The organism is Acinetobacter celticus (genome assembly GCF_001707755.1).
Classification (GTDB): Bacteria; Pseudomonadota; Gammaproteobacteria; order Pseudomonadales; family Moraxellaceae; genus Acinetobacter; species Acinetobacter celticus.
The window spans coordinates 57,672-115,342 of the sequence record NZ_MBDL01000008.1 but is presented as its reverse complement, the minus strand read 5'-3'; the positions used below and the strand labels follow the sequence as shown (position 1 = coordinate 115,342).

Annotated in this window: 54 protein-coding genes, 3 tRNA genes and 1 pseudogene (2 of these 58 cut by a window edge); 30 read left to right on the top strand and 28 right to left on the bottom strand. The window is 37.5% G+C overall.

The window, feature by feature from the left end; translation table 11 throughout:
- From BBP83_RS04775 to BBP83_RS15440, 5 genes and pseudogenes are all read left to right on the top strand, one after another.
- Positions 1-32, top strand: the 3' end of a protein-coding gene (locus BBP83_RS04775) for a transglutaminase TgpA family protein (protein ID WP_068886271.1). The gene continues 1,969 nt to the left of window position 1, outside the view; 32 of the gene's 2,001 nt are visible here — the last part of the coding sequence; its start codon lies off the left edge, out of view; the stop codon is at positions 30-32.
- A 47-nt stretch (positions 33-79) separates the two neighbouring features.
- Positions 80-156: transfer RNA gene (locus tag BBP83_RS04770), tRNA-Val, on the top strand.
- A gap of 474 nt (positions 157-630) precedes the next feature.
- The gene (locus BBP83_RS04765) at positions 631-1,023 is read left to right on the top strand and encodes a DUF4440 domain-containing protein (protein ID WP_068886270.1); all 393 of its coding nucleotides are present in this window, start codon (positions 631-633) and stop codon (positions 1,021-1,023) included.
- A 713-nt stretch (positions 1,024-1,736) separates the two neighbouring features.
- Positions 1,737-3,089 carry a spinster family MFS transporter gene (locus BBP83_RS04760; RefSeq protein ID WP_068886269.1) on the top strand — a complete coding sequence of 451 codons (1,353 nt, stop codon included), beginning with the start codon at positions 1,737-1,739 and terminating at the stop codon, positions 3,087-3,089.
- A gap of 102 nt (positions 3,090-3,191) precedes the next feature.
- Positions 3,192-3,314 (top strand): annotated as a pseudogene (locus tag BBP83_RS15440) (AraC family transcriptional regulator); the annotation flags it as partial.
- Between the two features lie 94 nt (positions 3,315-3,408).
- Here the strand turns inward: BBP83_RS15440 and BBP83_RS04755 are convergent.
- Both BBP83_RS04755 and BBP83_RS04750 read right to left on the bottom strand, forming a co-directional pair.
- Positions 3,409-3,891, bottom strand: coding sequence for an FKBP-type peptidyl-prolyl cis-trans isomerase (locus tag BBP83_RS04755; protein WP_068886268.1), 483 nt, complete (start codon positions 3,889-3,891; stop codon positions 3,409-3,411).
- 219 nt (positions 3,892-4,110) lie between these two features.
- Positions 4,111-5,424 carry a D-alanyl-D-alanine carboxypeptidase PBP6B gene (locus BBP83_RS04750; RefSeq protein WP_068886267.1) on the bottom strand — a complete coding sequence of 438 codons (1,314 nt, stop codon included), beginning with the start codon at positions 5,422-5,424 and terminating at the stop codon, positions 4,111-4,113.
- A 178-nt stretch (positions 5,425-5,602) separates the two neighbouring features.
- Here BBP83_RS04750 and BBP83_RS04745 point away from each other — a divergent pair, with 178 nt between their 5' ends.
- A complete protein-coding gene (locus tag BBP83_RS04745) occupies positions 5,603-7,306 on the top strand; it encodes a M61 family metallopeptidase (protein ID WP_068886266.1) in 1,704 nt (567 codons plus the stop codon).
- Positions 7,307-7,769: 463 nt separating this feature from the next.
- Here BBP83_RS04745 and BBP83_RS04740 read toward each other — a convergent pair whose 3' ends face one another.
- The 3 genes from BBP83_RS04740 to BBP83_RS04725 form a co-directional block, all read right to left on the bottom strand.
- Positions 7,770-8,561 carry an rRNA large subunit pseudouridine synthase E gene (locus BBP83_RS04740; protein ID WP_068886265.1) on the bottom strand — a complete coding sequence of 264 codons (792 nt, stop codon included), beginning with the start codon at positions 8,559-8,561 and terminating at the stop codon, positions 7,770-7,772.
- 316 nt (positions 8,562-8,877) lie between these two features.
- Complete coding sequence (locus tag BBP83_RS04730; protein WP_068886264.1) at positions 8,878-10,059, bottom strand: YbfB/YjiJ family MFS transporter; 1,182 nt, start codon at positions 10,057-10,059, stop codon at positions 8,878-8,880.
- Between the two features lie 206 nt (positions 10,060-10,265).
- Complete coding sequence (locus BBP83_RS04725; protein WP_068886263.1) at positions 10,266-11,696, bottom strand: pyridoxal phosphate-dependent aminotransferase; 1,431 nt, start codon at positions 11,694-11,696, stop codon at positions 10,266-10,268.
- 227 nt (positions 11,697-11,923) lie between these two features.
- On the opposite strand from BBP83_RS04725, the gene msrB reads away from it, so the two are divergent.
- The 4 genes from msrB to BBP83_RS04705 all read left to right on the top strand — a co-directional run bounded on the left by msrB (position 11,924) and on the right by BBP83_RS04705 (position 13,972).
- Entirely contained in the window at positions 11,924-12,343 is a 420-nt protein-coding gene (msrB, locus tag BBP83_RS04720; protein ID WP_068886262.1) for a peptide-methionine (R)-S-oxide reductase MsrB, read from the top strand.
- Positions 12,340-12,822: a glutathione peroxidase gene (locus BBP83_RS04715; protein WP_068886261.1), complete on the top strand. Its 483-nt coding sequence runs from the start codon at positions 12,340-12,342 to the stop codon at positions 12,820-12,822. The genes msrB and BBP83_RS04715 overlap by 4 nt, the downstream gene beginning before the upstream one ends.
- Positions 12,823-13,028: 206 nt before the next feature.
- A complete protein-coding gene (locus BBP83_RS04710) occupies positions 13,029-13,433 on the top strand; it encodes a hypothetical protein (protein WP_068886260.1) in 405 nt (134 codons plus the stop codon).
- A gap of 44 nt (positions 13,434-13,477) precedes the next feature.
- Positions 13,478-13,972 carry a hypothetical protein gene (locus BBP83_RS04705; protein ID WP_068886259.1) on the top strand — a complete coding sequence of 165 codons (495 nt, stop codon included), beginning with the start codon at positions 13,478-13,480 and terminating at the stop codon, positions 13,970-13,972.
- A gap of 101 nt (positions 13,973-14,073) precedes the next feature.
- On the opposite strand, the gene dapC is transcribed toward BBP83_RS04705, so the two are convergent.
- The 5 genes from dapC to BBP83_RS04680 form a co-directional block, all read right to left on the bottom strand.
- On the bottom strand, positions 14,074-15,243 hold the full coding sequence (gene dapC, locus BBP83_RS04700) for a succinyldiaminopimelate transaminase (protein ID WP_068886258.1): 1,170 nt from the start codon (positions 15,241-15,243) through the stop codon (positions 14,074-14,076).
- 24 nt (positions 15,244-15,267) lie between these two features.
- Positions 15,268-17,934 carry a [protein-PII] uridylyltransferase gene (gene glnD / locus BBP83_RS04695; protein WP_068886257.1) on the bottom strand — a complete coding sequence of 889 codons (2,667 nt, stop codon included), beginning with the start codon at positions 17,932-17,934 and terminating at the stop codon, positions 15,268-15,270.
- A 29-nt stretch (positions 17,935-17,963) separates the two neighbouring features.
- Positions 17,964-19,178, bottom strand: coding sequence for a formate-dependent phosphoribosylglycinamide formyltransferase (gene purT, locus BBP83_RS04690; RefSeq protein ID WP_171258037.1), 1,215 nt, complete (start codon positions 19,176-19,178; stop codon positions 17,964-17,966).
- 174 nt (positions 19,179-19,352) lie between these two features.
- A complete protein-coding gene (ygaH, locus tag BBP83_RS04685) occupies positions 19,353-19,703 on the bottom strand; it encodes an L-valine transporter subunit YgaH (RefSeq protein ID WP_068886255.1) in 351 nt (116 codons plus the stop codon).
- Positions 19,700-20,431: an AzlC family ABC transporter permease gene (locus BBP83_RS04680; protein WP_415502325.1), complete on the bottom strand. Its 732-nt coding sequence runs from the start codon at positions 20,429-20,431 to the stop codon at positions 19,700-19,702. Before BBP83_RS04680 ends, ygaH begins: the two co-directional genes overlap by 4 nt.
- A 125-nt stretch (positions 20,432-20,556) precedes the next feature.
- Here BBP83_RS04680 and BBP83_RS04675 point away from each other — a divergent pair, with 125 nt between their 5' ends.
- A complete protein-coding gene (locus BBP83_RS04675; RefSeq protein ID WP_068886253.1) occupies positions 20,557-21,039 on the top strand; it encodes a hypothetical protein in 483 nt (160 codons plus the stop codon).
- Positions 21,040-21,220: 181 nt separating this feature from the next.
- On the opposite strand, the gene BBP83_RS04670 is transcribed toward BBP83_RS04675, so the two are convergent.
- Positions 21,221-21,922 (bottom strand): Crp/Fnr family transcriptional regulator, encoded by a 702-nt coding sequence (locus BBP83_RS04670; protein WP_068886252.1) that lies wholly within the window; start codon positions 21,920-21,922, stop codon positions 21,221-21,223.
- A gap of 106 nt (positions 21,923-22,028) precedes the next feature.
- Here BBP83_RS04670 and BBP83_RS04665 point away from each other — a divergent pair, with 106 nt between their 5' ends.
- Positions 22,029-22,571 (top strand): Mpo1 family 2-hydroxy fatty acid dioxygenase, encoded by a 543-nt coding sequence (locus BBP83_RS04665; protein WP_068886251.1) that lies wholly within the window; start codon positions 22,029-22,031, stop codon positions 22,569-22,571.
- Between the two features lie 73 nt (positions 22,572-22,644).
- Here the strand turns inward: BBP83_RS04665 and BBP83_RS04660 are convergent, their stop codons facing one another.
- Both BBP83_RS04660 and ychF read right to left on the bottom strand, forming a co-directional pair.
- Positions 22,645-23,013: a hypothetical protein gene (locus tag BBP83_RS04660; RefSeq protein ID WP_068886250.1), complete on the bottom strand. Its 369-nt coding sequence runs from the start codon at positions 23,011-23,013 to the stop codon at positions 22,645-22,647.
- Positions 23,014-23,274: 261 nt separating this feature from the next.
- Positions 23,275-24,366: a redox-regulated ATPase YchF gene (ychF, locus tag BBP83_RS04655; RefSeq protein WP_068886249.1), complete on the bottom strand. Its 1,092-nt coding sequence runs from the start codon at positions 24,364-24,366 to the stop codon at positions 23,275-23,277.
- Positions 24,367-24,835: 469 nt separating this feature from the next.
- Between ychF and BBP83_RS04650 the strand changes: the two genes are divergently transcribed.
- Together BBP83_RS04650 and BBP83_RS04645 are read left to right on the top strand one after the other, a co-directional pair.
- The gene (locus BBP83_RS04650) at positions 24,836-25,600 is read left to right on the top strand and encodes a glutathione S-transferase family protein (protein ID WP_068886248.1); all 765 of its coding nucleotides are present in this window, start codon (positions 24,836-24,838) and stop codon (positions 25,598-25,600) included.
- Between the two features lie 385 nt (positions 25,601-25,985).
- Positions 25,986-26,459, top strand: a complete 474-nt coding sequence (locus BBP83_RS04645) for an Lrp/AsnC family transcriptional regulator (RefSeq protein WP_068886247.1) — start codon at positions 25,986-25,988, stop codon at positions 26,457-26,459.
- 105 nt (positions 26,460-26,564) lie between these two features.
- Here BBP83_RS04645 and BBP83_RS04640 read toward each other — a convergent pair whose 3' ends face one another.
- Together BBP83_RS04640 and BBP83_RS04635 are read right to left on the bottom strand one after the other, a co-directional pair.
- Positions 26,565-27,314: a YebC/PmpR family DNA-binding transcriptional regulator gene (locus tag BBP83_RS04640; protein WP_068886246.1), complete on the bottom strand. Its 750-nt coding sequence runs from the start codon at positions 27,312-27,314 to the stop codon at positions 26,565-26,567.
- Positions 27,315-27,422: 108 nt separating this feature from the next.
- Entirely contained in the window at positions 27,423-27,986 is a 564-nt protein-coding gene (locus BBP83_RS04635; RefSeq protein WP_068886245.1) for a 1-acyl-sn-glycerol-3-phosphate acyltransferase, read from the bottom strand.
- A 717-nt stretch (positions 27,987-28,703) separates the two neighbouring features.
- Here BBP83_RS04635 and BBP83_RS04630 point away from each other — a divergent pair.
- The 4 genes from BBP83_RS04630 to BBP83_RS04615 all read left to right on the top strand — a co-directional run bounded on the left by BBP83_RS04630 (position 28,704) and on the right by BBP83_RS04615 (position 30,509).
- The gene (locus tag BBP83_RS04630; protein WP_068886244.1) at positions 28,704-28,913 is read left to right on the top strand and encodes a cold-shock protein; all 210 of its coding nucleotides are present in this window, start codon (positions 28,704-28,706) and stop codon (positions 28,911-28,913) included.
- Between the two features lie 313 nt (positions 28,914-29,226).
- A tRNA-Ile gene (locus BBP83_RS04625) sits at positions 29,227-29,303 on the top strand.
- A gap of 737 nt (positions 29,304-30,040) precedes the next feature.
- Entirely contained in the window at positions 30,041-30,328 is a 288-nt protein-coding gene (locus tag BBP83_RS04620) for a hypothetical protein (protein WP_068886243.1), read from the top strand.
- Between the two features lie 104 nt (positions 30,329-30,432).
- A tRNA-Met gene (locus BBP83_RS04615) sits at positions 30,433-30,509 on the top strand.
- A 185-nt stretch (positions 30,510-30,694) separates the two neighbouring features.
- Here the strand turns inward: BBP83_RS04615 and BBP83_RS15240 are convergent.
- Positions 30,695-30,859, bottom strand: a complete 165-nt coding sequence (locus tag BBP83_RS15240; protein WP_171258036.1) for a hypothetical protein — start codon at positions 30,857-30,859, stop codon at positions 30,695-30,697.
- 291 nt (positions 30,860-31,150) lie between these two features.
- Here BBP83_RS15240 and BBP83_RS04610 point away from each other — a divergent pair, with 291 nt between their 5' ends.
- The 3 genes from BBP83_RS04610 (at position 31,151) to BBP83_RS04600 (ending at position 33,961) form a co-directional block, all read left to right on the top strand.
- Positions 31,151-31,459: a hypothetical protein gene (locus tag BBP83_RS04610; RefSeq protein ID WP_068886242.1), complete on the top strand. Its 309-nt coding sequence runs from the start codon at positions 31,151-31,153 to the stop codon at positions 31,457-31,459.
- 410 nt (positions 31,460-31,869) lie between these two features.
- Entirely contained in the window at positions 31,870-32,100 is a 231-nt protein-coding gene (locus tag BBP83_RS04605; protein WP_068886241.1) for a hypothetical protein, read from the top strand.
- 562 nt (positions 32,101-32,662) lie between these two features.
- Positions 32,663-33,961, top strand: a complete 1,299-nt coding sequence (locus BBP83_RS04600; protein ID WP_068886240.1) for a dicarboxylate/amino acid:cation symporter — start codon at positions 32,663-32,665, stop codon at positions 33,959-33,961.
- Positions 33,962-34,209: 248 nt separating this feature from the next.
- Here BBP83_RS04600 and BBP83_RS04595 read toward each other — a convergent pair whose 3' ends face one another.
- On the bottom strand, positions 34,210-35,106 hold the full coding sequence (locus BBP83_RS04595; RefSeq protein ID WP_068886239.1) for a LysR substrate-binding domain-containing protein: 897 nt from the start codon (positions 35,104-35,106) through the stop codon (positions 34,210-34,212).
- A gap of 134 nt (positions 35,107-35,240) precedes the next feature.
- Here BBP83_RS04595 and BBP83_RS04590 point away from each other — a divergent pair, with 134 nt between their 5' ends.
- A complete protein-coding gene (locus BBP83_RS04590; protein ID WP_068886238.1) occupies positions 35,241-36,656 on the top strand; it encodes an aspartate ammonia-lyase in 1,416 nt (471 codons plus the stop codon).
- Between the two features lie 232 nt (positions 36,657-36,888).
- Here BBP83_RS04590 and BBP83_RS04585 read toward each other — a convergent pair whose 3' ends face one another.
- From BBP83_RS04585 to BBP83_RS04550, 8 genes are all read right to left on the bottom strand, one after another.
- The gene (locus BBP83_RS04585; protein ID WP_068886237.1) at positions 36,889-37,878 is read right to left on the bottom strand and encodes an SUMF1/EgtB/PvdO family nonheme iron enzyme; all 990 of its coding nucleotides are present in this window, start codon (positions 37,876-37,878) and stop codon (positions 36,889-36,891) included.
- Between the two features lie 33 nt (positions 37,879-37,911).
- Positions 37,912-39,630, bottom strand: coding sequence for an arylsulfatase (locus BBP83_RS04580; protein WP_068886236.1), 1,719 nt, complete (start codon positions 39,628-39,630; stop codon positions 37,912-37,914).
- A gap of 328 nt (positions 39,631-39,958) precedes the next feature.
- The gene (locus tag BBP83_RS04575; protein ID WP_068886235.1) at positions 39,959-41,020 is read right to left on the bottom strand and encodes an NADH:ubiquinone reductase (Na(+)-transporting) subunit F; all 1,062 of its coding nucleotides are present in this window, start codon (positions 41,018-41,020) and stop codon (positions 39,959-39,961) included.
- Between the two features lie 12 nt (positions 41,021-41,032).
- Positions 41,033-41,398 carry a phenol hydroxylase subunit P4 gene (locus BBP83_RS04570; RefSeq protein WP_068886234.1) on the bottom strand — a complete coding sequence of 122 codons (366 nt, stop codon included), beginning with the start codon at positions 41,396-41,398 and terminating at the stop codon, positions 41,033-41,035.
- Positions 41,399-41,474: 76 nt separating this feature from the next.
- On the bottom strand, positions 41,475-43,013 hold the full coding sequence (locus tag BBP83_RS04565; RefSeq protein ID WP_068886233.1) for an aromatic/alkene/methane monooxygenase hydroxylase/oxygenase subunit alpha: 1,539 nt from the start codon (positions 43,011-43,013) through the stop codon (positions 41,475-41,477).
- Positions 43,014-43,073: 60 nt separating this feature from the next.
- Positions 43,074-43,343: an MmoB/DmpM family protein gene (locus BBP83_RS04560; RefSeq protein WP_068886232.1), complete on the bottom strand. Its 270-nt coding sequence runs from the start codon at positions 43,341-43,343 to the stop codon at positions 43,074-43,076.
- Between the two features lie 12 nt (positions 43,344-43,355).
- Positions 43,356-44,360, bottom strand: a complete 1,005-nt coding sequence (locus tag BBP83_RS04555; protein ID WP_068886231.1) for an aromatic/alkene monooxygenase hydroxylase subunit beta — start codon at positions 44,358-44,360, stop codon at positions 43,356-43,358.
- An 18-nt stretch (positions 44,361-44,378) separates the two neighbouring features.
- Positions 44,379-44,669: a phenol hydroxylase subunit gene (locus BBP83_RS04550; RefSeq protein WP_068886230.1), complete on the bottom strand. Its 291-nt coding sequence runs from the start codon at positions 44,667-44,669 to the stop codon at positions 44,379-44,381.
- 414 nt (positions 44,670-45,083) lie between these two features.
- On the opposite strand from BBP83_RS04550, the gene mobR reads away from it, so the two are divergent.
- Entirely contained in the window at positions 45,084-46,769 is a 1,686-nt protein-coding gene (gene mobR, locus BBP83_RS04545; protein ID WP_068886229.1) for a phenol degradation transcriptional regulator MobR, read from the top strand.
- 184 nt (positions 46,770-46,953) lie between these two features.
- On the opposite strand, the gene BBP83_RS04540 is transcribed toward mobR, so the two are convergent.
- The 3 genes from BBP83_RS04540 to BBP83_RS04530 all read right to left on the bottom strand — a co-directional run bounded on the left by BBP83_RS04540 (position 46,954) and on the right by BBP83_RS04530 (position 49,403).
- Positions 46,954-47,601, bottom strand: a complete 648-nt coding sequence (locus BBP83_RS04540) for a 3-oxoacid CoA-transferase subunit B (protein WP_068886228.1) — start codon at positions 47,599-47,601, stop codon at positions 46,954-46,956.
- 3 nt (positions 47,602-47,604) lie between these two features.
- The gene (locus BBP83_RS04535) at positions 47,605-48,309 is read right to left on the bottom strand and encodes a CoA transferase subunit A (RefSeq protein WP_068886227.1); all 705 of its coding nucleotides are present in this window, start codon (positions 48,307-48,309) and stop codon (positions 47,605-47,607) included.
- 200 nt (positions 48,310-48,509) lie between these two features.
- Positions 48,510-49,403 (bottom strand): LysR family transcriptional regulator, encoded by an 894-nt coding sequence (locus tag BBP83_RS04530; RefSeq protein WP_068886226.1) that lies wholly within the window; start codon positions 49,401-49,403, stop codon positions 48,510-48,512.
- A 286-nt stretch (positions 49,404-49,689) separates the two neighbouring features.
- Between BBP83_RS04530 and BBP83_RS04525 the strand changes: the two genes are divergently transcribed.
- The 7 genes from BBP83_RS04525 to BBP83_RS04495 form a co-directional block, all read left to right on the top strand.
- Positions 49,690-50,676, top strand: coding sequence for a quinone oxidoreductase family protein (locus tag BBP83_RS04525; RefSeq protein ID WP_068886225.1), 987 nt, complete (start codon positions 49,690-49,692; stop codon positions 50,674-50,676).
- 12 nt (positions 50,677-50,688) lie between these two features.
- Positions 50,689-51,537: a TauD/TfdA dioxygenase family protein gene (locus BBP83_RS04520; protein WP_068886224.1), complete on the top strand. Its 849-nt coding sequence runs from the start codon at positions 50,689-50,691 to the stop codon at positions 51,535-51,537.
- Between the two features lie 61 nt (positions 51,538-51,598).
- Complete coding sequence (locus tag BBP83_RS04515) at positions 51,599-52,648, top strand: beta-keto acid cleavage family enzyme (protein WP_068886223.1); 1,050 nt, start codon at positions 51,599-51,601, stop codon at positions 52,646-52,648.
- A gap of 187 nt (positions 52,649-52,835) precedes the next feature.
- Positions 52,836-53,657: an SDR family NAD(P)-dependent oxidoreductase gene (locus BBP83_RS04510; RefSeq protein WP_068886222.1), complete on the top strand. Its 822-nt coding sequence runs from the start codon at positions 52,836-52,838 to the stop codon at positions 53,655-53,657.
- 19 nt (positions 53,658-53,676) lie between these two features.
- Positions 53,677-54,417 (top strand): carboxymuconolactone decarboxylase family protein, encoded by a 741-nt coding sequence (locus BBP83_RS04505; RefSeq protein ID WP_068886221.1) that lies wholly within the window; start codon positions 53,677-53,679, stop codon positions 54,415-54,417.
- 77 nt (positions 54,418-54,494) lie between these two features.
- On the top strand, positions 54,495-55,889 hold the full coding sequence (locus BBP83_RS04500; protein WP_068886220.1) for an MFS transporter: 1,395 nt from the start codon (positions 54,495-54,497) through the stop codon (positions 55,887-55,889).
- A 52-nt stretch (positions 55,890-55,941) separates the two neighbouring features.
- On the top strand, positions 55,942-57,671 hold the 5' portion of the coding sequence (locus BBP83_RS04495; protein ID WP_245669711.1) for a DUF1302 domain-containing protein. Its footprint extends 70 nt past the window's final position; the window shows 1,730 of its 1,800 coding nt (coding positions 1-1,730); it begins with the start codon at positions 55,942-55,944; its stop codon lies beyond the right edge, outside the window.

The window sequence follows — 57,671 nt, the reverse complement described above, 5'->3', positions numbered from 1 at the left end:
AAACTTGTGCATTTGCACTTAAAAAGCTATGAAAATTCTTGTCTAAGTAAAGATAATTGAATATGATTCTGTTCATTCTAGGTGTATAGCTCAGTTGGTTAGAGCGCTACGTTGACATCGTAGAGGTCAGCAGTTCGAGTCTGCTTATACCTACCAAAATTCGTTGATTATTCAACAAGAAAAAGCCCACTATTTTTAGTGGGCTTTTTTTGTGTATTTCCGGAAGAGAGGAGATTTTCCCTATATGTGATGCGCTCATCTACAAACTCACTCAGCACAGTATTCTTCTCATCGTAATCAAATAAACTTAAAAGCTATCGCAAAGTATTTTTATTCTTCCTGTTAGATGCACTCTTGATGAATAGACATACTTCTAAATACAGCATAATTTTACAACTGATTTTTTTGATTAATAGGTTGATTTTTATATAGATAAAACTACATTTATTTGTAATAAATTTTGATAAAAATAGAATTTTTAAAAAATACTCTGAATCTGTTTTTCATTGATGTATGCGACGTTTATTGATCATCACAAATTTTTTGTACTAAATTAAAATAAATTATATTGAATTTTACATGTAATTTTGATTTATTATACGAGTCAATATTACATATAAGGAAATAGACATGGCACTTTCTGCAGAAAAAGCAATTGAAAGCATACATACAATGCATGTACTTATTGAAAGAATTTTTAGTGGCGTAAACAATGATGAAGATTTAGCATTATTGATTAACCATTTTTCTGAAAATTTTGAAATGGTTGGCGCGGCAGGTAAAAAATTTAAATTTGAAGAAGTGAAGCAATTGTTTGCAAATAATCAAGGGAAAATGCCAGATATCAAGATTGAAATCTATGACGAAGAAATTATTTCACAAAATGAACAAAGCATTGTTTTAACTTATACAGAGAAACATACAAAAGAAACTGGCGTATTAATCCGTCGCTCTTGTGCATTAATTGAAGAAATTCAAGGCAAAATGCTTTGGCGCTTTCTACAAGAAACATTTACAGCTTAAAAGCACTTTTTTTTCAAAAAACTTAGGTTTATTTACTTTTGCTTTTTTAAGTTTATAAGCCTAAGTCTGAAATACATAAAATATTGTATTGAAAAAAATTTATATCGTTGCATGCAAATTGAAAATGGTCGAATTCAAAATAAAAAGTATCAACTTAAATTTGTCAGGAGCTACATTTTTAGCGTGAGCTTTGTCATAGGCTTAAAAATGTATATTCATATGCTCAGTGCTCTAATCGATTAATATAAATTTTAAAATTTATTGAATATAAGTTACCGATTTACCTAATTTTGTCAGTAAAAGTTGAATCATTTGAAAGGTATAATTTTATACTTAAAAAGATGTGGAATATGGTACATAAAAACAAATAAAATCAGCGACTAAATATTGGTTCTCACTTAAAAATTTGCGTATGTGACAGCAAGTTTTAGAAAGAAAGTGTTTTTATTCTATTCTTCAACAAAATATTTTCCCTGTTGAACTCTAATCTTGGATAAGGTTTTTCTTTAAAATCATGAAATAAATGTAATTTTTGACTTATTTGAATCTGATTTTAGTGCTATCAGATCAAATTATCGATTTTTTCATAATCAAAATAGCGAATGGGTCTCAAGGTGAATATTCTTATTTCCTTAAGCAGGATTCGGATTATTTAGGGTAAAGGAAATATGGGCTTATAAGGAATATAAGCCGTCATACAAGGAATAAGTTGCATGAATAGCCCTCTCAAGGAACAAGCTATCACAGTCAGTAAAAAATCGAATGCATATGCGTGGTATGTAGTACTACTCTGTATGTTGGCTTATATTTTTTCATTTATTGATCGTCAAATTTTGGCATTGATGATTGAGCCAATTAAAGCAGATTTAAATTTATCAGATACCCAATTCAGTTTATTGCACGGTTTGGCATTTTCATTATTCTATGCCTTTATGGGTTTACCTCTGGCATATTTAGCAGACCGATTTTCGCGCCCTAAAATTATTGCTGTCGGAATTGTCTTTTGGAGTATTGCGACTGCCTTGTGTGGTTTAAGTAAGAGTTTCATACAGCTGTTTTTTAGCCGAATGGGGGTGGGTGTAGGAGAAGCCACATTATCACCGGCTGCATATTCAATGTTTAGTGATATGTTCAGTAAAGATAAACTAGGTCGTGCAGTTGCCGTATATTCCAGTGGTTCATTTGTTGGTGGAGGGATTGCCTTTTTAGTGGGTGGTTATGTCATTGGCTTATTGAAAAATATGAGCTTGATTGAAGTGCCACTATTAGGTGTAATTAAAGCATGGCAAATGGCATTTATTCTTGTGGGTTTGCCGGGTGTATTTATTGGTTTGTTGTTTATTTTGACGGTACGCGATCCGCAACGTAAAGGTCAGCGTCTAGATGCGCAAGGCCACGTTGAAAAAACCAGTATGAAAAAAGCCTTTAAGTTTATTAAGAAACATAGCACCACTTTTGGCTGTCATTATTTCGGTTTTACCTTCTATGCCATGGCGCTGTACTGCCTTATCAGCTGGACGCCTGCATTTTATATGCGTAAATATGGATTAACACCGACAGAAGCGGGTTATATGTTAGGTACGGTCATGTTGGTGGCAAATACCTTAGGTGTATTTTGTGCAGGTTGGTTAAATGACTGGTTTATTCAAAAAGGTAGAAAAGATGCACCTATGATCACGGGTGTTATGGGTATTGTTGGTTTAATTATTCCAATGATTGTATTTACTCAAGTGTCTGAATTATGGTTGTCTGTGGCACTATTGGTTCCAGCAATGTTCTTTGCATCATTTCCAATGCCTATTTCAACAACCGCAATGCAAATGCTTGCACCTAACCAAATACGTGCCCAAATTTCAGCGGTTTTTCTACTGATCAGCAACTTAGTTGCAGTTGGAATAGGGACAACTTTGGTGGCATTAATGACCGATAAAATCTTTGGAAACCCATTGATGGTGGGGATGTCGCTGTCTATTGTTGGCGCTTGCTCATGTGTAATGGCTTTTATTTTACTGAAAAAGGGATGTAAAGCTTTTAGCGTCAGTATGCAACAAGAACATCCCGTTTAAGCCAATTACTTCGAAATTACAGCTAGTAACTTAAAGCTCATTAGGTTTAATGGGCTTTGCTTTTATTCAAATTTAGAAAAATAGACGCAATGGTGTGCAGAAATGAATCAGTATTTAAATTTGAGTCATTTGCATTATTTGGATAGATTTTTCTTATTTCATTCAGATGATTATCAGCCGGTTAAAGACAAAATCAGCCATTATTTGTGTTCACATCAGTTTAATAATATTTAAAAGTTTATCTATTGCAGAGCCATATCCGAAACAATAAAAAAGGCAAAGTAAAACTTTGCCTTTTTTCACATGAGATCAAAAGATCTTAGTGGTGATGACCGCCCGCACCGTGTACGTGGCCGTGATCTAATTCTTCTTGAGAAGGTTCACGAATTTCAATAATTTCAACAGCAAATGTTAAATCTTGACCAGCAAGTGGGAAGTTAGCATCTACAATGATGTTTTCGCCTTCAACTGCTTTAACAGTAACGATTTGAACACCGTCATCAGTTTGAGCTTGGAATTGCATGCCCGCTTGAATGTTGTCAACGCCTTGGAACATTTGAGCAGGAACTTCTTGTACTAGGTCTGGGTTGTATTCGCCATAACCTTCAGCAGCAGGTACATTTACTGTGAATTTTTCGCCTACAGTTTTGCCTTCTAATGCTTTTTCAAGACCAGGAATGATATTGCCCGCACCGTGCAAATAGGCAAGTGGCTCACCTTGAGATTGGTCTAGAGTTTCACCTTCAGCATTAGTTAATGTGTAGTGGAAAGAAACCACAAGGTTATTTGCAATAGCAGTCATGTTATTGATCCATTCAAATTTTTAAAGGGTACATCATAAAGTGAAATTGCATTTTTGTAGACTAAATTTACGAAAAAAATGCATTTTCACCATTTATATGATGGTTTTTTCATTAATAAGGGTGAATTTATAAATTTCAATGCAATTTTATTATTGTGATAAAAAAAGAAGATGACAGGGATATGCCACCTTCTTTTAATATGTTTCAAAACTTTATTATTATGGTTGTAATGGGTAGATTTTTACAGCATCTGAGTCAGATGAAAATAGTCCAAATAGGCTTTTAATCCAAAATACAAATTTTTGAAAAGTATTTGCTTCTTCAATATTTACATCATCACTAATGTTAATGCTGTTAATTAAACGATCATTTTGATAAACGTTGATAGTGGCTAATTTCATGACTTGCGCTAAAGGTGCGGTTAATAGCTTTTCGTTCACTTCTACATTCATATGCGTTTGGGTTTGCTGTAGCGGTTCAATACTTTGTGGTACGCCATTGCCAGTGTCTAACATAATGCGTTGGTGTGGCTGATCAAAAGTATTCATATCAATGCTTAAAGCAGGGTCATACAGTGAAGTTGTGATTAGCTGAGGCTGTTTGGTTTCAACTTTGAACATCTTTAGTGTTGATTTGATCACGGGTAATTCTGCAATGAGCTGTTTATCTTTGATTGCGACTTCATTACGCGTATAGGTATAAGCAATATTCATCAGCTTATGTGCAACCTCAGCGCGTTTTAGACCACTTTTTGCCCCTAAAACCACCACAATGAGGCGACGATCTGGTTCGTTATATAGTCCAGTCGGACGACTTGCTGTTAAAGCTAGATTATAGCCTGCTGCTTTAGTAAAACCTGTTTTCATGCCATCGACTGAAGGATCTTGCTTTAAGAGAATATTGGTGGCTTTATGAAAATGATTGTTATAGCTAAAACTGGTTTGTTTTGAATAGTTTAAATATTCAGGCACATCTTTTACTAGCGCACTGCCTAAACGTGCTAAATCGGCAGCAGAGGAATAATGTTCTGGCATGGTAATGCCTGCGGGGTTTTGAAAAAAGGTATCGTTCATCCCAAGCGCTTTGGCTTCTTTATTCATACGCTCAACAAACTGAGGAATACTACCTGAAATTTTCTCTGCTAAGGTCACGGCTGCATCGTTGGCAGACATCACAATTAAACCCGCTAAAAGATGGTCTACAGTAATCTGCTCGCCTTGTTTTAAATACATTTGAGATTCATCCCACTGCACGACCTGAACGATTGGTGTTGCGGTAAGTACCTCATCTTTATTTAAATGACCTGCCTTAATTTCTTTTAGGGCAATATAAGCCACCATCATTTTAGTTAAAGAGGCTGGGGCACGTTTGATATGACTATTATGTTCAGCAATGACCTGTCCCGATTGTGGGTCCAGAATGCTCCAAGCCTCAGCTTCTACTGTTTCTGGATTAATATTAAGTAAGGTAGCATGTGTGATCGTGGAGTATAAAGCCAAGAGCGCCAAGATGAAGTAGATTACGCGTTTCAATGAAGTTCCTTAAGACCCATCCCTAGGGGAGAAATACAAAAAATTTAGGGAATGCTATGCCTTTTTTTTTCTGCTGACTAGTCTTAATTGTAGACAATTGCGACAGTTCAGCATCACAAAGCTAAAAAATGTTAAGCTTATTGCCAAGTTATCTTTTTTTTATTTCGTATTGCCCATTATGCTGCATTATCAAATCGAATTTGACGATTATCGTCAGCACCTTATTCATGTTACCGCACGTTTCTTAGCAGACCCAACACAGGTCTTGTCGCTTCCATCTTGGATTCCGGGAAGTTACTTAATTCGTGAGTTTTCTAAACATATTGAATCTGTCCGTGCCTATGATGAAGATGGACGTGTTTTACAAATTCAGAAATTTGAAAAGAATAAATGGCGTTTATTTAATACCGACCATGAGCTAATCACGGTTGAATATGATGTCTATGCCTATGACTTATCTGTGCGCGGTGCTTATGTTGACCAGTCTCGTTTATATGTAAACCCTGCTTGTACATGCTTAGGTCTAGAAGGACAAGAAGATAAAGCCATTGAGGTGGAAGTTTTCTTACCAGCAGAATTAAAGCATTTCCAAATTGCAACAGGTTTAAAAACCAAGACTTTGGTTAAGGGCCGTTATACCTTATATGCAGACAATTATGAGCAATTAATTGATGCACCATTTGAATTGGCGGATCAGACTCGTTTTAGTTTTGAAGCGAATGGCATTGCACATGAATTTGTGGTTTCTGGCAAACATGCAATGAACGCACAACGTATGCAACAGGATATTGAAAAAATTTGTCGCACCGAAATTTCAATGTTCGGTTCTGCGCCATTTAAAGATTATACCTTTATGACCATGGCGACGGGCAACAGCTATGGTGGTTTAGAGCATCCTAATAGTACCAGCCTGATTACTCCGCGTGATGATTTGCCGAAAGCGGATGAACCTGAAGAACCATCTAAAGACTATCAACGCTTTTTAGGTTTATGTAGTCATGAATATTTTCATTCATGGTTGGTGAAATTCATTCGCCCAGAAAACTTTGTCAATTATGATCTGAACAAAGAGGGCTATACCTCTTTGCTGTGGATTTTTGAAGGTTTTACTTCTTATTATGATGATCTGATTTTATTGCGCAGTGGTGTGATTAATCAGGCATCGTATTTGACCTTATTAAAAGCGCAGATTGATCGTTATTTACAAAACCCTGGACGTTTCGTTCAGTCCGTGTCGGAATCTAGTTTTGATGCATGGGTGAAGTTTTATCGTCAGGATGAAAATTCAAATAATGCAGGTACAAGCTATTACAACAAAGGTTGTTTAGTGGCATTGTGCCTAGATTTAGGTTTGCGTTTACGCGGTTCAAGCTTAGATGCCTTAATGCGTAAATTGTATGAAAATGCACAGAACGGCATTCAGGTTCATGAGCGTACTATTTTTGAATTGTGTCATACCTTAACGGGTGATAATTGGTCGGAACAGATTAATCATTTGATTAATACCACTGATGAATTGCCGTTAGATCAGTTGCTCCCTGAATTTGGTGTCAGTTTTACACTAAAAAATGAGAAGTCTTTAGCATTGGGCTTAAAGCTTGCTGATAAACCTGAAGGTGTCTTGATTCAGTCTGCTCGCCGTGATGGTGTCGGGGCGAAAGCGGGACTTTCTGCCAATGATGTCATAATTGCCATTGATGGTTTAAAAGCAACGACCAAGCTTATTGAACAGTATGCGAAGCAAACAGGTAGTTATACTGTATTGGCATTCCGTCGCGATGAGCTAATGCAATTTGAAGTTTGCGCTATGGGTTCTGATTTGACAGAAGTAGAACTAAAGATTGAAGATCAAGCGAAAGTAGAGAAATGGTTAAAAGCTTAATTTACTAAGATTGTAAAAGTCATGTAAAACCCATACTTTGAGTATGGGTTTTTTATTGGAAAAAGATAAGCTAAAAAAGTTTAATAATTGGAATGAGTGTAACTTTTGTCTGAAGGTTAATTATTGTTTTTATTTAGATTTTTGGCACTTTAAAATATCTTTCATTACTAAATGAATTTGGTGGTGCTTTAGCAGGGATTTTGCACCCATTACTTTTTATTTACGCAAATACTTCATGTTCTAGGTCAAGACATTGATAGAGATTCAGGTAAACGTATTAAATTTGGAACAATAATTATTGGCTGAATTCGGTATCGAATTTATTTATAAGAATGGAGAAAATTAACTCAAAAAATGAGCTTGCTAACTAATAAGCATAATAAGCTACAATTTAGTGGAGAGTTATTTTTTAGAAAATTAAAGCCCACTTTTGTGAGCTTTAATTTAAATAAGAATCTAAATCTTAACGACCATTACGTCCACGACCACGCGGGGCTTTGGTATTTGGACGTGTTGTACCATTGGTACGACGTTTCGGTTTTTCACTATCATCCATTTGCCAAATACGTTTAGTACCTGATGTTTTCTTTACAGAACCATCTTTGTTTTTACGTACCATTGGCTTACCACCAGTACCACCAGGTTTCTTCACATAAGAACGCGAACGGTATGGTTCTTCCGCAGGAATATTTTGAAAGTCTGGATAGAGAAGAGGTTCAATTTCTTTCGTTTCACCTGGTTTTAATTCCATTTGAACCAAATCAATTGCACCAATTTTAGTACGAATTAAACGCAAAACTGGGAAGCCCACAGTAGCAGACATACGACGCACTTGGCGGTTGCGACCTTCACAAATCGAAATTTCAATCCAAGAGGTTGGCACAGACGCACGGAAACGAACTGGTGGGTTACGTTCCCAAAGCCATTCAGGTTCTTCAACCTTTGCTGCCTGAGCAGGTAAGGTCATACCATCTTTTAATTCAACACCTTGACGAAGCTTTTCTAATGCTTCTTCGGTCACATCACCTTCAACCTGAACCAAATAAGTCTTAAATTTCTTATTTTCAGGGTTAGTAATGTATTGGTTTAAACCACCGTGGTCAGTTAAAAATACTAAACCTTCAGAGTCCATATCCAAACGACCTGCAAGACGTAAGTCTGGGTCATTGACGAAATCAGCCATCGTTTGGTGTTTTTCGTCAGCACGAAATTGGGAGAGGACGTCATATGGTTTGTTTAGAATGACGATTTTCATTGTAACCTATTAAATAATCTAAATAAATTCTTGCGCGTTTTTTCTAACACCCGTTTCTCAACGAATGGGGTAAAAGAAAGCCCACTATGTGTGGGCTACTATATCAGATTCCAGTTTGTGTTCTTCAACTTTATTCTTTACATAAGATGAATATGAATACCAGAACACAGTTTTTTCCGAAATACTCATTGGCTGTTGAATATCTTCGTAGTTCACCAAATTATAAAATTTATCTTTACCAATAGAGAGTAACTGCATAAGTTTTTTAGCTCAAATTCTACGCTCACTTTCGATCATGATACCTCTTTTATAGGGCTTATTTATATTCAGTAGATTGAATTATACTTTTAGTTCTGGTGACCCAAAATAGTTGTAAGGTACCTAATAAAAGCACAAAAGCTGCCAGTAAAAATTGATGATGATAGCTCACACCCAAATGTTGTAAGGCACTAAAACTCAGTCCACCCATTAGCTGAACAGAAGCGAATAAAATAGTAGCAATGCTCCACAACTTTTTATAGGCTGTACCATATAGCTGTAAAATAGTATACGAAGTTAGAAAGACTACAGCAGGGTTTAATAGTCCTGTTAATAATGAGGACATAAAGGTAAAGCTTGGGTGAGCACTAAAAATGGCAATAAATATAGCAAAAACATAAATGCTGTATAAAATTTTTAAAGTTTGAAAATTACCGAACTTCTTTGCCAAGATATATGACGTAAATGCACCTAAAGCACTGCCTAAACCATAGAGAGTCCAATTAAAGTTCATCCAAAACAAATCAAGTTTTAGAGTTTTTGTTAAATAGTCAATCCAAAATAATGAATGAGGAACATAAGCAAATGCACTACAGCCATAGACGGCAATTAAACTGAAGAACAGTAGATCGGTTTCAGATTTAGAGCTACTTAAAGTTTGCTGTGTCGCCAGTAATGGCTTGAAGCCTTGTAAAAGGACACTCAGAACAATACAAATACAGAAAGCAAAACTACTTAAAATAAGCCATGCGCTTCGGGTGGAAATTTGGTCTAGGTGCGGGAGAAATAAAGTCGCTAAAAGAACACCAATCCCAATACCACTAAAGCCAATAAAATTGATTTTAAAGCGATCTTTTAGTTCAGAACACTGTGCAACAATACTGGGCGATAAAATCATGATTAATCCGCCACTTATTCCTGAAATTACTCGCCAGAAGATATACCAAGCATCTGAAAAGCCAGCAAAAGCACAACTCATTAAGCTGAACATACCTGCAAAAGCCGATGCTTGAATATAAAAGGTCATGATACGGGTTTGTGGCAAATGCATTGCCCAAAATGCACCGATTAAATAGCCCAGTAAATTTGCACTGCCTAGTAAACTGGCAAATTGTGTTGTCCAGCCAAATGATTCACGAGTAGTCGGAAGTAATGCAGTATAAGAGAAGCGTAAAATGCCAATCCCTAAGCACATACACAGGCACAGAAAAATACTTAATTTGACTCTATTTGAGGACATCCTGTTCCTAGAATTTTTCAATGCTTTAAAATTATCATGTATATATAGTATTAAGTAGGATGAAAAGTGTCCAATTAAAAATAGCTATTTTAACTTAAGTCTTAGAAATGAGTTTTGAGTATATTTAGAAAATAGATAAATAAAGTGCACTCTTATTTTATAAAAAACCGCACATAAAGCACGGTTTTTTATAGCCTAATTGACGATTAACGCATTTTTGCAAGGAAGCGACCCACACGAGTGATAGCTTCACGTAATTCATTTTCAGCAGGTAAGAACACCACACGGAAGTGATCTGGCGTTGGCCAATTAAAGCCAGTACCTTGAACTAGTAAAACCTTTTCCGCACGGAGTAGATCGAGCATCAGTTTTTCATCATCTTGAATTGGGTAAACTTCTGGGTCTAATTTAGGGAAACAGTACATTGCACCTTCAGGTTTGACACAAGAAACCCCAGGAATCTCATTTAACATTTCCCAAGCAATATTGCGCTGCTCATATAAACGACCACCTGGGCGAATTAGATCGTTGATGGACTGGTAACCGCCTAATGCAGTTTGAATGGCATATTGCGCTTGATGGTTGGCACATAGACGCATAGACGCAAGCATGTCTAAGCCTTCAATATAGTCCATGGCACGTGATTTATCACCCGTAATCGCCATCCAACCAGAACGGTAGCCAGCAATACGGTAAGCTTTGGACAAGCCATTAAATGAAATGCAGAGTTGGTCGCCAGCTAAAGCCGCCACAGCAACATGTTCAATACCGTCGTAAATGATTTTATCGTAAATTTCATCTGCAAATAAAATCAGGTCATATTTTTTGGCTAAGGCAACAATTTGTTCCAGCACATGGCGCGGGTAGATAGAACCTGTAGGATTATTTGGATTAATCACCACAATACCACGGGTATTTGGCGTGATTTTACTTTCCATATCTACAATGTCTGGATACCAAAAATTCTCTTCATCACATTTGTAATGAATAGCAGTACCACCAGATAAATTGACCGCAGCTGTCCAAAGCGGATAGTCGGGCATTGGCACGAGCATCTCGTCACCATCATTTAACAAGCCTTGCATGGCCATAACAATGAGTTCAGATACGCCATTGCCTACATACACGTCGTTGACGTGCATATCTAGAATGCCTTTTTGCTGATAGTACTGACAAATTGCTTTGCGGGCAGGGAAAATCCCTTTGGAATCTGTATAGCCAACTGCATTTGGTAGATTCAAAGCCACATCGTTAATAATTTCTTGTGGAGCTTCAAACCCGAATGGGGCAGGATTGCCGATATTGAGTTTAATAATTTTATGACCGGCCTCTTCCATTTCATTGGCCGCTCGTAATACAGGTCCGCGAATGTCGTAGCATACATGCTCGAGCTTAGACGATTTTTTTATTTCGCGTGGGGTTTTGAGAGTGTTCGGCATTTTTATGTTCTCGGAAAGAGTGGAGGTCACTTTTGCATAACGGTATAAATAGCTTTTAAATGTTTCAGTTGTTACAAGATCGAGATCATGTTCATCTCTGAGTAAAGCAACAATTTTTTCATGCGTAAATCCTACCTGCTGATATTGTTTAATCACAGGTAGTAGATGTTTAAAAATAACGCTCTTTTTCTGCGACATTTTTTAATCCTGAGCAAGAATGTCAATAAGATTAACACTAAATTTGCTCACAAAAAAGCATCCAAGGAAATAAAATGCTCACCAGATTTAATTTTTGCTTTCTTTTTGCTTTTATTGGAATTATAGGTCTTTTGTAAATTGTGAATTAAAGACTAGAAATTTTAAGATGAATCACGTAAATATAGGATTATCCTATTTTAAATAGCACAATAGAAAGGGATGTAATCATGGGAAAACTCAATAAAACAGAGAGAGAATGGCAAAGAGAGTTATCGCCAGAAGAGTTCCGAATTACTCGTCAGAAGGGAACAGAGCCAGCGTTTACCGGAAAATACTGGAGCAGTAAGCAAGAAGGGACATATGTTTGTCGATGTTGTGGCGAAACACTATTTAGTTCTGATGCTAAATTTGACAGTGGTTGTGGTTGGCCAAGTTTTTCCCGTCCAGTGAATAGTATGGTTATTGAAGAACATCAAGATACGACACATGGTATGGTCAGAACTGAAATTGTTTGCCATCATTGTGATGCACATTTAGGGCATGTTTTTCTAGATGGCCCTGAACCGACTGGATTACGCTATTGCGTCAATTCAGCTTCATTAGAATTAAAAACACAAGAAAAAAATGACGAGGAAACATATCCATGACCAACGTTTATCAGTTTGAAGCTGAGTTGTTAGATGGAAAAAATAAATCTTTTGCAGACTATGAAGGCAAAGTTTTATTAATTGTAAATACTGCTAGTAAGTGTGGTTTTACACCACAATTTACTGGACTGGAAAAACTATATCAGCAGTATAAAGATCAAGGGTTTCTAGTTTTAGGTTTTCCATGTAATCAATTTGGCGGTCAAGACCCCGGGTCTAATGAACAAATTGGCGTTTTTTGTCAAAAAAACTATGGTGTCGATTTTCCAATGTTTGCCAAAGTGGATGTGAAAGGTGCGGAGGCACATGCGCTTTTTCGCTACTTAACCAATAATTCTAAAGGGGTTTTAGGCAATGGCATTAAATGGAATTTCACCAAATTTTTAATTGGTAAAGATGGAACGGTACTTCACCGTTATGCCCCCACAACGAAGCCAGAAGCTTTACAAGAAGATATTGAAAAGGCTTTAGCGGGTTAAAATCTCGATGTTTGTGTGTAGGTTTGATCTGCACTTTGCATAAAGACTAAAAGCAGCCAAAAGGCTGCTTTTAAATTCTATAAATAACAAAATCTTGAATGAAAAATTCGTGATCTAATTTTTTGTTTCGTATAATTGAAATGCATTATGCTACAAGTGATTCATGATCTTTAAAAAATAAACATTGGCTTAATGATTCATTGCGAATGCAGACTAACTTTGAAGACACTCATCCCTCACTATCAGATCGTTTGAAATCAATTGGTCAGACAGCAAAGGTTCGTTATGCTTTAAATGGTCAGGTTGCTGATCTTTTATTAGGGCAAAAAAGAACTGAAATTGCAGCTGAGTTTGATCAAAAATGGCAAGTTCAAATTTTGGATACATGGAAAAATTATCATCAATCGATTCAGGAGAAAAAAGAATATTTGGCACAACTGAATGACAAAATGGATCATAATTTTGAAATAAGTTTAGAAGAACGTTTTGACCAAATTGAGCTAACAGATGAGGTTGCACATCAGCCTGAAAGGGCATTCCAGCTGGTTCACAACTTCATCAGGACGAGCCTGAAAATGCGCGTGCCAATTTTATCTATGGTCGGTATTTAATTCAGCAAGGCAATCCGCAGGGAATAGTCTGTCTTGAAAAAGCGATGCAATTGGATGAATTTGCCATCTTTAAAAGCTGTGAATTGTTATATCAGTACTATGATAAACAAGGGGATACAAGCAATGCTGCTAAATATCAACAGCGTTTGGAACAGAGGGCTGAACTTGAATACAATGCGATGAATGAACGTGAAAGTGTTTTTGCTAAAGACCCGTTGTGCGTGCATAATTTATCTCAAGATCAGTTGAATGATTTCTTAGGGCAGATCACTCGATTCAGCAATATTAAGCAGGTATGCCTTGTAAAAAAGCAGCTGGCATTCTTGCCACATCTTCCATGCTATGTAATGGGTTTTAGTATTAAACAGGGATTTATTGGCAAAGTCAGTGAGCAGGTTGTTATTCAAAAAATGCAGGTATTGCATGAACAGGTCAAATTTCCAGGGGAAATGTTTCTTATTTGTCTGGACTTAGTTGAAAATAAGGCATTGCATAAAAAAATGAAAAAATTACCGAATGCAGTTATTTTAAACCGCTAAGATTGTTTAAGAAGCCCGAATGTAGCCTGCTCTTCTTTTCATTAAAGTTAAAAATGCCCCAAAAGTTGGGGCATTTTTAATCATGGATATTTATAATGAAATTATAAAATTTCTTTCAAACGTTGAATGGCTTGTTCACATTGTGCTAAATCTGCAACTAAGGCGAGACGTACATGATTTTTACCTGGGTTACCTTCAGCGGTTTCACGTGAAAGATAACGACCTGGTAATACTTTAATATGCGCTTTTTCCATCAATATTTTGGCAAAAGTTTCATCATTATCAACTTTTAACCAATAATAAAAACCTGCATCTGGTTTTTTAAGTGGCAATAAATGGCCTAATTCAGTTTGAAATAATTCGAATTTTGCGCGATATTGCACACGGTTTTCTTCGACATGTGCTTCATCATCCCAAGCCACAATAGATGCAATTTGGTGTTGAACAGGCATGGCAGCGCCGTGATAGGTACGATACTGTAAATATGGTTTGAGTAGCGTTGCATCACCCGCAACAAAACCAGAACGCATGCCCGGTAAGTTTGAGCGTTTAGACAATGAATGGAAAACGACGCAGTTTTTATAATCATCACGCCCCATTTCGGCACAGACTTCTAATAAGCCTACAGGCGCTTCGTCAAACCAAAGTTCTGAATAGCATTCATCTGAAGCAATCACAAAATTATACTGATCTGAAAGAGCAATCAGTTTCTTAAATTGCTCTTTAGACAACACTGCACCAGTTGGATTGCCCGGTGTGCAAACAAAGAGTAAGGCGGTTTTTTCCCACACTTCAGCTGGTACGGCATCGAAATCGCCTAGATAGCCATTTTCTTCGGTGCAGTTAATAAAGTAAGGTGTAGCCCCAGCTAGTAATGTTGCCCCTTCATAAATTTGATAAAAGGGGTTTGGCATAACGACATAAGGCGCATCTTCACGATTCACCAATGCTTGAACAAAAGAGAAAATCGCTTCACGTGTACCTGATACAGGTAAGACATGGTTATCGGCACTTATGCTGTTGAGTTTAAAGCGACGTGTTAACCAGTTTGCAATACTTGTGCGTAGTTCAGGTAAGCCTTTACTAGTCGGATAGGTCGAAAGATGTTGAAAGTTGTCAATAATTGCTTGCTTAACAAACTCAGGTGCAGGGTGCTTGGGTTCACCAATAGACAATGGAATTAACGGTAAATCAGCAGGTTTTACATCCTGAAAAAGTTTATTGAGCTTTTCAAATGGGTAAGGATGCAATAATGACAAACTAGAGTTCATGGAATGGTTACCGGTCAATTAAAGTTAATGGTGGCTACACACCTGATTAGAAGCTTCATCTAATGCTGACTTGAGTTGGGCCGCAAACGTTTCAGCTTCTGATTCCGTCATGGGTGAGCCATCTTTTTTAGTCACAAAGAAAATATCTTCAGCGCGTTCGCCTAATGTCGCAATTTTAGCAGAATGAATATCCAGACCCTGCATCATAAATAAACCGCCAACTTTGGCAAGTAAGCCCGGATGGTCAAGTGTTGCAATTTCGACCATATTTTGTTGTAAGGCTTCATTTAGGCTAATGTCGACAGTATTTTCAATATCAAAATGACGTAATTGGCGTGGGATGCGACGTTGCATTAAACCTGGGTATTTGTCGGATTGGCTGAGTGCTTTCTTAATGGCTTGAATGACAGTTTCTTCACGCTCAGGGTCTGTCAATAATGTGCCAAAACGATCCAGGACGACATAAGTATCTAGGCTGAATGCTTTTACTGCCGTAATAATACGCGCATCCTGAACATCCAGATTCATACGGTCTAAAATGGCCACAGTGGTTGCAAATAGATTCGGCTGATCTTGTGTATAGATAAAAATTTGGACGGCGTCTTGCGCATATTTACGATGTGCACGCATGAGAACTAAGGGTTCAGGATTGTCGCCATGTTGTAAAATGGCGCGGGTATGCCATGCAATTTCATCTGCAGATTCTTTAATAAAGTACTCATCGCCTAATTCTTGCCATACTTTTTCGACTTCATCGAGTGAAAACTCTTCAACAAGTAACTCGCTAGCAGTAAATTTAGTGTCCTCTATGAGCATTTGATAATCGACAGGACGACCTAAACCAGAACGAATAACGTCGCGAGCTTGTGTATAAAGTTGACGCATAAGGGAAGCGCGCCAAGTGTTCCACAGTGTTGGATTGGTGGCATTAATATCTGCAACCGTTAAGGTATATAGATAGTCTAAATGCTCCATATCGCCCATTTTTTTTGCAAAGGCGCGTACAATATCGGGGTCTGAAATATCTCTTTTCTGCGCAGTGACTGACATTTGTAGATGGTTTTTGACCAACCATGCCACAAGATTGGCTTCACGTTCTGTTAAGCCATGTGCAATACAAAATCTGATGGCATCGGAAGAGCCTAATTCACTGTGATCGCCACCACGACCTTTGGCAATGTCATGGAAGATTGCGGCTAAGTAGATAATATCTCTACGTGCAAGACGCTGAAACACTGAACTGACCACAGAAAAGTCTTTGGCAAATTCAGGTTCTTTAAAGCGGTTTAAATTTCGGATGAGTAATAAAGTATGTGCATCTACGGTATAAATATGGAACAAGTCATATTGCATTAGGCCGATAATTTGGCCAAAAGCAGGAATATAGTTGCCTAATACGCCGTAGCGCTTCATTGCTACCATGGTGTCATATAGGCGGTGAGGCGATCGAATAATAGCCATGAACATGGCTTGATGTACAGGATTGTCTCTAAAATTTTGATCAATACTTTTAGCTGCCAGTGTCAATAAGCGTAAAGTACGCGCTCGAATACCTTCAATTTCAGGACGATTGGCCAGTAAATAGAAAATTTCTAAAATTGCACTTGGGTTTTCAGAAAAGATTTTATGGTGTTGTACGGCCAATTTGCCATCGACCAGTTTGAAATTTTCATTAATTTCTTCAATGCTACGCTGATAATGAGGTAAGCGTGGGGTAATAACCGATTCATTAAAAAATGCTAATAGCATTTCATTTAAGGTTGAAACTTGTTGTGCGCTACGGTAATAACGCTTCATTAGCTGTTCAATTGGATAATTGGGTGATTTATTTTCTTCACGGATATAACCGAATGTTGCTGCTATATCGCGTTGATAATCGAACAATAAACGGTTTTCGTCACGCTTGGCTAAGCGGTGCAAATGATGGCGAATTTCCCATAAAAAGCTTTCAGCTTCTTCTAAAACCCCAAGCTCAAATTCTGAAATAAAACCTAAATGTACCAGATCATAAATACGATTCACGCGGAAATGGCGCTTGGCAATCCAACCAATTTGGTTAATGTCACGAATACCGCCAGGTGCATTTTTAATATCGGGTTCTAAGTTACTTTCAGTATTATTATGTTGAATATAACGTTTGGCTTGTTCTTGCATTTTCGCATCATAGAAAGTTTTATCCGTCCATGTTTGTGAAACGATACGACGTGGCCATTTTTCTAAATGTTTATTGCCAATAATTAATCGTGCTTCAATAAGCGCAGTAGCAACCGTTAAATCATTGGTCGCCTGAGTAACACAGTCCGCAATGGTACGTACACTGATACCCGGTTTAAAGTTTCCCACATCCCAAAGTGATGAAATAAACGTCGAAATCAGTTGTTCATTTTCAGGGGAGATGGTGTCTTCTGATAAAATCATGATGTCGACATCGGAATATGGCAACATCTCACGACGACCATAACCGCCAACGGCAAACAGACCTAAATTACTGTTTGCTAGTTCAGCATGTGTCCATAAAAACTTTAATGCCTCATCAATAATATTTGATCGGGCTAAAATTACATCACGAATGGACTGTCCGTGATCAAAATATTCCTGAAGCTGATTTTCAACATCTGTGCGCCATTGGTTAATTGCTTGAATGTCGTGATTACTTTTAATGTAATTCAGCAGCGGTAATGTATTGATCATGAACAGTGGTCCGTTATTGTGTTACAAACTTAGTTTTGATGAACACTGACTTGCTGTGCGGTATGCAGTGCAAGTTCACGCGCTTGGTCGGTTGTTTCGGCACGTGCTGTTGCAACACCCATACGACGGCGTTTGAAACCTTCAGGTTTACCAAATAAACGTAAATCAGTATTCGGGTTTGCTAAAGCAAGATTTAAGCCAGAAAACGATAAATTACGATCATCTACGCCTGCATAAATAACGGCACTGGCTGCGGTACTGTGACGAGCAGTATTGACGGGTAGACCCAGAATGGCACGTGCATGTAATTCAAATTCGCTTTGAAATTGAGATGCAAGGGTAACAAGGCCAGTGTCATGCGGACGAGGAGATACTTCACTAAACCATACTTTATCGCCTTTGACAAACAGTTCGACCCCGAAAATACCGCAACCACCCAATGCAACAGTTACTTTATTGGCAATACGTTTTGATTCTTCTAAGGCCAGAGGTGTCATGATTTGTGGTTGCCAGCTTTCGACATAATCGCCTGCATCTTGACGGTGGCCAATAGCGTCGCAGAATGAGGTTTCTATTTCACCTGTTTCGGCATTTTTGGCACGGACTGTTAGCAAGGTAATTTCAAAATCAAAATCGATTTGTGATTCTACAATGACTTTACCTTGATTCACGCGACCACCTGTTTGCGCATATTCCCAAGCAGCATCGACCTCTGCAAAACTTTTAACCCGAGATTGTCCCTTACCTGAAGAAGACATGACGGGTTTAACAAAGTTAGGATAAGCAATATCGTCGCAGGCTGCGCGGAAGGATTCTAAGGTGTCTGCAAAACGGTAGGCTGAAGTGGGTAAGCCGAGTTCTTCGGCGGCTAAACGACGAATTCCTTCGCGGTTCATGGTTAAATTCACAGCTTTGGCAGAAGGAATGACAGTCGCAATATTTTGTTCTTCAATATCGACTAAAACTTGAGTGGCAATGGCTTCAATTTCAGGAATAATTAAGTGTGGCTTAACCTGCTCAATCAGTTGTTTTAGTTCTTCTGCATCTGCCATATTAAGCGTATATGAATAATGAGCAACTTGCATGGCAGGGGCGTGATCATAGCGGTCTGCGGCGTGAACTTCTACACCTAAACGTTGTAAAGAAATTACCACTTCTTTACCCAATTCGCCAGAGCCTAAAAGTAAAACTTTAAAAGCAGAAGATTGAAGTGGGGTACCAATAGTCACGCTCATGTGAATCATCCATGCTTGATTTTATGGACTTTTAGCATACCAGAACTGGCTATCAGATGAAGTGTCGATTCATATAAATAAATAATATTGTCCAACAATTTTATTTATAAAGCATGCAGGCAGATTTTAAGTACTTTTGACCTAAATGAAACAGAATGAGAAAAACTTTAGGTCGTGCGACAATTATGAAAAGGGGAGCGGAAGATATGTATAAACCAGCCCATAGGTGAGTGCCGCAATTAGGGTAGCTGATACAATTTTTTTAAACTTAAAATACAAACCAGCAAGAACAATAAAACCTGCAAGCATTGCCATACTTTTATTCGGGGTTTCTAACAATGGAGGCAGCGTTGCAACAACCAACATAGAGCTAATGGCTGCAATACCAATAGAACTTAAGGCAATTTTAACCCACAGTGAGCCCCGTTTTTGTGAACTTTCATGGAATTTTTGAATGACAAAAAATGGCCCAAAACGTGAGGCAAAATTTGCAATTCCGACCGCAATACCAACCAGAATGATTTCAATATTCATGCTTCATCTCCCATATGCTCAGGATTTGGTTTTTTTAACACATAATGTTTAAATAATCCTGCAAAAATACCAGAAGAGATTCCAATAAAAATTGCAGCAGATAAGTCAATAAAATAACAAGCAATAGCTGAAACGATGATCGTGACGGCAACAACAAAGCTGTGCTTTTTCTCGAAGGCTGCCAATAAGAAACTTAAGAATAATGCAGGTAATAAAAAGTCTAAGGCTGCTTGTAGAAATTGCGGTAAGTTACTGACTTGATCTGCAAATAATCCACCTAAAAATGAGCCTGTCGCCCAAGCTAACCAACTAAATAGACTTAAACCCAACATCCAAGATTCTGACCATTCCTGACGACGTTGAGACAGTTTAATCATGCCTGAAGCGAAAACTTCATCGGTTAAACCCCAAGACCATAATGCTGTTTTCTTTAAATTTAAACGGTCTTGAATGAGGTTTTGCAGTGCAGGGCCATACAACAAATGGCGTACATCTAATGCAATAACCGTGAGGGCGGTCATCCAAATAGACGTACCACTACCCAGTAACGCCACAACTAAAAATTGACTGGCGCCCGCATACATTGTGCAAGACAAAAAAAGTGCTTCCCATGCACTAAAACCAAATTGGGTGGCAGACACACCAAAGGCAAAAGAAACAGGAAGATAGGTGAAAATAATGGCTTGACTGTCTTTAGCGCCTTGCCAAAAACCAGCAGGTTTTACCAGAGAAATACTGTGCTCAGACACGACACACCTTAACGGATAGAGTTGATCAATAGGTCAAATTAGATTGAGTATTGTAGCCGAATTTACTAGCATAGTGCCGAAATGTTTGTTTAGGCGATTCAACTATGTTTAAGCTTAGAAATAATGCGATGAAAGTCGTTGTGCTCACGGCAAGTATTGTATTGCTTCAAGCATGCAGTCAGTCATCAGACTCATCTGAAGAAAAAGTTGTGATTAAGCCTGCCCCTAAACTGAGCAATGATGCGACAGCTTATGCAAAAGAAGCTTTTAAATTGATGAATAGTGTCGATGGTTTGGTTTATAGCAAGCAGATAGATCAGCTTGATGATGCGGTTCGCAAACCCGCGCGTAAACTAAGTACAGATTGGCGCATTAATGTGAAAATGACGGATTCTGTGACAGAAGGTAAATATGCACTTTGTCGTAAGGCATTGACCAGTTTAGAAATTTGGGCCAGAGAAACCAGAGATCACTCCAATACAGTCAGTCAAAAGCAAGCGGATTACGAACGTGATAAAAAGCAATGTCAGGTGGCTATTGAAAATCCAGACTTAGGTAATACTGATCCTAAAAAAGTAGGTATTTAATTGAATATCAGGTCGTTATCTCTTAGAGGTGACGACCATTTTTAAGGCGGATGATTTGCTGGTCTGATCACATTAAAAAATAATAAGGCAAAAAGCACCCATTTAAAGCAGAAAGAGTAATCGCGCTTAAATAGCGCATTGGTTTGCACTGAAATTACCCACGTATTTTCCTATGGAATTGTTAATTTTGAGGAAATGCATGTGCAATTTGATGCAATAAGTTGAAATCTAAAATTTCAATTTTACGAAAAGCCACCTTAAGCACACCTTGTTTTTCTAATTCCTGTAATTCCTGATTCACTGTTTGTCTAGAGCAGACCAACATTTGCGCCAATTGTTCTTGTGAAAGGTGAATAGAGTTTTGTTCAATAGATAGGTGATTGCCGTAACCATTTAAAATAAAAAGTAAACGTTGCGCCAATCGTTGCTTAATATTTTGTGTTTGAAAAGAAACTAGCTCTAAAAATGCAAAGCGCAGTTTTTGGCTAGTGAGTTGGGCAATGTGAAACCAAAATTGAGGATGCTGTTGTAAGAGTAGCTGTAGATTGGCACTGGGTAAGTGTAAAATGACTGACTTTTGTACGGCAATGGCGTCATGTGAGCGAGGTTGTTGATCGACCAATGAGATTTCCCCAAACCACATAATGGGTTCGGCAATGGCAGCAACAGCTTCTTTACCTTGAATATCAATATAGCCTAAGCGAACTGCGCCTTCTAAAACGGCATATAGACCATTAAAAGTATCCCCAGATAAGAAAATACTTTGATCTTTTAGAACTTCCAGCATATGCGAATGTTCTAAAATAAACTGTTGAAAACTTGGTTCTAATTGTGAATACCACAGGTTGTTGTTCAAATGGGGCAGATATTGTTCATCAAGCACAGCGTTCCATTCCTTTGGTTTTTTAATGGAGTTGTCAGTTAGCCGACAACATATAATGTCATATTTTTATATAGTGAAAGCATAATCGGTACAAGGACGCATTGCCATGACTAAACTCGAACAGCTATTAAGCCAGTATGCAGCTTATCATTTAAATCATAAAAATATTGTGACGCATTTTGTTGGTATTCCTTTAATTGTTTTTTCAATTATTTGTTTAACAGCGCGAGCAGGTGTGATGTTCTCAGGCATAGAAATTACATTGGCTTTGATATTATTGGTTGTGACCATTTTTTATTACTTAAGTTTAGATAAAATATTTGGACTAATTATGTTGATTGTCTTTGCTGTGGCTTATCCATTTGCTTATATGATTGCGCAATGGTCGATGGGCGCATGGCTAGGCGCGAGCATTGGTATTTTTGTCCTAGGGTGGGTGATTCAGTTTATTGGTCACTTTTATGAAAAGAAAAAACCTGCATTTATGGATGATTTGGTTGGATTGGCAATTGGGCCATTATTTGTATTGGCCGAAATGGTGTTCATGTTGGGCTTCCGTAAAGATTTAGAGCAACGCATGTTAGAGCAGGCGAGAAAGCAACGTGCCTTGATGGATTCAAAAATAGTCCATCAAGCTTCTGTACATTAATTATTGGTATTGAGTTTAATTTTGAAATGAAAAAAGCCGGCAAATGACCGGCTTCTTTTTTGGCTAGAAAATTTTAAGATTTGAGCGGTTTAACATCTGTTGGTGCTTTATGTGTTGCTGTTTTCGCTTTATTTAAATGGCTTTTGTCCATTTTAGCTGTCGCTGTTGTTTTGTCTTTTCCTGTATGTGACATATCTTTTTGCATGGTTGTGGCTGTTTGATGTGTATTTGCGGGTACTTGAGTATGTTGTTCAGTATTTTTTACATTGTGATTGGCTGCTGGTGCCTGATGTTGTGCTGTTTTTTGAACTGCAATACATTTACCGCCTTTATGGTTTGCACCCGTACCACCAGTGAGTGAAGTACCTTGAGGACATGCAAATGCTGTAGCGCTGAGCAGACTGAAAATAGCTGCAGTTAGAATGGTGCTTATTTTTTTCATCGCTATTGTACTATTCAATAGGCATTAGCGCCTTTTATTAATTTATCCCAGTTCTTTAAAAAGTTAAGTTGTAAGCATGTGGTGAAAGGGATTTCAAATTTTATTGCTTTGTTTTGAGTTATTAAGTTTAAGGCTGTACTCATCTTGTTTGTGTATTAAATGAGCAGGTATACATGTGCTTATTGATATACTGAATTTGATGTAAAACGCCATCGATTAAAAAGCCCTCTCAATGAGGGCTTTATTTTTTAATGTTTAGGATTAAACATTAAAACGGAAGTGTAGAACGTCACCGTCTTGAACGATATACGTTTTACCTTCTAAACGCCATTTACCAGCTTCTTTCGCGCCAGCTTCACCGTTGTATTGTACGAAATCATCATAAGCAATACATTCAGCGCGGATAAAACCTTTTTCAAAGTCAGTGTGAATAACACCCGCAGCTTGCGGTGCAGTTGCGCCGACTTTAACTGTCCAAGCGCGAACTTCTTGTACGCCTGCAGTGAAGTAAGTTTGTAAGCCAAGGAGTGAGTAACCTGCACGAATCACTGCGTTTAAACCCGGCTCTTCCATATCCATTGCTTCAAGAAATTCAGCGCGGTCTTCATCTTCCAATAATGAAATTTCGGCTTCAATTTGGTTGCATAAAGGCACCACAATGGCATTTTCTTCAGCTGCAAGTTTACGAACAGCATCAAGATGAGGGTTGTTTTCGAAACCATCTTCTGCAACGTTAGCAATGTACATGGTTGGTTTTAAAGTCATTAAACCAAAACCACGAACCAATTTACGTTCGTCATCATCTAGGTCAGTTGCACGTGCAGGTTTACCTTCATTAAGTAAAGGCTGAATTTTTTCAAGAACAGCTTTGGTTGCAACAGCTTCTTTGTCGCCACTTCTTGCTGATTTAGTCAGACGTGTAATTGCTTTTGCAACTGCGTCTAAGTCTGCAAGAGCAAGCTCAGTGTTAATGGTTGCAATATCATCTAATGGGTCAATTTTACCGTTAACATGAATCACGTTTTCATCTTCGAAACAACGTACAACATGCGCAATGGCATCTGTTTCACGAATGTTAGCAAGGAATTGGTTTCCTAGGCCTTCACCTTTCGATGCGCCTGCCACTAAACCTGCAATATCCACAAATTCCATCGCCGTTGGCACAACACGCTGTGGTTTTACAATTTCAGCAAGTTTATCCATGCGGGTATCTGGAACTGGCACAATCCCTGTATTTGGTTCAATGGTACAGAACGGGAAGTTCTCAGCTGCAATAGCAGCTTTTGTTAACGCATTGAAAAGGGTAGATTTACCAACGTTCGGCAAGCCGACAATACCGCAATTAAAACCCATGAAATAACTCACACAGTGTTATATAAAAATTGCCCATGATTTTACATGAAAGCCATGACAAAGTCATGGCTTGGATGCGTTAACCCCACGTAGCTGTTTATTTCTATAAGGGATTAAATTTTTAGTTGGTTTAACGCACTGGTAACTGAAGTACTAGAAACTTCTTATTTCTCACATACGGCATCTTGAGTTAGTTCTAAGATACTGCTTTGAAATGTAGTACAAGATTGACGTGAATTCAAAATAAATTAATGGGAAGTGAGGGATAAGTATTGCGTTATCTTTCACGTTTAATGTTGCTATTTTTAAGATGAAAATTGGAAATAGCTATAAAAGCATGGCAAGAGAATTTCTTTAATCTTTTAATTTTGGGTAAAAAGTCGATTGTTTTTCTAAAAGGGTGTGATTAAAGTATCCAACTAAAATACTGGGCATTATTAAGCACAGTAAAAATAAATTCGGAGCATTTATGCGTACGTTATACCAGTTTCCGTTATCGCATTTTTGTGAAAAAGCGCGCTGGCTACTGGATCACAAAGAACTGGATTATGTTGCACATAATTTAATGCCCGGTGTACATCGGGCTTTTGCACAACTAAAAACAGGGCAAAATAAATTACCTATTTTACGAGATATGGAACATTGGATTGCAGATTCTACGCAAATTGCGTTGTATTTAGATGATCAATATCCTGAACATACATTATTACGCGCAGATCCTGAGCTACGTCAGCAAGCGTTAGAGATTAATCTATTATCTGTTGAATTAGGGCGACATGTACGCCGTTGGGCGCTTTCACATGTTTTGGCAGGAAGTGACGAGCCCTTAGATATTTTAATTGGTGAAAAAGGTTATTTGCGCCAGTTTGAAAAGTACTCTAAACCTTTAATGAAGGCATTGGTTTCAAAGGGTTATCAGTTAGGTTCAGACAAAGTTGTAGAATCGCAAAAAATAATGCAAGACCTTATAACCGAGTTAAATGAGCGTTTGATTCAGCAGGGTGGTCGTTACCTTGTTGGTGACCGTTTGGGGCTTGCAGATATTGCCGTGTGTTCAATGTTGGCACCTATTTTAGAAATAGCAGGAACGCCTTGGGAAAAAGAACATGAGGAAAGTGCATCTGATGAATTTAAAGCCTATAAAGCTTTTTTAATAGCACTACCTTTGGGGCAGTATGTCCTACGAATTTATCAAACTGAACGTCATGCACGTGTCGATTGGCGTGGTGTTTAGACCATTAAAACTATAAGTAAAGAAATGCGCGAGATGCGCGTTTTTTTTGATCTGTACTTGAGGTCGGTTGTATGAACATTGGCAAGATATATTCGCATGAAGATCACATTGAATCTTTTACAATAGTTGTATAAAAGTTATGAGTTGTTTGTACATCTTGAGTTTTAGGTGATGTTTTTTGAAAAAATATTTCAAAATAGTTTGCAAATTATGAATATTTTTTTTATATATAAATAATATGTGAAAATAAATTTAACGAATTGAGTTTTTGCTTACATTAAGTTTGAGATGGTTGAACGCATATTAAGCTTAATATCGGTATGAACTTTATAAAAGTAAAAAATTAAATGTTCTGTATTCAGACGCTAAAGGGTAGAAATTAACAATGGAATTGGATCGTTTTGATAAGCAAATACTAGAAATTCTAACGCATGAAGATTTAAATTTGAATGAGTTGTCAGAGCGCATCAACCTTTCAGTTAGTTCAGTACATCGAAGAATTAAACATCTGATTGATCATAAAATTATTACAGGTTTAAAACGCGATATAAATTATCAAAAACTAGGATTCAGCTTACATGTCATTTTACAGGTTTCACTAAGTAAACATGATACAGATACTTTCGCAAAGTTTTTAGAAGAGCTCGAAAATATTCCAGAAGTGATCAATGCTTTTTTAGTTACAGGGCAATCTGCTGATTTTTTGGTGGAAGTTGTCGCACGGGACATGGAAAATTATAGTGAAATTCTACTGAAGCGTATTGGTAAAATTGAACATGTGGTGGCACTCCATTCAAGTTTTGTGATTAAAGAATATAATCATGTTTTCAATTGTAGTGGCTTACTCAGTAAAGTTTGATGGATATTTAAGTCTAATCAAAAGTTGATCATTTTTTGTCAGTCATCTTAGAATCTAAATATAAAAAAACGCGCTTGGTAGCGCGTTTTTTGCTTGTAGCAATGATTATTCATCTAATTGCGCTAAGACTTCTTCAGGGAATTCAACGTTGGTATATACGTTCTGTACATCATCTAAATCTTCAAACATATCAATCATTTTTAAGATCTGTTTGGCTTGATCGATATCCGTGATTTCTGCTTTAGTCGATGGATTCATCGTCACTTCAGCATTGTCAGATTTTAAACCTGCGGCCGCTAAAGCATCTTGTACATCACCAAAAGATTCAGGTGTGGTAATGACTAAAATCTCATCTTCATTCACTTCAATGTCTTCTGCACCTGCTTCAAGTGCAACATCCATAATTTTATCTTCTAAAGAAACATCTTCAAAGGTAATTTCACCACGTTTCGTGAACATGTAAGCAACTGAACCTGCAGTACCCAAGTTGCCACCAGTTTTAGAGAAACAATGACGGACATCGGGCACAGTACGGTTTAGGTTGTCAGTCATTGTTTCAATAATTACTGCAACACCACCTACGCCATAACCTTCGTAAGTCACTTCTTTTAAATCATCATTTTCTTCACCACCAGCACCACGTTGAATCGCGCGGTTAATCGTGTCGCGTGTCATGTTAGCCACTAATGCTTTTTCTACGACAGCACGTAAACGAGGGTTAGCTGCCGCATCAGGGCCGCCTAAACGCGAAGCTGTTACAATTTCACGAATAAATTTAGTGAATACTTTAGCGCGGCTCGCATCTTGTTTTGCTTTACGATGCTTTGTATTTGCCCACTTGGAATGACCCGCCATGCGAACTATGCTCCTTATTGGCTGTATGCCATATCAAATTGTCGTAATTCTACCATAAGCACTTTTTTTTGATAAAGAGCTAGATTTCGAGTTTTTAAACAATCAAGACTATTTTTTAGGTTCTGGGATAATAATATCCAATCCAACATTTTCTTTATAAAGTTTTTTCATTAAGGCAAGGTCGTGGTCTAGTTCTGTTGGATAGATTTTACCGAAAATACCACCTTGCTTAGTTTTTGAGTTGGCATACATCAGTACAATAGGTACACCAGCTGCTTTTGCAATATGCCAAAACCCTGTACGGATTGGTTTGCGTGTTTCATCACGACCGGCACGAGTGGCTTCAGGTGCAATCACGAGATTGAATTTTGTATGCTGTTCAAAATGTTCAACCATCTGAGACACAATATCTTTACTTGACTTACGGTCAACTGGAATACCGCCTGCAGCTTTTAAAAATGGCTTTAAAGGCCCTTTAAATAACTCTTTTTTAATTAATATATGAATTTTAAGATCGTAAATTTGAAACAGTGCTAGAGAAAGCACAGCATCCATCATTGACGTGTGTTCAAACCCGACAATGACTTGTTTATCTTCAAGAACATCTGGCTTTACTTCATATGTCCAGCCAGCGAGTTTAAAAGAGGTTTCACCAATAAATTTTTTTAGCATAAAAAGGCAAGATAGATATAAAACAGTGTGCGCTAATTTCTGCTTGTTTGAGATGACAGTCAATAGCTAAAATGACTTATCTGATCAATAAAATACAGATGCAATTTTATTGATGTAAAAAACTATAAGTGGGAGTGTAGTCATGGATTGAGTTTTGTATAGAAATAAAAAATAGCATCAATTTGAATAAATTTCACCCGAACGGGTTTTTTAGGTGGCTAGTATTAAAGGGATTAACTTTTGTCATAAATGGGGGGAATCTATAGTTATCGAGTTAAAGTGATTTCTTGAAATATTAAAACTTGTGAGATGGATATTGAATTTGTATTTTGGGTTTATTGGCCAAGAGGGTTAACCATGTGGTGCATAATTGACAAAGAATAGGGCTTTTTAGGTCTGAGATGGTCAATTTATTGCCAGATAATAGAATGTGTACTTCATTAGAATGTTGGTGTTAAATTAAAAATTATTATATTTCAATATATTGTGTGGTTTTTTTAGAATTTTTATAAAATATCTTAGATATTGCTTGTAAAAATATTTATTACCTAGTATCCTTTCAGCACTAGAAAAAAGTCTTGTTTAGTAAATCTTCTTTAAGTATCGCAGTTTTAGTCATAATCCTTCGTTTTTTCAGATATTAAGCTTTCTTATTTTCCGGGTTAATATTAGTCATTTTAAATGGCTATCAGTTCACAAAATTCAACAGGATATATTATGTCTACTACAGTTAATGGTACAGTTAAATGGTTTAACGAAACTAAAGGTTTTGGTTTTATTCAACAAGAATCTGGTCCAGACGTATTTGCTCATTTCAGCGAAATCGCTAACTCAGGCTTCAAAACTTTAGTTGAAGGCCAAAAAGTTTCTTTCAGCATCGTTCAAGGTCAAAAAGGCCCGAACGCTGTAAACATCGTTGCTCTATAATAAGTAACGATTAAAAAAAGGCGCAAATAGCGCCTTTTTTTGTGTCTGAAAATTAATAAAATGAGTGGTTTTTATTTAAATTCTACTGATTATTTTATTATGGATGGTTTTTTATTTAAATCCATCAGTGGGTGTGTTCATATGCTTTACTCTTATATGGAGAATTGCTAGAGTCGCACTTTATTAGAGTATTAGCCTGTATTTTAAATGCGCTACTGTATTTAGATGTTAAGAAAATACTTGCATAGGTTACTGGTTTTGTATAGTATTACAGCCAATTCAAGTTGTTGATTATTATATCAATAATTGATTAGGGCCTATAGCTCAGTTGGTTAGAGCAGCGGACTCATAATCCGTTGGTCCCCAGTTCAAGTCTGGGTGGGCCCACCAAATTCAACCTCGTAACTCTTTGAGTTATGAGGTTTTTTAATGCCTGCCATTTTTAGACCATCGGATTTTTCGGTCTATTTTGTGGTCCATCCGTTCGATAGTCCGTTGGTCTATGTTCGTCATGTAATCAATTTTCCTCCTCATGCCATTTTCTAGCACTTCGGCTTTCCACTCGATATACGATGAAGATGAATCTTCTACGATCTAGTGTAGGTTTTCGGCTTATTTGGCACCATTTTGTTTTTCACTTTGCACTATCTAACAATTTATACAGATAGTGCAGGGCAGTTTAGCTCGTCGAAACAATAACAAAGCCAATATCGCTATTAGTGCCTGAATTACCATGAACAGTTAGATCAAAAGTAATAACTGCTTCAGTTGTATTCGTAAATTGAACTTTCAAGCGTCTACCAGAACCATCAGCGTTCATTTAATACCAGTCGTGCTCTTATTGCCATTAATGTTTGTTGGTTATCCTAAGTGAGTTAGGCAGGTTTGTGGTCATAGGACGAATATTTCCTATGGATAGTTTGGTTGCATTTTTAGATTAATTTATTCAATATCCCTTGATTTAAAAGTAAGGATATATTTCTCAAATGGAAATATACAGTTAAATCCTTTTCTAATAAAAGCAGATAATGTAACCATGCTTAATTATTAAAATAGTCCTACTAAATAGCAGGACTATTTTAATAATTAAGATGATATAGTTGATTGCCATTTAAGTACTTTTTTCTATGCCTGAAATATATAAATATCTCTACACCCAAATTGGTATATTTGGTTCATTACCGACACATAAAGTTCTTATAAGTAGTACTAGTAATAAAGCAAAATTGATTTTCGCTGATAATACGTTCATTTATGGCACTGTTTCTGATTGGGCTTTAAGAAATTCAGGTATTGGTTCAAGAACCTCAATATGGTCAGAAGAACCTAAATCTTTTTTAGAAAATGAAAAGAGACGATTGAGTTTATACAGGATATCTCATCCAGCTTTTATAACTGAGGTTGGCATTGGTTAAATTGCTTTTCTAGATGTTATTTATTTTATTCCTGCTATAAGTCATTATATTTTAAATAAAGTTTGCTTTGTCCTTCTATTGGGCGTATAAAGTTAATTCGTTGATGCGGGATGGAGCAGTCTGGTAGCTCGTCGGGCTCATAACCCGAAGGTCGTTGGTTCAAATCCAGCTCCCGCTACCAACGAAAAAAATTCAAAGTTTATATACCTATCTTCCCAGAAGATGGGTATTTTTTTGTCTAAAAATTTAATTCCAGTAAATTCATCAAAATTAAACTATATGAGTTGTGGCTATTATGCTTTAAATAAAAAGCCCCACTTATGATCAGTGGGGCCTAAGTATTCAGTTATTTGTGTTACTGAGTCTTTATTTTACTTGTGGAGCTTCTTCGCTTGGTCCAGTGGGTTGTTCTGGTTTATCTGTAGGTTTTGGTGGGGTTTCAGGTTGTTCATTCGGTGCCTGATTTGCTTGAGTATTGATTAAATCCGTTTTGTTTGAGAAAGCTTTGAATCCAGTATTTTGAGTGGTCATGATCTTTCCGTTGAAATATTGAATGAGTAGCCATCATGGACTTATAACGTGTTAACACTACGGTAGTTATGAGATGGAAGTGTAGTGATATGTACGATTGGATAGCTCAATATCTTATTTATATTTCAAGGATTTTTTTAAAAACCAATGTCGTATTGGTCTGTATCACTATTTAAATAATCAATGCATTTCATTTTTATTTTCTCGATACATGATTGATACAAGGCGTATATACACCCAAAAAATATATGGTATTTATATTCATCTCCTCGGTTTCAGAGTGAATTTACAATGAATACCCATACTGCTGAATCAATAGAGCAAATCTATAATTTTTTAAAAGAAGATCAATTCATTTATTCAAAACAACAGTTCGATAAAATTGAAAGGCTTCTTCAAGAGCTACATACACAAGGTAAAGATGGTTTTTTAGCGGAAAAACCTTATAAATATAAATTCCATTTTAATGGGAGCCATATTGGCTTGAATGCAGGGGATGCACCTAGGTTTGCAAAAAATGAGGAATTTTTAGGTTGGTTATTCAAAAAACTCAAAGTCCATAAAACCATCCACTCAAATCATTTTTATAATGAGGTTTAACTGTTTTTACTTTAAGTAGGTGAAGGTCTATGAAAATAACTTTCATTTATAGACACTTATGAATGAATAAAATTAAAATCAGTAACTCAAGAATTCACCATGTACGTATTAAAAAAAGCATTGTATTCACTTCTTGAAAATAGGGCTATTGATCAGTTAAAGAAATATAATGGATTAAAAGGGTTATTTGTTTGAATGGCAAATGGACAACAAACACTTTTTTGACTACGCGCTTAAAAAGCGTAAATAGATGCATAAAAACATCCGTCACGTTCCAGATTTTTGCGGAATTTATGGGAAGCAGTGAATGTATGATGCAGTATAGTCACAATTTATATTTCAAATGTGACCAGATGGTATAATTATTGGTATATCATGCACTTAGTTTTAATAATTAAGGATTTGGTAATATGAGTGTTTGGATTGCCAATAAAGATAAATATGGCGAGTATCAGTTTGATGAAAAGCTTTGGCCAAGCTGGTATACACCGGAAGATATTAATGTCGGCACTGTTCAGTATTATCGCAATATAATTGAAAATTCAAATATTACTTATTATTTATATTCATGCGAAAGGCTGGGTAGCAAAGGCTTTGAAGAGTTAGAGATTGACTGGCTGGGTTTCTGCGCCACACTATGATGACCGATAAAACCACCTGAGGGTGGTTTTTTATTGGATAGATCACGATGATAGTTCGCACAGATCAGGTCTATCTTTTTTAGGGGGATAAAAAATATTCACTTTACCGAAAATAAATTGAAGAAGTTTATGCAGTAATTTTAAACGAATATAATTTTAAGTCAAAATAACAGCAAATATTAAAATTAGAAAAAAAGTAAGCCATTTATAGAAGTCAAAAAAACTTAAAAAAGATGTATTTATAATTTTTGATAGATTTGGTCAAAAAACACATTGCCATTTAAAACGTACTAAATTTTTGTGCAATAGGGGCATTAAAATTTGTGTAAAGTAAAACTAAAGAATAATTTTATGCATTTTTTGCATAGCATAATTAATTTTTGCATTATCGTTTTTTCAAAAAAGAAGTGAAACTTGCCACAGTTAATTGCTTAATCCGTGATTTTGCATTCGACTTATAAGAACAAAGCTTACATCAGTTGATCAACATGGAATGTCATCAAGCGCTTGCTGTTAAAGCAATAGACTTGATGTAAAGAAGATTAAAGACGGAATTATTTTTATGAAACAGAAAAAACTGCTTAAATATATTCTCATCGCGATGATTGCAGGAATACTCATTGGTTGGGCTTTTCATAGTACGTTAACGGCGGTACAAATAACGCAAATTGCTTCATACTTTAAGATTGTTACAGATGTATTCTTAAGATTAATTAAAATGATTATTGCACCGTTGGTCTTTGCAACGATTGTTTCTGGTTTAATCTCAATGGGAAAATCATCTTCTTTGGGATCCATTACACTCAAAGCGATGAGCTGGTTTATTGGCGCATCGTTTATCTCATTATTACTTGGAATGGGCTTAGCAAATTTGTTTCAACCAGGATCTGGTATGAATCTGAGTATTCCAAAAGAAGTTGTAGATGTTGGAGTGAGTGCGACGAGTCTAAGCTTAGAGACATTTATTACGCATATTTTCCCGCGTAGTTTTGCAGAAGCGATGGCCAATAATGAAATATTACAAATTCTCGTTTTTTCAATTTTCTTTGGTTCAGCACTGGCTTATGTCCAGCATCACAGTGAAGCTACGGTTATTGGTCGAATTATCGATGAACTTTGTAAAGTCATGTTCCGTATTACCGATTACGTGATGGCTTTTGCGCCTATTGCCGTTTTTGCCGCAATTGCTTCGGCCATTACTGTCCAAGGGCCGAAGTTGATTCTAGATTACAGTATTTTCATTGGGCAGTTCTATGTGGGCTTATTGATCCTCTGGACAATTTTAATTGCTTTCGGTTATATCTTCTTGAAAAAAGATGTTTTCAGATTGATGCGAGCGGTACGTGAACCGACTATGTTGGCATTTGCGACGGCCAGTAGCGAATCGGCTTATCCAAAAACCATGGAAGCTTTAGATAAGTTTGGTGTGCCAAAACGTATTACCAGCTTTGTTCTTCCATTAGGTTATTCATTTAATCTTGATGGTTCGATGATGTATATGGCGTTTGCTGTATTATTTATTGCGCAAGCCTATAACATTGATTTGAGTTTTGCCCAACAGGCTTTGATTCTCCTGACATTGATGATTACCAGTAAAGGAATTGCAGGTGTTTCCCGTGCATCGATTGTGGTCATTGCATCGACTCTTGCCATGTTTAAGCTTCCTGAAGCAGGTATTTTATTAATTTTAGCTGTTGATCAGTTTTTAGATATGGGACGTACTGCAACCAATGTGATTGGCAATAGCATCGCTACTGCAGTGATTGCTCGCACCGAAGGCAATAAGCATGATCTTGCTGAAGAAGAAGGCGTTGTTACCGATACGCTTGTTCCTGTAAATCGCTTGGCTGATAACAGTTAAGGTATTTCAGTACAATGGATATAATTTCATAAAGTTAATAAGTCAATAATTTCAAAAGGTGATTTTAAAACAATGAGCATGGATTTAGAGTGCTGTATGTTTTAAAGTCACCTTTTTATTTGAGAAGATACTTTATAGAAGCTAGGTTTAATGTATTTTAGGTTGAGTATTAAAAATAGAAAAATCAAAACTTTTTAAAATAAATAAGATTTATATAATAAAATTGTAGCGAGTAAAATAATATAGAATTAACTTTTATTATTTTGGTTTGTTAATATATTCCAAATATAATTAATTTTATTTGAAAATACCATTTCTCGTCTAATAATATATACATCTTGAAATAAATTATATTGATTGCAATAAACCACTTTTAATTTATTTTCATGAAGCTCTTTTTCAACCAATAATTTAGGTAGCCATGCAATACCTAAGCCTTGTGAAACTAACTCTTTTAAATCACCCGCATTATCTGTTTCATATAAAGTTCGATAATCTAATTTATTTTCAATTGCATCATCAACACAATTTCTTAAGTATGCTTGTTTACTATAAGCCAACAAAGGAAATGTCTGCTCAAATGAGTATTTAGCAGAGCCATCATCATTTAATGCGGTTATAGGAAGTATTTCCATTTCAAAAATTTTATGAAATACAAAAAAAGATAAATCAAATTGCTGTAAAGTTTTCTGATCACAATAAGCAATTAGAAAATCACACGAACCATCTTTCAGTAAGCGTATTCCTTGTTTAAGATTTGCTGCAATAATTTCTAATTTTAGATCTTCCATGGTGGTTGATAATTCATGAATAAAGCGTGGGAAAAACTGCGTGATTAAGGAATGTGATACTGAAAATTTAACGGTTAATTCATTGTTTTTAACATTTTTTTCTAGGTATTTTATGGTTGTATCTAACTGATTTTTTATATTTTTTGAAGATGATAGTAGAATTTGTCCTGCTTCTGTAAAATCAATATTTTTACTATATCGTTTTAAAATTTGAAACCCTAACGCATTTTCAATGTTCTGAATTCTACGTGTAAATGCAGATTGTGTGACGTGTCTTACTTCCGCCGCTTGCGAGATAGATTTTTCTTGTTCTAGTGCAAGTAAATCTTCAATCCATCGAATTTCTAAAGTCATCATCAATCCTTAATACATGCTTTTATGAATTATAATCTATTATGCAAAAAATGCATGCAGTAATATTTTTTTACATTAGAAAAAAAGTAGCCCGCACTCTAAGATGAATGTATAGGAAACAAGAGTCTAATTAAATGAATATCAAGATGAATACACGCACCGAAAAAGATTTATTGGGTTATAAAGAAATTCCTGCTCATTGCTATTATGGTGTCCAAACCTTAAGAGCAATGGAAAACTTTAATTTAAGTCAAAATAAACTCAGTCAATTTCCTGTTTTTATTAAAGCACTTGCAATGGTTAAATCTGCATGTGCGCATGCGAATTTTAAATTAAATAATCTTGATGAAAATAAAAATAATGCCATTCAATATGCTTGCCAACAAATTTTGAATAATCAATATCATGATCAATTTCCAATTGATATGATTCAAGGTGGTGCGGGTACTTCAACTAATATGAATATCAATGAAGTTCTTGCTAATATTGGTTTAGAATATTTAGAACATTTAAAAGGTGAGTATCAATATTTACATCCAAATAATGATGTGAATATGTCTCAATCTACAAATGACGTTTATCCAACAGCCATTAAAGTTGGGTTGATTTCTGCAATAGATCAATTAAATACGCCATTTAAAAACTTAATTCAAAGTTTTAAAAATAAGTCAGATGAGTTCGCTCATATTTTAAAAATGGGTCGTACTCAATTACAAGATGCTGTACCAATGACTTTGGGGCAAGAGTTTGGCGCTTTTGCAACCACACTACAAAATGATTTGAATAAACTCAATCAAATCATGCCTGATGCTTTAAGTGTTGTGAATTTGGGCGGGACTGCCATTGGAACAGGCATCAATACCGAAGTTCAATATCGTGAGTATGCGATTGCCTCATTATCAGAAATGACGCAACGAAATATGAGTAGCGCACCCGATTTAATTGAAGCAACTTCAGATATGGGTGATTTCGTTTTATTGTCGAGCTTGTTAAAACGTACAGCTATTAAACTATCAAAAATTTCGAATGACTTACGTTTACTTTCGAGTGGGCCTCGCGCAGGTTTAAATGAAATTCATTTAGAACCCCGTCAACCGGGGAGTTCAATTATGCCCGGTAAAGTTAATCCCGTTATTCCAGAAGCAATGAATTTGGTGTGTTTTCAAGTTATTGCTAATGATTTGGCAATTACTCTGGCTGCAGAAGCGGGGCAATTACAACTAAATGCCATGGAGCCTTTGATTGCGTTCAAACTGTTCGAATCTATCGACTTATTAGGCAAAGCCATGCAGATGTTCCAACATAAATGTATTGAAAATATACGTGCCAATGCTGAACATTGTCAGGCCTTGGTCGAAAATTCAATTGGTATTATTACCGCGTTGAACCCGTATTTGGGTTATGAAACGACAACTCGTATTGCGAAACAAGCCAATGAATCAGGTCAAAGCGTTTTGGCGTTAATTAAAGCCGAAAATTTACTTTCAGAGCAAATTTTGGCAGATGTGTTAGCTGTTAATAATATGGTACAGCCTAAGCAATGTGCTTAATTATCAGTTTGAATTAATCGGTGTATATATGTAACAAGGAACCAATAATAGGTTCCTTTTTACTTTGGATTTTTTAAATAGAATGGGTTTTTCCATAGAATATCTTAGATATTTATCCATATCGTTTATGGCTGAATCATCCTTTTTATCCATTAGATGTAAACTTTTGGATAGGCTTAACGCTGAAGTCTAAGTTTTTCCTCTATTCCAATACGAATCTACTAAAATAGTTTCATTCTTGCGCGTTTTTAACGGTTCTAAAACCAACATGACTAATTGCAAGATTATATTCTTGTGGTTGTCTGGATGTTGCTCTGTATCTGGCGCAATAATTTGAAGCACATAAATAAGAGCCACCTTTAATAGTGTAAGCCGAATATTGTGAGGCTGTTCGTGAAGAGAGTTGAGCTTGCGTCCCAAGATGGTCATCATCATGTGAACCAGTAAAAGGTGTTCGGGTGAGTTCCCAAACATTGCCAATCATGTCAAATAAACCAAAGCCATTGGCTGGAAAGCAACCAACTGGTGCCACATCAGAAAAACCATCTTTTTTGTCATTTTGATAAGGGAATTCTCCTTGCCATACATTGGCATCAATTTGATGTTGATGTGAGGATACATCTCGCTCAGGACTAAATGCTTTGGCTGCATATTCCCATTGTTCTTCCGTCGGTAATTCTGTACCGCGCCATGCTGCATATTTTAAAGCATCATTTAAAGTAATATACCGAACGGGTTCATTGGGAAGTATTTTACGAGAGGACTGAGTACCCCAAGGGTTTTTCCAACTGATATTTTTTTCTAATTTCCACCATTTTAAATCAGCGACCTTTTCATTTGGTTGAGTAAATACCGCAGCTTCATTTTGAGTTTCAGCTTCTGTGATATAACCCGTTGCATCTACAAAGGATTGAAACTGGGCATTGGTGACTTCTGTTGCATCGATATAAAAATCAGCGACGTTACGGGTGCTATTGAGTAGGGACTTTTCTTCTGGATAAGCCTCATTATTACCAATGCTATAACTTCCGCCTTGAATTTTAACCATGCCAGAAAGTGGGTCTTGAGACCATTTTTCAGGTAACCCGCTATACTTTTGACAACTTTGTAAATTTCCTAAAGTCGGTACGTTTTGCCCGTCTTGTACTTTGGGTTGATGGCTTGATGAACATCCTTGTAAAGCAAGCACAACCGATATACATAAAATTGTAGATTTATACATCACGTTAACATCCTTGTTATCTGTGTATGTCAATTATGGATTTGACAGGTTCTTAATTTCTTCAGGGCCTATACATTTACCATAAAAGCAATTCATTTGCCCATAACGGTATCTGACAGGGGCTGAAACAACACCAACGCGTTGTGCATAGGCTTCCCAATCTTTAACCAATTCATTTAATTTTTTAGGATATTGCGTTGCGATACTCTGTTTTAAAGTCGGATCATCTTTACGATTGTATAATTCCCACTGACCCGTACCGTAAGGTGGTTCTTCAAAACGAATACTCCAATCGCCTTTATAGAGTGATTTCTTATTATTGAATTCCCATCCAATGGCACGTTCAGGAAGAGTTTTTCCTTTAAATACAGAAATAAAGGATTGTCCTTGCATTGGAATAAGTGTCTGGTTGCCATTTGTTGTTGGACGCGTTGTTTCAGTCAGTTCAAGAACAGTCGGCACAAAGTCAGAAACATGAAGCAGATTCTTTTGAACTGAATTGGCTTTGACCATTTTAGGGTAGCGAATAATGGCTGGAACATGGATACCGCCATCGGCTAAGAAGCTTTTAAAATAAGGCAGTGGAGTCGAAGCCACTTGAGCCCATTGTGGCCCCAAAGTGACATAAGAACCTTTTTTACCCATATTTTCTAAGCGATTATCAAAGTTCTCGTTGACCCAAGCCGCAATACCTTCCTTATCTTCAGTGGTACCTAAAGATTCTGGGCTGGCAGACTCAGCACCATTATCTGACATAAATAAAACCACAGTATTATCTAAGTCTTTAGTTGATTGTAGGTAATTTAATACACGACCAATATTATGATCAAGATTATCAATCATTGCTGCGTACACTTGCATGGTTTTGACTTGCTCAGCTTTTTGTTGTGCATTTAGCTGATTCCAGTTTTTGAAGACGCCAAGCAATGGGTCGTTAATTTTTGCATTGGCTGGAATAACACCAAGTTTAAGTAGTTTTTTAAAGCGCGCTTCACGAATTTTGTCATAGCCTTCGGTATAGGCATGCTCATATTTCTTTAAATATTGATCGGGTGCTTGTAATGGCCAATGTGGTGCTGTGTAGGCCAAATAGGCAAAGAAAGGCTGATTCTTTTCCCGATGATCTTTGAGATAAGAAATCATTTTATCTGTATAAAAATCAGATGAATAAAATTTTTCAGGTAAGGCTTCTTCTTTTCCATTATTTAAGTAGCGCGCTTTATAGTTGCCCGGGAACATTGGGCTAGAGTCAAAATGTGCGGCTCCACCTTGGAGAAGGGCAAAAGAGTTAGAGAAGCCACGTGCGCTAGGAATGCTTTCAGGTGTTCCACCTAAGTGCCATTTTCCTGCCATGAACGTTGCATATCCATTTTGCTTTAAGACTTCCGCAATGGTAATGACTTTATCATTTAAGCGACCTTCATAACCCAGTTTACCTTTTTGCTCGGGTTGTAAAAACTCACTCATAGAGCCAATGCCCGCTTGGTGGTTGTCATTGCCAGTCAGTAGCATGGAACGAGTGACAGAGCAGGTCGGGCCCGCATAGAAATTAGAAAGGACAGCCCCTTGAGTGGCTAGCTTTTTAAGATTAGGTGTATGTATTTCTCCACCAAACGGTTCTGTATCAGAGAAACCTAAATCATCGGCAACAATCAGTAAGATATTTGGTTTTTGTGTTTGCGCTGCAAAAGCTGTGCTATTCAGTAATAAGGTTGGAATAAAGCATGCCAACGCTATTTGTTTAAATTTCATAAGAATTCCTTTTTTATGAACAAAAATCAGTTATTTGTGTCGCGACGTTCTATGTCAGAAATTGGCGCTTGAGTTCAGTTTTCTAAGAACTCGGTATTAAATTTCATGTGTTTCAATCGCTTTTACTGGCTAAAAAACGATGAACTAGTTGTATTTACATCTCTTGGTTTAATCAGCGGGTTTATTTATGGATGTTTCATCAGCTCCTTTGATGTATTAAAAATGGAATGAAATGACCTGTAACGATGATGAAACAGATCATTGCGATAGTGAGCAAACGATTTTTGATATTCAACAGTATCTGAGATATCAGCCATGATATAAATGCTTAAATATGCCTAAATAAAGCTGAACGAGATTGGTCAGAAGCGCCATCAGCGGCACTTAAGAAACGCTCGGTATGAATATCTTTTTCAAATAGGCGACTTTGCATTAAAGTCGAAATGGCAGCATCAATCATGGGTGGTGGGCCACATAAATAGGCTTTATGACCACTGCATTTATGTTCAAAATAATCTGCCACGGCTTCGTGTACAAAACCTGTAAATCCTGTCCAGTGATCTTCTGCTTTGGGTGCATTCAGTGCTGGAATGTAGCGGAAGTTAGGGTAGTCCTTCACAAGATTTTCAAAGATTTCATGGTTATACAGTTCAGAAACATCACGCGCACCTTGGAACAAATAAATAGTACGGTTATCACCTTGTTCCAATAGATCCAAAATCATCGATTGTGGGCTAGATAAACCTGAGCCACCTGCAATAAAAATGGCATCTTTTTCATCGGATTTACGGACAAAGAATTGTCCATATGGCCCAGAAACCTCCAGTTCATCGCCTACTTGTAGGGTTTCATGCACATAAGTGGTGGCTGCACCGCCTTGTACTTGACGAATATGGAGTTCAATAATGCCTTCTTCACTTGGCGAGTTCGCGATAGAAAATGCGCGTGTTCCTTCAATATTTGGTAATTGAAGATTGATGTATTGCCCAGCCTGAAACTCCATTGGACGGTCAATCTGTAAACGTAGCCCTTTAATGGTCGGTGACAGTTGTGTGATCTCTAAAACTTTGGCTTGATAGTCTTGGATTAAATAGCCTAAGAAATCCTCATCTTCATCGACATCGGCTTCAATCACCATGTCAGATTCAGGTTTACAGCAACAGGCGAGGACTTTATTTTCTTCACGCTCAATATCCATCAGCGCAAAAGGGGAGGCTTCACCGACATCATAAAAACCGTCAGTGACTTGAACTTTACAGGTGCCACATGTGCCGTGCCCACAGGCAAAGGGTAACCAAACGCCTTGACGTAAAGCTGCGTCTAAAATGGTTTGATTTTCTTCGACTTCAATGGTCATGCCCACAGGTTCAATCGTGACTTGATAACTCATGATGTTTCTCCCTTATACATGCGTGCCGTTGTAGCCATTTAAACCGGGCGTCACAAAACGCAGTAGAGATTTATGATCAAAACCTAAATCAGCCAAGCTTTTAGAAAAATCTATATCTGTTAAAAGTTGACGATTCAAAGTGAATTGTACGGTTGACCAATTGATATGTTCAAAGTCTGGATGTTGATTGAAGCCTACCTGAATTTGCTGATCAATTAAGTCTTGTAAGCTTTGTTGTGGTGATACTACAAAAGCATGCGCCGCACAAAAGAGAGTGTGATTATCCCACCCTACATAGAGCAACATGTTGTCGCCGTAATTTTTTTGTGCATCACGTGCATCAAATTCATAATGTTGTTGAATGGCTTGTACTGGCATGAGAAAACTCCTAAATTCCTTGTGTGAAGCCATCCCGAAATTTTTATTCATGAGATGACTTCTGATCCTTTATTCTTTAAGCGGTTTGACCTTTCCATTTTCTCCAACGTTCTTGGTCTGGAGAACCTTCAATATCAAGGTTGTCTGCACCGACGTTAAAGTTGTAATAGTCACGTAAAATGCTTTCTAAATCTGGACCACCACAGTTGCCTTGTAAAATTTGGTTCACTGGCAACCACGCTTGAATATATTTTTCAGGTTCACGTTCAAAAATGTCATGACAGCCGTCTGAACAGGTGTGGTAACGCTCACCTTTATAAATACTGTCGCGGTAGCTAAACATAGTCGGGTCGCCATCCATTTCCGTAAAGGTCATTGGAATCTGACAGATTTGGCACAGTTGCGGTAAGCCATTGCTATAGAAGCGTTTACCTTCAGCTTCTAACTTACGCGCCAATTCCCATTTTGGACGGTAATATTTATCAAAAGTATCTGGATATTTCTCAGATAACCAATCCATTTCTTCATCGGTTGGAATCCAGGTATGGAAACCAGCAGCATGGCCAAAGTTATAGAAAATCCACCATGCTTGATGTGAAATATGCTCTTTTTCTTTCACAATCACGTCTGAATATTTCGGCATACGAATACCGTAACGGCTGAGGTCTTTAAATAACGCACCGCCCGCTTCTTCGAAATAGGTTTCCCATGCTTCTTTCCAAGACATGACTTTATTTGGCAGCATGTAATCCATCATCATGCCGACAATAGACAGCAGGCGAGTACCACGCCAGAACCATTTATCAATCCATTCCTGAACAATTGGCACGTTATCTTCATGCTGTTCCAGTAAGAATTTGACAATTTCCAAACCTAAGGTCATGTGACGTGCTTCATCCGACTGTGCACTAAAGCCAAAGGTTACAGTGGCCATGTCACCGTTATAGGCCGCACCTGACATGAACGGCACAAACAATAAGTTGGTCAGCACATATTCAAAAGAGAAACTAATCGCCAATAAGAACTCGAATGGGCCTGCTGAACGTGCATCTTCAAAGAAAGATTTTGGTACAGACAGATACCAAACGCGGTCATGCATGTGTGCCCAGTCTTGGAAGCCATCAAAGAATTTGTTGTAATGGCTCATGGCATGAATTTGCGTTTGTACATGACGCAGCTCATCAATCGATTGCATTTGTGATGCAATACGTGCACCGATACCGCTAAATTGGCGGCCGACATGTGCATAACCTTGATACGCCTGATATTCCAGTGGCGTGACTGCGGTTAAGAACAGTTTAATGGCATTGAGATAGCGTTCATTGCTGACATTCATCTGACCGTTATTTTGAGAAAATGCATCAAAAATGGCATACAATTTTTTCTCTTTTTCTGCCTGATATTTCCAGTACGAGTCCATGGTTAAACGGAACGGGTCTTCCCATTTTGACCAATCTGTAATTTTAATCCCTTCAAATTCTTCGTAAGGAAAAGCCTCTTTACGATCTGCATAGGAAAAATCCCAATCTAGATCACGGGTCAACATACGGTAACGGTCTTTCGCATTGAGCTTTTTAGTTGCAGTTTTGGTCGCACTTTTTGCTTGGCTATTCATCTTGATCATCCTTTTCAATCTGTTGAAGCGCTTGGCTTCTGATATTTTTTCCGTGTGGGATTAATTCCACTGCAAGGTAAAAGTGTCGTCATCTTCGTCAACGTTGCCACCTAAGGTGATCATGTTGAGTTGTAGCTCTTGAATGTCCCAATCCTGTCCCAGTTTTTCAGAAACCGTTTCAGCGCGAACCACTAATTTTCCAATATTTTCCACACGAATCATGGCAGGAAGATATTGAATAGTGGCTTCAGGGTTGTCTTGTTCAATCGCTTCAATGATGTAGCGCGAAGTATCGTTATCTTGTAGTGCCAAATAAACTTTTGAACTCATGTCTGCGTATCCTTATGCAACTGAATCTAATTCGAGGGTTAAACCCGCTTTTTTACTGCGTTCTGCAATCACGGCTAAGCCATTGTCGATTGATGCAGTCCCAAGCGCCGTATTTGCCCATGCACTAAAAGCGTCTGTGACTTCGGGTAACAGAGTGTCTATCCAACCTTGAATTAAGGCTTTATTTTCTTCAGATTCAGCCACCGCTGTTTTTAAAACAGGGTCTGACCATTTGCGTAAATCGGTTAAACAGTCCGTCATAAATTCGGTCAGCATTGCTACATCGCGTGCGCCGTGTTCAACCAACCATTGATCTAGTTTGCCGTAAACCAATTCTTGAATTAAGCTGTCGATGAGTAAGTTTTGTAGGACATACAGTTTGAACCAATCGTGTTCCGTTAAGCTTTGCTCACACAGCTTACGTAGTGGTTGCCAAGTGGCATCATTCATCCAAGCATCTTTGGCTTGCTGTAATGAGTCGCCTGTATTGCCATCCAGAAGTAAACCAATTCGAGACAGGTATTGCGCCATGCCTAAACGATCCATGGCTGCAAAAATACAAGCTTGGGTAATGACTGTGCCATAGCCGTAAGCACTACCCGACATCATGTGTAGGTTGGCGGTTTGTTCGACATAACGAAATGGTAATAAACAAGTGATGATTTTTTGTTTCACTTCATCACTTAAGTTTTCCACCAAATGACGTTTTTCAAAGAATGAATAACTGCTTTCGGCCGTGTCTTGTAAACGCGCGCGATGTTGCACATACGCACCATAATAAAATTGGCGTGGGTCTTTAAACGCATACCAATCTTGCATTTGCAAAGCAGTATGAGTGTGATCATTTAACGTTTTGTCTGGTTTCCATAAGGGGCGATAATGAAAATTGGTCGCACCTTGAATGTCAAAACTGACTTCTTGATAACGCGTCGCAGGTTTTTTACCAAAACGACGTTCGATATAGGCATAGGTTTGACGAATAGGTTCTAAATTGGATGTTTTAATTTCTAAAGTCATCACGATTTCCTTATGGGCTTAAGATTGATCTTCTTGATCTAAATGTTCACGGGCTTGGCTTAAAATGGTGGGTTCAACGCCATAACGCCATTTATCTTCTTGTGCATCATTCCAAGCTTGTTGCTCAGCGGTCATTTCAATGACATGGTTAATTTCACAAAAGTGTTGAAAAGCCTGCTGAGGAAGAATCAGTTCGACAAACAGCGTCGGGTCATGAATTGCGAAGTCAAATTCAACAAACTTGGCATTACGGTCACCTGTGACACGAATATATTTGGTCAGTTGATCTGGTTGTAGGGTTTGAGTCATTGGGATAATCCTTTTATCTCTAACGCTGAAATCATTTCAGCTGTGACGCAATTTTTTGTTCCTTGCTTGTGATATATCAAAAGTCATGCCAACTTTAATTAATGTTTATTAATCATATGTTTATAGTTTTTGTGTTTTTTTTAAATTAATTTTAGAAATAGAACTTCATCGAATGATGAATATAGACATATCGGGTTTCATCAAATCATGAATTGGTGGGGTACAAAGCTAAAAATATATGAACGTGCTTCAATGCATTCTGTGATTTGAATATTTTTATATCTATATGATTTTACAATATTAATTTAAAAATACTTTAATGGTATAAAGTTATAGCCATAAGATAGTGCCGCTTCTTGGTCGGAATTGAGTAAGATAAGGAATCGACCTATAGCCAAGGATGGATATTCAGTCATGCCTCAAGCCAAAGACGCTAAGTTTTATACTCAAATTTTGAAAAAGAACAAAGATATTCAAGATTTATTGGATAAAATTCAGTTTGATAGCCAGCATGGAAAAATTTGGTTTGAAGAAAACCGCATGTTGTTACTCCATACCAGCATCATGGGATTTTTAAGAAAAGACTTGTACAACATGCTGGGGTGGGAACGTACCAAACGATTTTTTATTCGCTTGGGCTATCAGGCAGGTGTACGAGATGCCGAAGTCACTTCTAAGTTACGTCCAAATTTAAATGAAGCAGAAGCATTTATGGCTGGCCCACAAATGCATGGTATTCGGGGCATGGTACAAGTTGAAGTCAATGAACTGCAATTAAGTCATGATAAACATCAATTTTATGCAGATTTTAATTGGCGTAATTCTTTTGAAGCTGAAGTTCATTTAAGTGAATTTGGTGCCTCTGAAGAATCTGCTTGTTGGATGTTATTGGGCTATGCTTGCGGTTATAGCAGTTTTGTCATGGGACAGACCATTATTTATCAAGAAACCCATTGTGTGGCCAAAGGAGATGATTGCTGTCGTATTGTTGGTAAACCCTTAAAGGAATGGCAAAATGCCGATGAACTGATTCAGTTTATGTCCCCCGATCCTGTTTCGGATGAATTAATTGCCTTACAAGCTGAACTGAATGAGTTAAAGAAAAATATCTATACCGATGTAGAAGCGGATTACACCATGTTTAATTCGATTGGTGAATCTGTGGCCTATCGTAAAGTCTGCGACCTTTTGAAAAAAGCGGCAGGCAGTAAGGTTGCTGTATTGCTACAAGGTGAAACAGGCGTAGGGAAGGAAGCTTTTGCGCGGGGGATTCATGAAGGCAGTTCGCGTAAAGGACAGCCTTTTGTTGCGGTAAACTGTGCTTGTATTCCGCCAGATTTAATTGAAGCCGAACTTTTTGGGGTCGAAAAAGGTGCATTTACAGGTGCAACACAAACCCGAAGTGGAAAGTTTGAACGTGCTCATCAAGGGACTATTTTCTTAGATGAAGTGATTGAGCTTTCGCCACGGGCACAAGCCACTTTATTGCGAATGTTACAAGAAGGTGAGTATGAGCGAGTCGGCGATTATCAAACCCGAAAGGCAGATGTACGCTTAGTTGCGGCCACCAATGAAGATTTAGAACAAGCCGTGAAAGAGGGACGATTCCGCGCTGATTTATATTATCGCCTAAATATTTTCCCTGTCATTATTCCACCACTGCGTGAGCGCCGTGACGATATTCCTTTGTTGATTACGCATTTTTTATCCCGTTTTGAAAATATGTATGGCAAGACTTTAAAAGGTTTAAGTGATAGAGCTAAAAACTTTGTGATGACCTATGAATGGCCTGGCAATATTCGAGAACTGGAAAACTTATTGGAGCGAGCAACCTTGCTGACAGATCATCAGCAGGAAATTAAACTCAATCATTTGTTTCCACAAATTAAACAGGATATTGAGCCAAAATCTGAAAACTTAGATTTAAATGCCGTGATACAGGATGGTTTTTGTTTGGAAGATCATGAAAGGCAATTGATTTTGATTGCTATGCAAAAAGCGAATCAGAATGTTTCAGAAGCTGCTCGTATTTTAGGGATTAGCCGCGCTGCATTAGATTATCGTTTAAAAAAGCAGGCAGTGAATGTGAAAGTGGAATAAATGATGGCTAATAAAAATAATCATTTAGTCGTTTCATTTCTAAAGAAGACATGTAATACATCATTCAAAATGTTAAACATTGGTATGCTGTGAATGCAAAAATAGGAGACTGCCTCGTAATGAGGCAGTCTCCTATTGAGCTAGTCTAGCCATTCAATGACTGATTTTTAATAACTCGGTAGATTTAGGCTACTTGCAGATCGGCAATAATTAGCTCTACACCTGTAGCCTGTTGAATTTGTTCCAGTGTGACATCTTTGGCTAATTCAATGAGTTTAACGCCCTCATTGGTAATGTCTAAAACCCCTAAATCTGTAATGATTCGGCTGACAACACCTTTACCTGTTAAAGGCAGTGAACAGTGTTTCAAAATTTTCGGACTACCGTCTTTGGCTGTGTGTTCCATCAGGATAACAATGTTTTGTACGCCTGCAACCAAGTCCATTGCACCGCCCATGCCTTTGACTTTTTTCCCTGGAATCATCCAGTTGGCTAAGTCACCACGTTCAGAGACTTCCATTGCACCTAAAATTGCAAGATTAATATGTCCACCACGAATCATGGCAAAAGATTCTGAGCTAGAGAAAAATGAAGCGCCAGAACGGGCAGTGACGGTTTGTTTACCTGCATTAATTAAGTCGGCATCTACAGTTTGCTCAGTGGGAAATTCACCAATACCCAGTAAACCATTTTCAGACTGTAGCCAGATATTCATATTGTCTGGAATATAATTGGCAACCTGTGTTGGCAGGCCAATACCTAAATTGACATAAAAACCATCTTTAAGTTCTAAGGCAGCGCGTTGCGCCATTTCTGTACGTGTCCATGCCATGGTTTATGCCTCCAGTGCTTTAAGCGTTTTTTGTTCAATATGTTTTACAGGTGTTTCATTTAAGACAATACGGTTGACATAAATGCCTGATAAATGAATATCGTCAGGGTCAATTTCCCCAATTTCAACAATATGTTCAACTTCTGCTACTGTTATTTTTCCAGCCATGGCACATTCGGGATTAAAATTTCGAGCCGTTTTTCTAAAAACTAAATTACCGGCTTTGTCGGCTTTATAGGCTTTAATTAGTGCAATATCTGCTGTTATAGTCGGTTCTAAAATATATTCTTTACCGTTAAATTGACGAACTTCTTTCCCTTCCGCAATGAGTGTTCCTACACCTGTTTGGGTATAAAATGCAGGAATACCTGCACCGCCAGAACGTAATTTTTCGGCTAAAGTCCCTTGTGGGGTCAATTCAACCTCTAATTCGCCACTCAAAAATTGGCGTTCAAATTCTTTATTTTCTCCTACATACGAAGCAATCATCTTTTTAATTTGCTTGGTTTGTAAGAGTTTACCTAAACCAATTCCATCAGTTCCTGCATTATTTGAAATACAGGTTAAGCCTGTTACACCTGTGTCTTTTAAGGCATCAATCAATTTTTCGGGTATACCACAGAGGCCAAATCCTCCGACAGCGATACTTTGATTATTGCTGGCAATATCTGCTAAAGCTTCGTGTGCACTGGCGACAACTTTATTCATCCGATGAACCTTTTTTCTCCTAGATATTTTTTATTATTAGCATTGGCTAACATTTTTTAGAAATTGATTATTTTTAATGAGCAATGAAAAAAAATCATTAATGGATAAATCGGGAGTGATCAATGAAATGATTTTGATGTTCATCTAAGCCCCATCAATTTATTGAGATGTGATGCCCTAAACCTGAGGAGCGGTACATTTTATTGCTGAGGGAAAAATGGATGAGTCGATATCATGTCAATAAATTCAGAGGAAATATTCGAAAGTTGAAAGTCCTTTTTATAAATAATGCCCAACTGTAATTGCACGTTTACATCTAAAATTTCAAGGACAGCAATCTGTTTTAAATCGATACATTTTTGAAATTGTCGCGGAATGACACTGACGCCCATGCCATTCGCCACAAAATGAGACAGTGAGCTGATTTGGTGGCATTCCACTTTTAAATCTAGAACAGTGTTATTTTCCAAGCATTTTTTTTCTACAACATGCCTAATGATGGATGGATTTTGTAAGGTAATAAAAGGTGAAGCACATAATTCATGCCATGTGACCTGTTGTGAATTGGCAAAAGGGTGATTTTTCGGAACAATCGCAATAAAGTCTTCTTGAAACAAAGGCTGAAAATTGAGTTGTTCGCAAAATTCGGGCTGAAAGCAAATACCAATTTCAAAAATTCCATCTTGTACATTTTCAATGATTTTTTCATTGGGCACGTCATGAATTGAAAAACTAATATTGGGATGACGCTTTGCAAATTCATGTATTACCGCAGGAAGTACCGCATGTGTGGCAAAGGGCATAGAGGCAATATTTAAGGTGCCACGGTTCAATTTAAAGCGTTGTTTGACATCTTTTTCCATGTCTTCCCAATTGGCCAAGAGCCTTTTAGCATAAGGAATCAAAGACCGTCCTTCAGCGGTCATTTCTACCCGCCGAGTATTACGTTTAAATAGTTTACCACCTAACTCTTCTTCTAAGGTTTTGATGGTGATACTGAGGGCAGACTGGCTGAGATAAAGCTCTGCTGCGGCATTGACATAATTGAGAGTACGGGCAAGCGCTAAAAAAGCTTTTAATTGTTTGAGTGTCATGTTTTGGCTTTACCTACGTTATAAAATCGTATTTCTATCCGATAAACTAAAGACTATAAAGAAAATGTCTACACAACTAAAGATAACAGAGGCGCTAACTTATTCATTAAAAATACAAAATAACGTTAAATAAAAGTTGGTAAATAGTTGTTCTGAGATTCTTAAATTGGTTTGTCGCAAAATGCTAAGTACCTGTCGTCTTATGTCAAGTGGTGGCATTCTGAGTGTTGTAGTTTTAGTAAATGCTTTTAAAGCCCCGAATAAAAATATAGCTATGGATAGGAAAATGACAGTGAATAAAGCAGTACGATTCTACGAATCTGGCTCATCAGAAGTAATGCGTTATGAAGATGTAGAAGTCGGAGAGCCATTGGCTGGGCAAGTGCGCTTACGCCACGTTGCAGTCGGTTTGAATTATGCAGATACATATTTCCGTAACGGTACTTACCCAATTCCATTACCAAATGGCATGGGCGTAGAAGCATCTGGTGTCGTCGAAGCAGTCGGCGAAGGTGTGACCAATGTTCAAGTAGGCGACAGAGTTACTTATACTGGTTTTTTAAACACTTTAGGTGCGTATAGCACGGCACGAACCATTGCTGCAGATGTATTAATTAAACTGCCAGAAGGAATTTCTTGCGAAACCGCTGCAGCCATGACTATGCGTGGTTTAACTTCTGCTTATTTAATGCGTCGTATCTACGATTTTAAAGAAGGCGACACTATTTTGTTGCATGCAGCAGCAGGCGGTGTTGGGCTGATTGTTTCGCAATGGGCAAAATTACTGGGTTTAACCGTGATTGGTACAACTTCTTCTGAAGAAAAAGCAGCAATAGCACGCGCTCATGGTTGCGACCACGTCATTAATTATAGTCATGAAAATGTGGCTGAGCGTGTACGTGAGTTGACCAATGGTGTGGGTGTTAATGTTGTTTTTGACAGTGTGGGTAAAGATACCTTCATGGCGTCATTAGATTCTTTAAAGCGTCGTGGTTTATTGGTTTGTGTCGGCACAGCATCTGGCCCGATTGCAGAATTTAACCCTGCGCTCTTGGCAATGAAAGGCTCACTGTATATTACCCGTCCAGCACTGGCAGATTACATTGCAGACCCAGCAGAAAAACAAGAGTTAGCTCAAGAACTCTTTGATCATGTTTTAAATGGTCGTATTAAAATTGAAATTAATCAGCGCTATGAATTGAAGGATGCAGTTCAGGCACACCGTGACTTAGAAGCACGTAAAACTACAGGATCATCAATTTTTGTAATTTGAAAAGGATTTCTTATGCAAATTGAACAATTAAGCTGCAATATAGGTGCAGAACTCAGCGGTGTACGTTTGGCAGATGCTATTCATGATGATGATTTATTCTCTGAAATTCGTACACACTTGCTCAAACATCATGTTTTATTCTTGAGAGATCAGGATTTAACACGGGCAGAGCATGTTGCATTTGCAGAACGTTTTGGGCAGTTGGAAGATCATCCTGCTGTCGGTAGTCACCCTGATTATCCAGGTTTGGTGCAAATTTATAAAAGCCCAGACAGCCCGATCGATCGTTATGAAAATGCATGGCACAGTGATGCTAGCTGGCGTGAAATTCCCCCAATGGGCTGTGTCTTACGCTGCGTAGAAGCACCGCAGGTAGGTGGGGATACCATGTGGACCAATATGATTTTGGCTTATAACAATTTGCCTGAAGATATTAAAGTGAAGATTGAAGGTTTACGTGCGCGTCATAGTATTGAAGCCAGTTTTGGTGCGGCAATGCCAATCGAAAAACGTTTGGCATTGAAAGCACAGTTTCCAGATGCAGAGCATCCTGTTGTACGTACTCACCCAGAAACGGGCGAGAAAATACTGTATGTCAATGCATTTACAACACACTTTACCAACTACCATACCAAAGAACGCGTTCGTTTTGGACAAGATGCCAATCCGGGGGCAGCAGATTTACTGCGCTATTTAATTTCGCAAGCTTCAATTCCAGAGTATCAAGTTCGTTGGCGCTGGAAGCCAAATAGTATTGCGATTTGGGATAACCGTAGTACACAACACTATGCTGTGATGGATTATCCAGCGTGTCACCGCAAAATGGAGCGGACAGGCATTATTGGTGATGCAACTTACTAGGCTTTAACACGAAATCATTTTATTCAATTTACGATTTATAAAATATAAAAGGAAGATGCATATGCAATTCTTGGATGATTCTTTGCACCCAGAAAACATGGACAAAGTGGTAATTACAGTTGCACCTTATGGCCCTGAGTGGATGCCTCAAGATTTCCCTGAAGATATTCCTGTCACGATGGAAGAGCAAATTGCCAAAGCTGTAGAATGCTACGAAGCGGGTGCAACAGTTTTACATCTACATGTTCGTGAGTTAGATGGTAAAGGTTCAAAGCGTTTATCTAAGTTCAATGAACTGATTGCAGGTGTACGTGCAGAAGTACCTGACATGATTATTCAAGTCGGCGGTTCAATTTCATTTGCACCTGAAAGTGACGGTGAAGCGGCACTGTGGTTGAGTGATGATACTCGTCATAAATTGGCTGAGTTAGACCCTAAACCTGACCAAGTAACAGTTGCAGTCAATACGACGCAAATGAATATTATGGAGCTTTTATATCCAGAATATTTAAAAGGTACATCACTTGAGCATCCTGCAATTCAAGCAGCTTATGCGGAAATGACCGTTCCTGCAGGCCCTGAATGGCTCATTGAGCATTTGAAGCGTTTAGCAGCAAATGGTATCCAACCACATTTCCAATTGACGGGTATGCATGGCTTGGAAACGCTTGAACGTATGGTGCGTAAAGGTCAATACATGGGTCCAATGAACTTAACTTGGATTGGTATTGGCGGTGGTTTTGATGGGCCAAACCCATTTAACTTCTTTAACTTCCTGAACCGTGTTCCAGATGGTTGTACTTTAACCTCTGAGTCATTGCTAAAAAATGTCTTATCGTTTAACACCATGTCTATGGCAATGGGTATGCATGCACGTGTGGGCAATGAAGATACCATCATTGATCATAAAGGTGAGCGTTTCGGTTCGGTTGATCAGATCAAACAAACTGTACGTATTGCACATGAGTTAGGTCGTGATATTGCAAGTGGTCAAGAAGCACGTGAAATTTACCGTATTGGAGTTCAGTACAACAGTATTGAAGAAACCTTATTGGCAAATGGCATGGCACCAAACCGCAAAGTAGGCCAAAAAGGCGTTCCTCAACGCTAGTAATATAGCGAGTCAAAAAAGTTTATATCTACGTAAGTGATCCGGAGTACTTCCCTGTTTTGACGAGATAGAATTAGCAATTAATTTAAAAATTATAACGTTGCAGAGGAGTCTCCCATTAATTATTAAATGGAACATAAATGCCTATTGAATATTGGCATTAAGTTCAAATTAATGGAATAATTACATGAATTTTCAAGATAAAATTGTATTGATAACAGGCGTTGGACCAGGTTTAGGAAAGGCATGTGCAGAAGCTTTCGCGAAAGAAGGCGCTAAATTGGTTATTTGTGATGTAAATAATGAAACATTGTTAGAGACTCAAAGAGTTGTTGAACAATACGGGGGAGAATGCCTAGCGATAAACTGTGATGTATCTTCAAGTGCTCAAGTTTCAGCGATGTTTGAAAAAATTGTTCAACATTACGGTACTTTGGATGTACTCATAAATAATGCTGCTATAACACCAACTACAGAATTAGATACACAGCGTCGTACAGCCTTATATGACTATAACGCGATGCCAGAACCACGTCGTTCTTTAAGTTTTACACGTTGGATTATTGATGATGAATGGGAGCGTTTTTGGGGCGTAAATGTGAATGGTGTATTTTATTGTACACGTGAAGCCTTGAAATTGATGGAACCTCAACGTTCGGGCCGAATTGTGAACGTCGCATCTATTGCAGGTATGTCGAGTAAAAGTGCACATAGTCCTCCTTATAGTGCAACGAAAGGGGCAGTTATTGCATTTACCAAGTCAGTAGCTTATGAAGTCGCTGGCGCTAATATTTTTATTAACGCTTTAGCACCAGGTGGCGTTGCTACACCACAGTTTAATGAATATTTAGACAGTGTTGGTGAAGAAGCTTGTAATCGACTTTGGCAGAGTGTGCCTGCGGGGCGATTTGGAACCTTAGAAGAATATGCGGGAACAGTTTTATATCTCAGTGGTGAACACTATTTAGTCGGACAAGTGATTAGCCCAAATGGTGGGATTGTTATTTAATTTTACAAGGATGTGAAAGATGAATAATACATTTAATTATAATTCCTTACGAGCTTCTGGCTTATTTGATACTACATTTGATGGCATGGCCGAGTGGGAACCCAAGTGGACTGAACAGTTCATGACCTTAGTACAAGAAATTCAATGTAATAATATTCTAGAACCAAAACTAGTGGCATTGATTCGTTTAATACTTGATGTTACTGCAACTCATCTATATGCAGTAGGCGTGGAACGTCATATCAGAAATGCATTGAAAATAGGGGTGAGCCGGACTGAAATTTTAGAGGTTTTTAAATTAGCAAGTATTGTAGGTATACATGCTTGCGCACTTGGTGTGCCAATTTTAGAAAAAGAATTGGAAGCCGCTGGTTTATCAGATGAGGCTTCGGTGTGTATTGAAGAAACTCCAATTTGTGATGAAATGCGCATTCAGGGCAGTTTTAATCCGCTTTGGGAGACAATCTATCGTTGGGACCCACTCTATTTGGAAAATTATTTAAAAATGGGAACAAGTGTATGGAAAAACGGAATTTTGCCACCACTTTGGGTCGAATTTTTGTGCATCGCAGGTGATGTAACTATTACACATATGTGGACACATGGAACTCAACGTCATATCCAAGCTGCATTAGCATTAGGAGCAACACGAGAGCAAATTTTAGAAGTCTTTAAAATTGTGAGTTTACAAGGTATTGAAGTCTGTGAACTCGGTGTACCTCTACTCGAAAAAGCCTTGAAACTACATATTGATATTTAATTACTTAACAGAATGTTGAGCTATTTTAAATAATAAGAATCATTAGTTTTTCGAATAACAAATATAAGGATATTCATGTGAATACGGTGATAGAAAAAGCATCTGTAGATAATATTACGATGACATCTGAAGAACAAAACGCAACTTTCAAAAAAGTAATTTTTAGAATAGTTCCTTTTATATTCTTGGCTTATTTTTTAAATATTGTTGATCGTATCAATATTTCTTTTGCCAAGCTGCAGATGTCTGAAGACTTATTATTAAGTGATGCAGCTTATGGTATTGGGACATCTTTATTTTTTATTGGTTATTTAATCTTTGAAATACCCAGTAATATGTATTTGAAGAGAGTCGGGGCTCGAGCAACCTTAACTAGAATTATGGTGTTGTGGGGGATCCTTACAATTTTAATGAGTACTGTTGAGAGTACTACCAGTTTTTATATTTTTCGTTTTCTCATCGGAATAGCTGAAGCAGGCTTTGTACCAGGTGTAATTTTATATCTAACCTATTGGTTTCCTGGGTTTTTACGTGGGCGTGTCACTTCTATTTTTTTAATGGCTGGTTTAATTGCTGGTATTGTAAATGGCCCTCTAGCAACTTGGATTATGACCACTTTTGATGGCTGGATGGGATTAAGGGATTGGCAAGTATTGTTTGTCATTGAAGGAATTCCAGCCGTGCTGTTAGGGACATTTACTTGGTTTTGGTTGGTTGATAAACCAGAGCAAGCTAAATGGTTAACTGCGCGTGAAAAATTAATCGTAAAGTTAAGTTTGGAAAATGAAAATAAGACTGTTGGACAAGAAAAAAGTTCTTTTAAACAAGTATTTTTAGATCATCGGATACATCTGATTGGAATTGTATTCTTATGTATTTACTCTGCAACAAATACAATTACGTATTGGATGCCGACTCTAATTAAAGAGTTTGGTGTTAAAGATATACGCCATATTGGTTTAACCTCAAGTCTGCCATTTATATGTGCCTTGATTGCCATGTACTTACTATGCCTTAGTTCAGATAAGCATCTTGAACGTCGCTGGCATTTGGCACTGACTATGGCTGTTGGTGCAATCAGTTTTATGTTGTTAGGTTTTGTTCAAAATGATTTGATCCTATCTGTTTTACTACTCACGATTGGTGGCGGTGCATGTTTCTCTGCGGCGACATTATTTTGGACGATTCCACCTGCATATTTATCCGTGAGCGCTGCAGCACTTGGTATTGCATGGATTAATGTATTAGGTAGTCTCTCAGCGGTGATTAGTCCAGCTTTAGTTGGGACAATTAAAACCCAGACAGGAAGCATCTATTTTGCTTTTAGTATTATTGGGATATTGCTCATTTTTGGTGGGATAATCATCTTACTGGCAATGCCAAAACGCTTATTAAAAGAACAAAAAATGATAAATAGTACGCAAAAAAATAAAGTGACAGGTTTTCATATACCAAAAACCGATTCTCAATAAAACACATCGATATGGAAATGATGTAATCAACAAATCTATGGATATAAATGGAATGAAAAACAACAACCTGGTTATTCAGCATATTATTATTTGTGGTTTAATATTTTCAACATCAAAGGTATTAGCGACCAGTTTTGAGCTGGATAAAGATTGGAAGTTAGAAGCGAATACGAGTCTAAGTTTTGGGGCAAGTTGGAGCATGCAAAATCCTGCTGCATCCCTGCTGTATAAACCAGATGCAAATCATATTGGGAAACCAGGATATAGTTTAGACGTCAATGCTGATGATGGGCGAATAAACTTTAGTAAATACGATGCTATTTCGCAAATTATTAAAGGTTTTACCGAATTACGTTTGGAAGGAAAGCAACAAGGTGCAGTACTAAGTACTAAATATTGGTATGACCATGCTTATGAAACAGGGCATGGGGACTTAAAAGCATTTGATGATTCAGCATGGCCTCGACTTGCTAAATTTAAGGGAATAGACCTTTGGGATGCATATTTATGGAAAAATTTTAAATTCGCTAATCAGCAAAACTTAGATGTAAAGCTAGGTAAACATACATTAATTTGGGGAAAATCTAATTTTTTCTTGAATGGTCTAAATTCAGTAAATGCCTATGATTATGGGACAATGAATAGTCCTGGTGGTCATATCCGTGAAAGAATTATCCCCGTTGAAATGTTTTCATTTGTTGCTGGAATCAATGATCATCTTAAAGTCGAAGGTTTTTATCAATTTAAATTCAGACCTTCTGTTATTGATGGGTGCGGGACATTTTTTGAAGTGTCTGATGTAATGCCTGCCAATTGTGGACCGATGCTGATGGCTGGTTTAAAAGACAAATTATCTGAGACAGCATTACAGGCACACAGTTATATTCCACGTACAGAAGATAGAAAACCTAAGGATAGTGGACAATATGGTATCGCATTAAAACAAACGATACCGAGCTTAAATAATGCTGAACTAGGTCTTTATTACGCTAACTACCACAATCGAATTGCGAACTTTGATGCAACAACTGTAAAAGCCGTAGGTGCCGAAAATTTTAATACAGCCGCATTTTTTGCAGTTTATCCTGAAAATATTGAAATGTTTGGATTAAGTCTGGCAGGGAAATTAGGTACCACATCTATTTATAGTGAGTTAAATTTCAAACCTAATCAACCATTGCAACTCAATGGTCCAGATTTGGTGTATTACCAGATCTTAGATCCCGCAACACCATTTACTCCTCCAGGAGTCGCACCTGGATTGGATGAGTATATTCAAGGCTATGTCCGCTTACCAGTAACGCAGTTTTCTATTGGAGCGACAAATAGTATTCCGAATATTTTGAGTGCAAATTCTTTGACTTGGTCTGCTGAATTTGCAGCAAATCATATAGCAGATATAGGTAATAATCGTATTGGTCGAAGCAGTGCTTTTAGTCGTAGTGAACTTTCAACAGGTGCATACAATCCTGAAACAGGTGAGTTCAAATGTACAGCCTATGGTACCGCAAATCTGTCTAATGAGGTTATAGATGATTTGAATAAAAAATTCTGTAATCGAGATGGCTTTTTTAGCGAATGGTCGTTAGGTTACAGAATACGTGGTGCACTAAGTTATCAGGATATTTTTCCTGCAACTGTGATTAATCCAAGTTTGACTTTCCGACATGATGTACATGGTTTTAGTCAAAATTTTCAAGAAGGTCAAATGAGTACAGCTATTGCACTGTCGGCAACATATCAGAAAAAATATACAGGAGAAGTTGCTTATACTAACTTTTT

What these genes read in the sequence shown, in the direction of transcription:
- BBP83_RS04765 (WP_068886270.1), top strand. Translation starts at nt 631, where the DNA reads ATGGCACTTTCTGCAGAAAAAGCAATTGAAAGCATACATACAATGCAT.
- BBP83_RS04760 (WP_068886269.1), top strand. Translation starts at nt 1,737, where the DNA reads ATGAATAGCCCTCTCAAGGAACAAGCTATCACAGTCAGTAAAAAATCG.
- BBP83_RS04755 (WP_068886268.1), bottom strand. Translation starts at nt 3,891, where the DNA reads ATGACTGCTATTGCAAATAACCTTGTGGTTTCTTTCCACTACACATTA.
- BBP83_RS04745 (WP_068886266.1), top strand. Translation starts at nt 5,603, where the DNA reads ATGCTGCATTATCAAATCGAATTTGACGATTATCGTCAGCACCTTATT.
- BBP83_RS04740 (WP_068886265.1), bottom strand. Translation starts at nt 8,561, where the DNA reads ATGAAAATCGTCATTCTAAACAAACCATATGACGTCCTCTCCCAATTT.
- BBP83_RS04730 (WP_068886264.1), bottom strand. Translation starts at nt 10,059, where the DNA reads ATGTCCTCAAATAGAGTCAAATTAAGTATTTTTCTGTGCCTGTGTATG.
- BBP83_RS04725 (WP_068886263.1), bottom strand. Translation starts at nt 11,696, where the DNA reads ATGTCGCAGAAAAAGAGCGTTATTTTTAAACATCTACTACCTGTGATT.
- msrB (WP_068886262.1), top strand. Translation starts at nt 11,924, where the DNA reads ATGGGAAAACTCAATAAAACAGAGAGAGAATGGCAAAGAGAGTTATCG.
- BBP83_RS04715 (WP_068886261.1), top strand. Translation starts at nt 12,340, where the DNA reads ATGACCAACGTTTATCAGTTTGAAGCTGAGTTGTTAGATGGAAAAAAT.
- BBP83_RS04710 (WP_068886260.1), top strand. Translation starts at nt 13,029, where the DNA reads ATGCAGACTAACTTTGAAGACACTCATCCCTCACTATCAGATCGTTTG.
- BBP83_RS04705 (WP_068886259.1), top strand. Translation starts at nt 13,478, where the DNA reads ATGCAATTGGATGAATTTGCCATCTTTAAAAGCTGTGAATTGTTATAT.
- dapC (WP_068886258.1), bottom strand. Translation starts at nt 15,243, where the DNA reads ATGAACTCTAGTTTGTCATTATTGCATCCTTACCCATTTGAAAAGCTC.
- glnD (WP_068886257.1), bottom strand. Translation starts at nt 17,934, where the DNA reads ATGATCAATACATTACCGCTGCTGAATTACATTAAAAGTAATCACGAC.
- purT (WP_171258037.1), bottom strand. Translation starts at nt 19,178, where the DNA reads ATGATTCACATGAGCGTGACTATTGGTACCCCACTTCAATCTTCTGCT.
- ygaH (WP_068886255.1), bottom strand. Translation starts at nt 19,703, where the DNA reads ATGAATATTGAAATCATTCTGGTTGGTATTGCGGTCGGAATTGCAAAT.
- BBP83_RS04675 (WP_068886253.1), top strand. Translation starts at nt 20,557, where the DNA reads ATGTTTAAGCTTAGAAATAATGCGATGAAAGTCGTTGTGCTCACGGCA.
- BBP83_RS04665 (WP_068886251.1), top strand. Translation starts at nt 22,029, where the DNA reads ATGACTAAACTCGAACAGCTATTAAGCCAGTATGCAGCTTATCATTTA.
- BBP83_RS04660 (WP_068886250.1), bottom strand. Translation starts at nt 23,013, where the DNA reads ATGAAAAAAATAAGCACCATTCTAACTGCAGCTATTTTCAGTCTGCTC.
- ychF (WP_068886249.1), bottom strand. Translation starts at nt 24,366, where the DNA reads ATGGGTTTTAATTGCGGTATTGTCGGCTTGCCGAACGTTGGTAAATCT.
- BBP83_RS04650 (WP_068886248.1), top strand. Translation starts at nt 24,836, where the DNA reads ATGCGTACGTTATACCAGTTTCCGTTATCGCATTTTTGTGAAAAAGCG.
- BBP83_RS04645 (WP_068886247.1), top strand. Translation starts at nt 25,986, where the DNA reads ATGGAATTGGATCGTTTTGATAAGCAAATACTAGAAATTCTAACGCAT.
- BBP83_RS04640 (WP_068886246.1), bottom strand. Translation starts at nt 27,314, where the DNA reads ATGGCGGGTCATTCCAAGTGGGCAAATACAAAGCATCGTAAAGCAAAA.
- BBP83_RS04635 (WP_068886245.1), bottom strand. Translation starts at nt 27,986, where the DNA reads ATGCTAAAAAAATTTATTGGTGAAACCTCTTTTAAACTCGCTGGCTGG.
- BBP83_RS04630 (WP_068886244.1), top strand. Translation starts at nt 28,704, where the DNA reads ATGTCTACTACAGTTAATGGTACAGTTAAATGGTTTAACGAAACTAAA.
- BBP83_RS04620 (WP_068886243.1), top strand. Translation starts at nt 30,041, where the DNA reads ATGCCTGAAATATATAAATATCTCTACACCCAAATTGGTATATTTGGT.
- BBP83_RS15240 (WP_171258036.1), bottom strand. Translation starts at nt 30,859, where the DNA reads ATGACCACTCAAAATACTGGATTCAAAGCTTTCTCAAACAAAACGGAT.
- BBP83_RS04610 (WP_068886242.1), top strand. Translation starts at nt 31,151, where the DNA reads ATGAATACCCATACTGCTGAATCAATAGAGCAAATCTATAATTTTTTA.
- BBP83_RS04605 (WP_068886241.1), top strand. Translation starts at nt 31,870, where the DNA reads ATGAGTGTTTGGATTGCCAATAAAGATAAATATGGCGAGTATCAGTTT.
- BBP83_RS04600 (WP_068886240.1), top strand. Translation starts at nt 32,663, where the DNA reads ATGAAACAGAAAAAACTGCTTAAATATATTCTCATCGCGATGATTGCA.
- BBP83_RS04595 (WP_068886239.1), bottom strand. Translation starts at nt 35,106, where the DNA reads ATGACTTTAGAAATTCGATGGATTGAAGATTTACTTGCACTAGAACAA.
- BBP83_RS04590 (WP_068886238.1), top strand. Translation starts at nt 35,241, where the DNA reads ATGAATATCAAGATGAATACACGCACCGAAAAAGATTTATTGGGTTAT.
- BBP83_RS04585 (WP_068886237.1), bottom strand. Translation starts at nt 37,878, where the DNA reads ATGTATAAATCTACAATTTTATGTATATCGGTTGTGCTTGCTTTACAA.
- BBP83_RS04580 (WP_068886236.1), bottom strand. Translation starts at nt 39,630, where the DNA reads ATGAAATTTAAACAAATAGCGTTGGCATGCTTTATTCCAACCTTATTA.
- BBP83_RS04575 (WP_068886235.1), bottom strand. Translation starts at nt 41,020, where the DNA reads ATGAGTTATCAAGTCACGATTGAACCTGTGGGCATGACCATTGAAGTC.
- BBP83_RS04570 (WP_068886234.1), bottom strand. Translation starts at nt 41,398, where the DNA reads ATGCCAGTACAAGCCATTCAACAACATTATGAATTTGATGCACGTGAT.
- BBP83_RS04565 (WP_068886233.1), bottom strand. Translation starts at nt 43,013, where the DNA reads ATGAATAGCCAAGCAAAAAGTGCGACCAAAACTGCAACTAAAAAGCTC.
- BBP83_RS04560 (WP_068886232.1), bottom strand. Translation starts at nt 43,343, where the DNA reads ATGAGTTCAAAAGTTTATTTGGCACTACAAGATAACGATACTTCGCGC.
- BBP83_RS04555 (WP_068886231.1), bottom strand. Translation starts at nt 44,360, where the DNA reads ATGACTTTAGAAATTAAAACATCCAATTTAGAACCTATTCGTCAAACC.
- BBP83_RS04550 (WP_068886230.1), bottom strand. Translation starts at nt 44,669, where the DNA reads ATGACTCAAACCCTACAACCAGATCAACTGACCAAATATATTCGTGTC.
- mobR (WP_068886229.1), top strand. Translation starts at nt 45,084, where the DNA reads ATGCCTCAAGCCAAAGACGCTAAGTTTTATACTCAAATTTTGAAAAAG.
- BBP83_RS04540 (WP_068886228.1), bottom strand. Translation starts at nt 47,601, where the DNA reads ATGGCATGGACACGTACAGAAATGGCGCAACGCGCTGCCTTAGAACTT.
- BBP83_RS04535 (WP_068886227.1), bottom strand. Translation starts at nt 48,309, where the DNA reads ATGAATAAAGTTGTCGCCAGTGCACACGAAGCTTTAGCAGATATTGCC.
- BBP83_RS04530 (WP_068886226.1), bottom strand. Translation starts at nt 49,403, where the DNA reads ATGACACTCAAACAATTAAAAGCTTTTTTAGCGCTTGCCCGTACTCTC.
- BBP83_RS04525 (WP_068886225.1), top strand. Translation starts at nt 49,690, where the DNA reads ATGACAGTGAATAAAGCAGTACGATTCTACGAATCTGGCTCATCAGAA.
- BBP83_RS04520 (WP_068886224.1), top strand. Translation starts at nt 50,689, where the DNA reads ATGCAAATTGAACAATTAAGCTGCAATATAGGTGCAGAACTCAGCGGT.
- BBP83_RS04515 (WP_068886223.1), top strand. Translation starts at nt 51,599, where the DNA reads ATGCAATTCTTGGATGATTCTTTGCACCCAGAAAACATGGACAAAGTG.
- BBP83_RS04510 (WP_068886222.1), top strand. Translation starts at nt 52,836, where the DNA reads ATGAATTTTCAAGATAAAATTGTATTGATAACAGGCGTTGGACCAGGT.
- BBP83_RS04505 (WP_068886221.1), top strand. Translation starts at nt 53,677, where the DNA reads ATGAATAATACATTTAATTATAATTCCTTACGAGCTTCTGGCTTATTT.